Below are 57671 nucleotides of genomic sequence, written 5' to 3' on the forward strand. Positions count from 1 at the left end.
AGTGCAGCATATCCAGTAAGGTCTGATTAATTGATTGAATTAAGCCTGCGTCGGAAATCGAAAAATATCCGCAGGGTGCTTTATCTAATTGTATATCCATATATGAGTGCCTTTCTTTATATTTCTCGGACTGAAAATTTTTAAAAACTGGCTAAATACTCTTTGATCATCTTGCTCGTTTCCTCGGGCTGACTCAAATGCGGATAATGTCCGGTCGCCGTCATCTGCCGAAGGACGCTGTTTTTGAGATGGGCGTGCAAGTAATGGCCTACCTCAACAGGAGCGATGCTGTCGTCTGTACATTGAAGAATCAGTGTTGGAACAGTGGCTTGCTGAAGGCTGACACGGCAGTCCGAGAAAAAGGTGACCTCAGCAAACTGCCTTGCAATATGAGGATCTCTGGAGCAAAAGCTTTTCTCCAATTCCTCGCTTAATTCCTTGCGCTCATTATTTTGCATAACAATGGGCGCCAAATAGCTGGCCCAGCCAACGAAATTCATCTCCATCATCGTAAGCAATTCTTCGATATCGCGTTTATCGAAGCCGCCGTAATATTCCGGAAGGTCGTTCACATAACGTGGAGAAGGGCCAAGCATGATAATACGGTCGAAATATTTGGCCTCATGGATGGAGGCCAGCATGCCGATCATGCTGCTCACCGAATGCCCGACAAATATAGCATCGCGCAATTCCAGCGTCTCCATCACATCGAGTACATCCTGGGCATAGCCTTGAAGATCATTATATTTTTGTGAATCATAATTGTGAATTTGAGACTTTCCAGAGCCCACGTAATCAAACAAGACAATACGATAGTTGTCCACAAAGCTAGGCACCATATAACGCCACATATCTTGATCACATCCAAAGCCATGCGCAAAAACAATGGTTTTGCTTCCGGAGCCTATTACCTTTACATTATTCCGTTCCATAACATCAATAGCCATATGAAGCTCCTCTCTGAAGCACTTTCAATAAAAAAAGAACAAGGATTACAGGCTTCTATATCATTATATCGGAAAATTGAGGAAGATATATGATGGTTAGTGAGATTCAGGTAGTACAGTCATCAATGCAGCGGGCTCCTCCATTCATGATGCTGTGCAGCTGCTGAATTTCCTCATCTGAAGCCAATCGAAACTCCTCGGCGCAAGCATTCATTCGATTCACGATCGTTTCCAGCCTAGCGGATAACTGATCAGGCCCGTCATCTCTTAGCGCAAGTTCGCTGCACAAGCCCTGTATCACCAAAATCCGTGCTTTGACAAACACTTTGCTATGCAAATTGCTGAGCAAGCTTAGAAGCTGACTTTCTATTTGTAGGAGGACATGAATGTGCATGCTTCTAGGCTTCTTGTTCATCGTTGAGGCGTAGTTCCATCACCTACGATTATACCGATTTCAGACACATAAAGCATGAAACAGACGTCTCAGTTTGCTGGGGCTCAGGGTTATTTTACAGAAAAATAAAGCAAAAACAGCCCGGCAGCTGTCCTGAATGGACGCTGCCGGGCTGTTCAATTTCCTGTTTACAATGCTCTAACAGGCTTAACGTTGCGAAAGCGGCTTACCAGAAAAATCTGCCCGCGAGTACGCTCTCTTGCAGAAGCTTCAAGGTATCGGCTGGAAGCTCTGTTTCCATACGGGAAAGCACATCTGCTTTTTTGTAATATTCATTCGACATATGAATCGTCTGATGCTCATTCGAAGCATCCAGACGCAAAATGCGATTAGCGCCATCCTTTGCAGTCCATGGCGTCCATGCTGGCAAAGAGCTGGCATTGGGATTGCCGGTGTAAAGGAAGTTTTTCCAGTAGCCATGAATGGCTGCTGTCAGCTCATTTCGTCCTGGCTCATTTTGCTCGGAGAAATAGCCGTCTGGGAAATAAGCAGCAATGCCGGCCTTGCGTCCAAGAATGAAATCCATGTCCGAGCCGTGTGTGGCGCCAATTAATTGCTGTAGGGCGCTTGAAATGACGCCATCCTGTGTACCCCATGCAAAACGGTAAGCGTATACGGCAGGCTGCCCAGAACGAGCCGTCAGCACCTCGGCTGCGCGCTCTGCGTTGAAGCCGGAATAGAGCTCACTGCCATATTTGATGGCCGCTGCATATTGCGGCCCCTTCACAGTGTCCTCCAGCAGGCTGCCGTCAGCAAAGCCTGCGGCGAATGCGGGATCACTCAAGGCGAATGCGGAAAACTCCGTCGCTGTGCTGCCCAAAATCATCGGAACCTGTGCATATTTGCCGCTTTTCAATGCATCAAAGCCTTCCGCTGGCAGCACCGTGCCATCGCTGAATAAATGCGGGAACGGTGCCATGCGGATGGCCGTTCCACCGAACTGCTGCACAAGGTCCGCAGCAGGCTGCTTACGCAAATACGCCGCGAGCTGCTCGGCTGTTTGGCCGGTCACCCATTTGGCCGCTGCCGCTTCATCGGCTGCTGTGCCATCCGCAACGGCTAGCTTCGCCAGCACGCTGTTCACCTTAGCGTCGCCGTCCGCCGTTGTTGCGGTCGTCATGCCGCCGCTTAGCACAATAGCTTTCTGAAACAGCCCTTGGCTCAGTGGAGAGATGACGGCCGCCATGACATCGCGGCCACCAGCCGATTGGCCGGAAAGTGTCACATTGGCAGCGTCGCCGCCGAATCCGGCAATGTTATCTTTTACCCATTTGAGCGCCTGAAAAATATCCAGCAGGCCATAGTTGCCTGAATCCTGAACGGCATCGCCTGTTGCTAGAGAAGGGTGATGAAGGAAGCCCAGCGCGCCAAGGCGGTAGTTGATGGAAACGACGATGCTGTTCGTCGCTTCGGCCAGCAGATCGCCTTTGAAGTCTTTGCCGGAGCCGGTCATATTGCCGCCGCCATGCGCGAAGACGAGAACGGGCAGGCTAGTGCTGCTGTCAGCCGGCCGCCAAATGTTCAAATACAGGCAGTCTTCGCTGCCTGCCGCCTTGCCAGCTGCGAGCTGGGTGCAATTCGCAGCGAAAGCGCTCGTCTCAAGCGTGCTTGTCCAAGCTGCTGGCGCCTGCGGTGCTTGCCAGCGAAGCTCGCCAACCGGCGGCTTCGCATAAGGCACGCCGAGCCAGCTTAGCGTGCTGCTCGCTTCATCCTTGGCGCCTTTAATTGTGCCATAGGCGGTTTGTTGGGTCACGTCAGCAACGAAGGGCGCTTGTGCCGCTTGTTTTTTTAGTAGCGAAGCCAGCGTTTCTCCGCTGATTTTGTGCTTAGCCTTCAGCGCTTGTGCCGTAGCGGCTGCTAGCTGGGCATTGGTCAGCTTACCGCCTGCTTTCAATGCGGCAAGCCCTTGCTTAGCTGCATACGCCAGCACATCAGCTTCTTGATAGTCCACGCCAGCCTCATAGCCAAGCGCCTTCAGCAGTACTCTGGCATATTGCTGCGCCGTGACAGCCTGCTGCGGCTCGAAGCGGCCATCCGTATCTGCAAGCCATCCGAGATGCGGGTGAGCCTTCAAATAGTTCACCAGCGGCTGAAGCACTTTGCCTGCTTTTGCCGCATCGGCGAAGGAGGCGGCTCCCGTGTAGCTAAGGGCTTCTTTTTCCAGACCCTTCAAACGGAGAAACAGTGTCGCGGCTTGTACGCGGGTTGCCTGCTGGCTCCAATATTTTTCGCTAATTGCTTTACCATTGCCTTTAATAATACCTTGATCCAGTAATGCCTGAATATCGGTGGATACATCAGCCGCAGCAGGCGCCGCTGCACTTGCATAGCTGTAAAACGGTATGCTTCCGAGTAAAACGGCGAGCAGCAAAGCAACAACGCTCATTTGTTTGACCTTCCCCATTGAACCTTCATCCTCTCTGTTATCATTTACCGCAATACCTGCTCGTACATTCTATGATGCCCGGTATGTTGTCACAGCCCTCCTTTATGATGCCTTCTTATTATAAGAAGTCGAATTCAATGCCACTACGACGATAACGACATCAGACATGTTCAAATCCGACTTATTGAAATCGCTTTCAAAATTAAGGTGATTTGAATGCACGGGCTTGTCTTAAATCTGACTAAACATTGGGAATGATTGTTTGTGGGGGCAGTCTTAGCATTTCCGTTCGATAAATGGCAAAGCCAAGCGGAAGGAGAGGTGCGCCCGCTGCTGGAGCAGCATAGGCGGCGCACCTCTTCCACTGTGCCGAATAATGGTGTGTACGAGGTGGATAGAGGGGGGAGGGGCGCATTCCTGAGAGCGTGCGTCCCTACTCTATTTTTTGATGCTGTGCCGAATAACCGCGTCACTTTGACGCTTGCAGCTTGTCTATCATTTGTGCAGGGCGCTTTTTAATGCGGCATGATATTCTTTTATAATTCTCTGGCTTATCTCTGCAAAAGGAAAATACTCCTCGGAACCATGAAAGCATCCGGGGTACAAATGAAATTCTGTCGGCACGCCAGCCTGCGTGAGCCTTGATACATAATGAATGGTTTCATCACGAAATGGATCTAAGTCACCGACGCAGGCGTAAGTGGGTGGAAGTCCTGACAAATCGACCGCACGTGCCGGAGCGGCATATAGAGATACGGGGTTTTCATTTCCCAAGTACATTTCCCAGCCCAATTGGCTTTTGGCTTTATTCCACACTCTATTATCTGTTATTTCATTACTGGACTGAGTAATGTTCCGATCGTCAAGCATTGGATAGAGAAGCATTTGGAACATGATAGAAGGGCCGTTCCTATCTCTTGCCAGCAGTGAGAGAGCAGCTGTTAATCCACCGCCAGCACTGGAACCCATTACAGCGATTTTGGATGAATCGCTCCCGAGTTCTTCCGCGTTTTCTGAAAACCATTTAAGAGCAGCGTAGCAATCCTCGAGTGGAGCAGGGAACGGATGCTCTGGAGCCAGCCGATAATCCACAGAAACGATAACACATTCGAGCTCCGATACCATTTGCTGTAAGGCAACGTCCATCATATCGGCGGAACCAAGAATATAGCCGCCACCGTGAATATAAAGAATGCCTGGAAGAGATTGATTTTTCACTCTCGGTTCGTATAGTTTAAGCCTCACTTCTGAATTTTCTGCTGTGCCTGGAACATGCCTTTCTGAGATTTGGACATCATTATTGACAGGCACTGCTGCTGACATACTGGCAACAAACTCAAGCATCTCGCTCCGTTTAGCCGCTAAATTCTCTTTCGTATAAAAGACGTCCGGCAATTCTAAAAACATATTTACAAGCTCCGGATGCAATCTCTTTTCCATTGTTTAATCATCCTTTGTGAAGCAAAATTTTTAATCGTCATTTAAGTGTCAGGCCTGTCTATTCAGCCACGCTGTTTGCCCGAGCAGGTTCCTCATGGTCTGCATGTACGTTTCTTCGGACTGAGTCCATCTCAGTCTTGCCGTTTCCTCCGAGTCTGGGCCTGCCAGATAGCGCAGCCGAGCAGACGGATCGCACGCAGCGGCGTAAACTTGATCGGCAGCCTGATTTTCATCAGCACATTCAAATGGATAGTTCATCATGGCGTTCATCATATGATCAAAATAAGACTTGTACGCTTGTGGAATGGATACATCTTGGGAGGCGGACATGGTGTTCGATGCGAAATTTGTAGTTTGCATGGAGCCGGGCTCTATGAGCTTGACGGAGATGTTTTGCGATTCCAGCTCGTACGATAGTGATTCCGATAGCCCTTCGATTGCATGTTTGGTTGCAACGTAGAACGATAAGAGCGGGTTTGATGTAAAGCCCACGTTCGAAGTGATATTGATGATGGTACCACTGCCTTGCTCGCGGAAATAAGGTGTAATCGCCTGAATAACAGCTATGACACCGAAGACATTGGTTTCGAAAATTTGACGAATAACATTCATAGGTGTTGCTTCAAATATCGAGAGGACGCTGATTCCGGCGTTGTTCACGACGGCATCAATTCGGCCGAACCTGGCGATCCCGGCAGCAATCGCTGCCTCGATGGTAGCGGGCTTAGTAACATCGAGTTCAGTTACGAAAATCCGTTCGGGATTTTCCTCTGTCAAGCGCTGGTCCGCTTTGCGCATCGTCGCAACGACGTTCCACCCTTCATTAGCGAACTTCTTCGCTGTCGCATACCCCAATCCGGTAGAGCTTCCGGTAATCAATACGGTTTTGGTCATTAAATCTCCTCCTCATCATTTTCTTTCTCTATCAGCTTAGCGGATTGGAGCCGCTCGAAGTCAATTCTCAAAATCCATTCCTTGTGAACAGGGAAATTATGGACTAAAAGCAAGCTTGAGCTGTAAAATATATTAGAGTAACTCTAACACTCAATAGGCGGTGAGAAATAACTAATGGCATTTACCATTAAGGAAATTGTGAAAAAGACGGGCATTACCGCATACACGCTGCGTTTTTATGAGAAGGAAGGCGTATTGCCTACGGTTGAGCGTAATGAAAACGGGGTACGCCAATTCAGCGAGCACTACATTGATTGTGTGGAGATGGTGCAAGCCCTTCGTTCAACAGGTTTGCCGCTGGCAGAAATAAAACAATATGTTGAGTTATACAAGGCTGGAGATCAAACACTATACCTGAGAAAAACGTTGCTGGCTCGCCAGAAAAGCAAGGTGGAGGAACAAATGGCACGAATGATGAAAACGCTGGAGAAAATCAATTACAAGCTGGCGTTAATCGATGCCCAAGAAAATAAATTTGACAGATTACCCTAATAAGCTAAAAAATGGATTGACAATATTTTATAAAATAGGGTAAAGTATAAAATAATTATGAAGCGAAGCACGCTTAAATCCTCCCGGGTTTTTTGCGTGCTTTTTTGCGCTTTATGGGGGGATGGGCTGCGCTATTTTACCTGTGAAGGAGTCCCTGCATGAAGAAAAATCAATTTATGTTAACGGTCGTTGTCGCGCTTGCCTTTAATCCGGTTTTGCAAGCCCAGGCGGCAGAAGCGAGGCAGCGGCTTAATGATATGGAGGGCCATTGGGCGCGTTTTCCTGTAGAGCAGGCGGTGCAGTCTGGTTATGCGAGCGGCTATGCGGACGGTACATTTCGACCGAATAAACCAGCTACTCGCGCAGAGCTGCTTGCCGCAGTTATAAAAGCACAGCAGCTTGAGGTGACCAATATGGATACGCCATTTCTGGATGATAGCGGTTGGTATCGCCCTTATATGGCAGCTGGATTAAAGCTTAGCTTATTGAAAATGACGGAATATGCTTCAGAGCAGTTTAGACCGAATCAAGCGATTACACGTGGAGAAGCGGCGAGGCTTCTCGTTCGGGCGGCGGGTGAGGACGAGGCAGGACGTGCAAAGGGCTATGTCTATATGTCCAAGCAGCTTGGCCTGATGAAGGGTGATGCCGCCGGCAGGATCGGGATGGACCGCAAGCTGACGCGTGCGGAAGCGATTGTGGTCATTCATCGTTTGTTGACTTGGCAGTTAGCACAGTCTCGCGTTGCGGGCTTGGCGGAGCAGCCAGCTTACGCAACGACTGGGGAGCTAAAGAGGTTGGTTTTGTCACTCGAAGGCTTCTCGGGCGATGTAATGGTTAGTGGGCACACGGTGCTGCTTAATACTGAAGGCAATGGAAAACCCGCCGATTACAAATTAACGTTAGAATATGACAGCAGGAAAAAAGCAACGACGATAGGGCTATATGCGAAGCCCGTTGTACATAAACAGTTGATAATAGAGCTATTGGCGCGTTATGTGGGGGAATCTGCGGAAGTGGCTTACGGGGATGCGGTCAAGCTGGATGCTGGACAAGCGAAGGAGGCTAGACTGCTGAAAACCTACAAGGGAAAGAAAATCATCATGGACAAAAGCGAGGCTGGGAAGAGCTTGGCTATTATGATTTACTCGAACTAATCTGATCTAATCTAAACTAATCTAATCGGAAGAAGGCTGAATAAGATGGGGAAAATGGGATCGCGAGGGTGGAAGGGCTCTATTGTATGGCTAGTGCTGTTGGCTGTCATGGTTTCGTTGTCTGTAACGTCGGTAAATTCTAAAATGGCTCAGGCGGCTGCTCCTGTGTTTAAGGATATTTCAGGGCATTGGGCGAAGGAGTCGATTGAAGCCGCGGTGAAGGCGGGAGTTTTGAACGGGTATCCAGATCAAACGTTTAAGCCGCAAAATCCGATTACGCGCGCGGAGCTGCTTAAGGTTATTTCGCTAACGACGAAGGTAGAGGCTGCGGCTGCTCCTGCGGGCAAGCCATGGTACACAGGCTATCAAAGGGCGCTAACCGATGCGAAAATCTATGCTGCTGGCGATTTCACAGGCGATCTGGGCAAGGCGGTAACGCGCGTGGAAATGGCTAAGCTCGCCGTACGCGGAGCAAATGCTGAGTACCGCGGCGCAAAGCTGACGGCGGATGAGCTGATGTTCCGCGCCGTGAACACAGGCTTGCTGTCCCGCACAGGTGCCAAGGCGGAAACGATTGACCCAAATGGGACAACCACTCGGGCACAGGCAGCCGTTATTGTCACGCGCCTGCTGAAACTCGCGGGTGGCGGGAAGCTGTCGGTGGATCAGGGGGCTTCAAGTGCGGCGGAAGTTGCTTGGCATAAGCACAATATGATTACTATGTTTGACCAAGATGATTTAGTTAAATTTCCGCATAGAGTAAATATTGATAAAACGTATGATGTGATTATTGATCAATTGCTAGTTCTTGATCCGTCAGATAAAAATGGACATTATGCGGAGTATTTAAAGGACGCTAAATTATATTTGGATGACGAAAAATCTGAACCCGGCAAAGGATACGTGTTCGCCTATAAGCTAATAGGTAAAAATTTAATTGTTAATCCTACTATTAAGGTAGGGGTATCTAGTTCTTTTTACATGTTTAACTCTGGTGCGTCGGGCGGTGTGACATTAAAAAGAGAATATTATTACAATGATGGTTCTATGAAGGAACGTCTAGGTCTCTTTGTCAATCAATCCGTATTAACTTTTGACAGAAAAGATAATAGCGGCCACGACTTTTACTTTTCTCATGTAAGCAAAAACTTTATCAAAACGCAAATTAAGGAATATGGCGGAGTACCAATCCACCTTGAACGCTATGGCTCGCAATTGAGCAATGAGACACAATTCTATTTAACAGAGGTGAAAGATAAATGGGCAGCAAAATAAATTCACAAGCAATTTTCTCAATCTTACTAATACTTACAATTGTTATTGGTGTATTTCCTATATATCCATCAACTATTTCAGCTGCTACTATCACTAAAACGATGAAAATTCCTTTTTCAGAATCTGAAAAGTTCAGTTCTTTATCTACTATAGGCAATGTTCAAGTAAATCTTAATTCTGCTGTACTTACTGGCTACCAAATCAAAAACTACGAAATTTGGAAACAATCAGCATCTTCTAACGGAAGCCTGACATTAATAAATAAGGGGAAAATGGGAGCTGGAAACCCCCTTAGTAATAAGATAACTATTCCTGAATTCACCGGTGCTCTTGTGGATGTTAAAAACGAAGGATTTACATCAAAAATGTACTTCGCTCTTGATAGAACTATAAATGGTAAGCAGTGGTATTTTTCAACTGGAACAGGTAGTAAAGAGTATTTCGTTTCTCCTAAGTCAGATTCTGATTGTTGGGTTAACGGAATAGCGGAATGTCCTGGCATTCTAAGTAAAGATGTTAACGGAAACTCTTTACCTTCTACTGTTGCTAGTACACAAATAGGAATGATTGGCTGGGCTGTTTCCATCAGTGATGGCTTTAATGGACCAAGTACATACTTTTACGGGAGTGAACAAGTGAATTTTAATAAATTAAAAGCAAAATCAGTAGATATTTTCAAAGCATCGCCCACTAATCAAGAATATTTTAAAGTTATAAAAGCAGGTCGAGAAAGTGGAACACAAAATAGAGGGTATCTCAGTGTTTCCATTAATATGGGTTATGATAATATTGCATTCCGAGATCCTGAACTTAGAACAGGCCATGCAAAATCAAGGCTGTATGAAGTTAACACAAAAACAGATTGGACAGCCCAAACCTATCTATACGAAGGTGAAGTTCGCCTAACACTCGAGCCAATCCCGCCAACAGACCAGCCATACCTCGACTGCACCTGCAAAGCTGATCCAGCGAGCGCTGCCTTCGCAGACAAAGACGTCCCAGTAAACGCAACAATTACAGCATCCGTCAAGCAGCGAGGCTCGCTCAAAATAAAAAACTGGAAAGTATTCGCTCGCCTTGAAGATGGGAGCCAATATCAGACGCAGACCATTTCACAAGCTGTGGATACAATTAGCTACAAATTTGCCTTCATAATACCGAAAGCCCAACTGGGTGGCCGCGACAGCTATACCGAGACATTTGTTATGCGAGCAATAGTCACGTTCACGGATGGAACGACAGCGGAGCAGTCCATTGAATGTGCGACCACCGTTACCAAGCTGGGAGCGGCTGCGCCTTCTGCTACAGCTACTAATGGAGTATCCGAGCCGACGCCAGCACCACGACCAGTACTTGAGGTAAATGCGAACTGGAGCCCAACAACCATTTTCACGGGGGATCAAGCGACTTTATTAGCGACAGCCCGAGGTTATACCGATTATTCATGGGAATTAACTGAAAATTTAGACAATTTTAATTTTAATCCAAGGGATTTCTCTCATCCAGCTGTCACATTTAATGAACCGGGCGTTTATAAGGCTACGCTGAATGTATCTAACGACTACGGAAGCCAATCAGATACGGCGCTGCTTTATGTCAATGATCCAAAGCCTGTTGCCATCATCTCTGGTGTGACGCGCTGGATTCAAGGAAGGCCGTTCCCGCAGCTTCATCATCTGAATAACTCCTTTACACCGTTGTCGGAGCGGGGAGTGACTATTGATTTCAATAAGTCGGAAATTCGCTATAAGAAAAATGATAGCGGCTCCTATACGCTTGGTGTATGGCCTGCTAAAGCGCCGGATCAGCTCGGAGCCTATACCCTTCAGGGGAAGGTGCAGGATTCTCAAGGGAGAGAGAGTGAATGGGCAGCCTATCCATTGGAAGTGGTACCTGATCAGCCGCCAGTAGTGGGACTTTCCGCTGCCGAATATGGTGTGCGTCATAACGAACATATGATTTACATTGATGCAAGCAGCCCGGATGGAGACAAGCTGGAACGTCTTCTGCTAGAAGAGCGTTACGATACTGACAATGACGGCAATTTTAACGAGGAATCCTGGCGCACGTTATATAGCGGTACGTACAAGGATACGCACAGCGTAAAATATACGACCGTCGGCAAGCGTGAATACCGTGCAACGGTAACGGAGGATTATGGCTTGTTGGGGCAGTCTGCTATTGTGGCAACGGACATTATTAATCGTGCGCCAAGTGTTGATTTTACAGCTATTGGTCTGACCCAGCAGCCGGATCAGGGGGAGAACAGCGGTCCGCCAGTCACCTCCTACTCACCGGATTCGATTTTGCGCACATGGGTCAATAGAACTCCCTATGAAGGGGGGACGACGAATAAGGCAAGCTGGAAATCAAATGGAGTCAATCTAACGACTCGCAATGCTCTATGGGCAGATTTTAATGGAAGCTATAATTTAGCGAAAAATGTAAAGCCGCTGCCGGCATGGGAAGGCAGTATCGGTCAAATTTATGCTGGCTACAAAACGACAGTGATGACCGAAGCAGGCTATTATTGGACTTACAGCTACAAACCGCCAGAATCTAAAAGCTGGGCGTTTGCCATCCGTAATATATGGACAGGCCAGATTGAACATTCGTACGTGCATCCCGGAATCACCTTCAAGGGGGCATTTTATCAATATCATCCGAGCGAGATGAAGCAGGCTTATTTTCTGGAAGAAGGGACTGTAAATGCTTCTGGGGACACGCTGCGTTTATATAACATCGAGACCGGTCAACTGCTGGAGGAATACCCGAATATTGCGCCGCCAGCTTCGGGAGGAGCAGGAGGAAGCAGCTATTGGGACGACCCAAGCAATAAGGTCATCGGCACAGCTTTTTCACCAGATCGGCAGTTTCTGTATGTCGCGTATCGGGAAAGCAATGGAGGGCGAACGTTCGATATTCGCCAAAAGCTTTATGTTGCTAAATATTCTGTGGCGCAAAAAACACTGTATTGGACAAAGCTTGTGCATGCCGGAATAGATATGTGGAATGTTTATCAGATTGGCAGTGTAGATGTAGATGCAACTGGAAATTTGTTATTGACGGCGAACATGCGCAGAGGTACGGAGGATAACTGGACGGCATTATTTTATGCTGTAAATCCTAGTGGTCAATTAATAGCCAATCATGTAACGGGCAATGGCATGCTTTCAGCAATAACGATGTCGACTGACCGAATGAAAAGCTATGCGACCTCCATGCGCTTCGAGCTTGGTAATTATGGCTACTCTCAGGTGAGCGGTGTTCTAGCTTACCATACAGCAACAAATAGCTTTACGAGGCCGGAAAAGAACAGCGGCACGATTGATGACTTGAAATTCCCTAATGAGCTCGCAAAAACAGCGGTTAATAAGCCGGGAATGCTGGCGACTCCGTATGGATTTTTGATTAGGCCAGATGGCTCCATAACGAGAAACGATGACAGAAACCCTTACAGAATGCTGGATCAGTTTTCAGCGACTAACGACAAAGGTCCGACCCCAAACGAGCCGTTGATGACGCAAATTTTATGGCCTAAAGCAGGCTTAATCGGTCCATTTTCACAGCCCTCGGATGAATTTTGGGCAATTGCGGCTGGTGTGAAGCTTTTTAATAAAATCACTTATCAGAACTCGGGTGGCCAGCAGGTTTGGGCAAGCTCGGCATTTCAAAAGCTACAGCATTGGGCAGGTGTATTGAGCATCAATCAGACACCGTATTTAGGTGCGGAAACTTTTGAGAGCAAAGCCTTATTCGTAACGGATGCGATGAAATATTCAGATGGAAATGGCTATGACGGAGTTGTTTTTAGCGGTGCCTCGAACGTTCTCCCTAATGGTTCTGTTCTAGGCTTTGGAGCAGATGTAACCTACACGGGACCATATTCAGGCTCGCTAATAAGCAAAAAAATAGTTATTCCTTTCAAAGGTGAATCAACGGGAGATTTGCCGCGGCTGCTTAACGATACTACGGTTGAAATAGATAGCGAGGCATGGGGCGGATTGCTTTACGATCCAACTAGCGTGATGCGCAATCAGGTGCTTGAATTTGATTTATCCATCCATCATTTAGCGAATGAAAAGCCAGTAGGAGCGGCCATTCAAATACAAGATGAAAAAAATATGTATGCGGTGGAGTGGACGGACAGTACACTGACGCTTTACAAGGTGAAGAGCGGAATCAAGAGTATTCTGGCTCAGGCCGCGATGCCGAGAAGTGCGGGTATTCCATATGCCTTCAGGCTGGAATCGCTCGCAGGTGTGCACCGCGTTTCTATTAATGGGATTAATAAGCTGGAAGCGACGGATGCTACGTACCAGAAAGGATCAGCAGGCTTGATGTCGCTTGGTCAGCAGCAGGCCTCGTTTAGCCAAGTGAAGCGCATCAATTATGGTGATTCCGTGCCAGAGGAAACCTATGAGGCTGTGCTGGTAGGAGAACAGATTTTATACAATAAGCTGTTTAGTGATCCCGAGACAGATGAAAGATTAGCGGAAAAATGGAGCTACGCGCATAATCCAAGTTATTTTGCCAATACACTTGGCCTCAGCCAATATAATGGGAGAGCTTTCAGCGCGTCGCTGGCTTCACTCGACAAGCCCGGACTGTATGCCATCACTTATACGGCACAGGATAATCCCGGTTTAGCTGATTACCGTTTGTTCTCAGAGCCTTCGACTAAATCACTTTATGTGCACCGCAGGCCGATTGCGCAGCCGAATATTTGGTTTACAGGCACCGTTTACGCTGGAGGGGAAGCGCTGGATTATTTGACGCACGATACGTCCTATGACCCGGATGTTCCCGGTTATTTGGCAGATCGCTTGTTTCGAACGCGCTGGTCGGACGAGAGCGCTTGGACAACAGGGAGAAGATTGCTTTACAGCCGCCCCGGTGTCGAGCTGATCGTTCAGGAGCAGGTGAAGGACATGCACGGGGCGTGGAGCTTCTGGTCGGAGACGAGAGTCTATAAGGAGGCGCTGCCCCCAGTTAATCAGTCCAGGCCGGAAATGGTGTTGACTTATCCTAGCGGCTCCTCTGCTGCTCCAACAGTTGTTCTGAACGATCCGAATTTGAAGTGGATATACCGGGATAAGGATAATGACCCTCAGGAACAGTTTTATTTGAAATTAACGTATGTGGATAATGGCCAAACGGCGCTGGAGGTAGAATACCCGGGTGATGATGCAAGCTTCCAGCTTGAAGCGGGGACGATAGCTATTGGACGCAAGGTGAAGGTGCAGGGGCGCGTATTCAGTCGCGGAGCGTGGTCAGACGATAGCAATACCGCCTATTTTATTATTGATTCGCCGCCGACAGCCTACTTGCTCAGCTACAACGGAGCAGCAGCATCCGAGCCCATTTATACGAATAACAATCGTCCGAGCTTGCGCGTATTTACCATTGATCCTGAAAATGATCCGATTACGGCAATCAATTATAACGTTTTCTTCCATGCGGACGATAGCAAAGTGCTGGATACGAATACGGCGAATGCTGCGACCAGTCATGTACCAACACTTCCTTTGCAGGAAGGCTTGCATTATTGGAAGGCAAGAGCCTATGACAGTTATGTATGGGGCCCATACAGCAGCGATGGCTATTTCTTTGTGGATACGGTGCAGCCGGATGATGTGGAGGAGCAGCTTGAAATTAAACCGACCTCGGTAACGGTTAATTTTAATGCTTTTAACGATGCGGCTCCATCCTCAGGCCATGCGGCTCGAGTGTTTTATATGCAAAAGGTTAATCCAGATGGCAGCGTGAAGACGATTGACTTGAATGGCGATGGTTTAGCCGAATACAATATAGCTCTGCCGGCGGCAGCTCGTTCGTATCAAGTAGCAGGATTAATTCCCGGCCAAGCCTATCGCTTGACGGTCATAGATACGGATGTAGCGGGCAATCCAGGGAAATATGCGTATATTTATTTTGTGACGAACCGCCCGCCAACGATTCATGTGGACTGGTCTCCGAAACCGATTTTTGAAGGGGATATGGTAACGTTTGAGTTGAATGCAGCTGATCCCGACAAGGATACGCTAGCTCTAAAGCTGGAGCTTAAGTCGCCTTCTGGGCAAAAATTTGAGTATGAATATGCGGTTTCCTATCCTTATGGGAAGCCAGGGCCGAGGCTCAAAATGGAGCAGGCTGGCGCATGGCAGCTTAGCGTCACTGTAGCTGATGGTTTAGCCGAACCGGTAACGATTTCCCGAACTGTACAAGTACAGCCGCTGAAAGTGGCGGGAATGGTCAATCATACGGACGATTGGAACAGCATTCGTAAATCCTTTAATAAAAAGCAGAGCGGAGATGAAGAAGCCCCGCGTGCGTACAGCGTGTTTTGGGCAGGAGAGAAGTTCATCTTGGCAGCAAATGCGACAGAAACGGGTACGGATACGAAGACGGAGCGCGTAGAGGTTGCCATGAACAGGCTTCAAACGAAGCTGGAGGTGAAAAATACAGCGGGCACATTATGGGCTGGCGAGCTATGGGATGCATCCTTCGAAAAGCTTAACAAAGGAACGTTAAGCTTCACCTTTACCGCTTATTATAATAATGGAACGGTGAAGCAGGATGTCGTTCAGGTATCGGTGGATGGAGCCGTTAATGAGGTTCTGGGCGTTCATCGCGTGCGATAGAGCCTATATTACCCGGCTGGCGTCAGTTTTACTGCTATTCGAGGCTGATATGTTTTTGCCATATGTAGGTTTAAGAAGAGGTTGATTGTATCAGATGCAAAAGCTCATTTGGCTGGTCAATTAAATAACTGGGCTTGCCGGATATCAGCAGTTCCTTAGGATCGAGTCCCCAAGTGACGGCGACTACCTTAATGCCGCATTTATGCGAGGCAACGATATCCCGCAGCTCATCACCGACGTAGATGACATCCTCCGGTCGTAGCTGGTTTTCTTTCAAATAGCTTTGAATGGTCTTATGCTTGCCAAACAGACCGTTGGAGCTGCGAATGTCATGAAGGGCGTGAATGCCGTGAGGGTGCAGAAAGTCTGCTACGTTGTTTGCGGCGTTGGATGTAATGACCGATAGCTTTATGCCGCTTTGCAGCAAATGGCTCAACACCTCTTGCATCCCGCTGCAAAATGGAATGGAAGCAACATGCTTATTGTATTTCCGTTTGAACTCTATGCTGATTTTGCGAAATAGCATAAACCGATAAAAGGGGACGCCTAGCGTCTTGAAACGCTCGTGCAAAGTAAGCTTGCTCAGCTTTTTATATTCCTCTTCCGTTACAGGCTTAAAACGATATTGCGCCGCCATTTCATTATAGATGGTCAAAATAGCGGCAGCAGAGTCGGCAATCGTGCCGTCAAAATCAAATATAATATGCTTGTACATTCCAGCTATCAGCTCCCTTGTTATGCCTATTTATACTATAAAGAGGCGATGATAACAACAAGTATAGTTGACTACAACAAAAGAGCAGCAGCTGCGGGCAATCCTCAGCTGCTGCTTGCTAGTATGAATTAAGAGCGTTTAAAGATAAGGAAGCCATCTTCAACAGGAATGGTCTGTCCGTTGATAGCCGAGGCCTCATCGTCCAATGCCGCTACCTGCACCTGTAATAATGATGACTTTGTTATCAAGCTTCATAGTGGATAGACTCCTTTATGGTAAAGTGTGTATCTCGCCGTTATTGCCCGATCATACCGCCATCGACCGTATACAGCGATGCTGTAACGAAGGATGCTTCATCCGAAAGAAGGAAGTTCATTACCGCTGCCACTTCTTCCGGCTCGCCGTAACGCCCCATAGGTGTTGCCGCTTCATTGGCTTTTTTGAAGGCTTCTGGATTACCGAAGTTTTCTTCAATTTGACGCATCATCCGCGTATTGATTGTGCCTGGAAGCACGGCGTTGACACGAATGCCAAGCGGAGCAAGCTCATTAGCTGTAACGCGAGTTAAACCGATTACGGCATGCTTGGACATAATGTATGGGGACATGCCTGGTGCGCCCATAAGGCCTGCCAGCGAGGAAGTGTTCAAAATCGCGCCGGATTTTTGTTTTTTCATCACAGGAACAACATAGTGAAGGCCGAGGAATACGCCGCGAACGTTTACGTTATATACAAGGTCGAGTGCTTTCACGCTTTGCTCCTCGATAAGTCCAGATGGACCTTCGATGCCTGCATTGTTGGCGAAATAGTCGATTGTGCCGAATTTTTCAACGGCTTTATTGACGTAGTTTTCAACATCCTCTTCTTTGGAGACGTCTGCTGCTACGATTAGGGAGTTGGAATCGTCAAGGCCAAGCTCAGCAACAACCTGCTGCAAGGCTTCAAGCTTCAAATCTACCAGAACTAAATTAACTTTACGCTCTACAAAACGGCGTGCAAGCTCTTTTCCAATGCCGCCGGCGGCGCCTGTAATGACTGCGGTTTTCGTTGCTGTTGTCGTAACCATGTTTTATCGCATCCTTATCGTTTAATTTAGTCGAGCGTGATGTTGAATGAATACGTTGTAGGTTTGCCATTACAGGTTACACTTCACAATGTTTTCACGACAATAATCAATACTCTGTTCAGTGTCACGTAGGTGACAGGTAAAGAATGTATGTCTATTTATGGACGGAAATTGAACATATGAAACTCAATTGTTGATTTTACTTATGATGTTCATATATATTCCAGCATATGCATGTCTTGGATGCTTAATAGATATGCAAGATAGCCTGACATTTATTATGGAAGATTGAATGAGGTATAATAGGAACTATATGATCTATAGGCTTTGGAGGATGAGTGAATTGGCAACGGAGGATCAACTGGACCGAAGGACAAGAAGAACGCGTCAAGCGATGAAAGCTGCATTTGTGTCACTTATATTAGAGCGAGGATATGAGGCTGTCACCATCCTTGATGTGGCGAAGCGGGCGGATTACAATCGCGGCACTTTTTATAAGCATTTTGTAGGCAAGGAAGAGCTGCTGCAAGAAATACGAAGCGAATTTCTGCTGGGCTTTGCCGAAACCTTGCTCGTCCCTTACGAGGGGATGGATATGGTAAAGGCAGAAGATATTTATCCCTCGGCGCTGCAGCTGTTTAACCATATTGAGAAAAATAAAGATGAATTTCAAGCGCTGCTCTCAGTAGATCGCAGTTTTGGATTCGAGCTTTATGATGTGCTTCGGGAGTCGATGAGGCGCGATATGCACATTATTATGCATGAGGGAAGCCCCGTGCTGGATTATGAAATTTTGCTCAGCTACCAGATGTCAGCTGCAATAGGGGTTATTTTGTATTGGGAAGAAACGGGCTTTAAATACTCCACCTCCTACATGGCGGATCAGTTAATTGGACTGGTCAATCGCAAAATGGATAAAATCACCTTCAAAAATAATAGGACTTCTCCATCTCCTACGGTAAGTGTCTATTCCTCTTATAATCAGTGAAGTCTATGATTGGCTTGCCAGCTTCTACTGCTGCTGTATATATTTAATTACAATTTTTTCTAATAATTGATATTGTAGGCTGGTCTAGGAAGATGTATAATTTTTACATGGGTCGTTCCCCGCTCTATCTATCGGGTTTCGTGCTTGCAAAAGGGTAGACTCTTTCAACGAACATAGGGAGGAGGCGCGTCTAATTAAAAATATAGACAAGTATTTGTCGCAAGCTTCGCTCATGTATGTTGAACGACAGTACTGCGGATTTGTGAGTGGTTACCGTACCCGAATAGAAAAAGGAGTGAATTAAAGAATGAGCAATCATCAGCCTTACTCATTTATGAAAGCGCTTAAATTTCTAATTATCCTAAGTTTATTGCTTCCCCTCTATTGGACCAAGCCTGTGCAAGCGGAGGAAACGGAAAATACCCTGCTCCAGTTGAGCGATTTCGAGGATGGCACGGTGCAGCAATGGGTTGGCCGCGGCGGTGTGGAGGCTTTGGCTGCGAATGCCGCAGCAGCGCGCAGCGGAGCCTATGGCTTGGCTGTAAGCGGACGAGCAAACACTTGGCATGGACCTTCTCTGGATGTGACAAGCGAGCTTGAGGTTGGGCAAACGTATGAGTTTATTGGTTGGATCAAGCTGCCTGCTGGAGCAGCAAACACCAATATTTCAATGTCGCTTCAGCGCACACTGCCAGCGGGTACCCGCTATGAAAATATTGCATCTGGAGCAGTCACAGCGAGCGGCTGGACGAAGCTGCAGGCGGCATTCAAAATGCTTGAGCCGGCCACACAGGTAGCGGTTTATTTCGAGATGCCGGAAAGTGCAACCGCCTCCTTCTATATGGATGATTTCCGGCTTGAGCGGCGACCGGATCTCGGCCCTATCGTTATTGAAGACGATATCCCTTCGCTTCAAGATGCTTTTGCTGGCAAGTTTCTGCTTGGCTCGGCCTTTACGAATGATGAGCTGTTGACCGAGCCGGACAAACAGCTTCTGAGCAAGCATTTTAACAGCGTAACGCCTGGCAATGTGCTGAAGTGGGACAGCACAGAGCCGCAGGAGAACGTATTTAATTTTACGGAGGCAGATGCCGCTGTAGCCTTCGGTGTGCAAAATGGCCAGCAGGTGCGGGGACATACGCTAGTCTGGCATGCGCAAACGCCGGATTGGGTGTTCCGGGACGCGAACGGCAATCTGGTCAGCAAAGCGGTGCTGTATGCACGCATGCAAAATCATATTCAGACGGTAATGGAACGATATGAAGGCAAAATATATGCATGGGATGTAGTGAATGAGGTCATTGATGCATCGCAATCAGATGGCTTGCGCCGCAGCCTGTGGTATCAAATTGCCGGTGAAGAATATATTGAAAAAGCATTCGAGTTCGCCCATGCGGTAGACCCGACTGTTAAGCTGTTCATCAACGATTACAATACGCATGAACCGGCAAAAAGTCAGGCGCTGTACAATTTAATTACACGCTTGCAGGCTAAGGGCGTTCCGATTGACGGCGTCGGCCACCAGACACATATCAGTCTTTATTATCCGACGCTTGCAGAAATAGAAAGCTCCATCATCAAATTCAAAGCGCTGGGACTGGAGACGCATATTACCGAGCTCGATATTAGCGTTTATTCGGATAATTCACAATCCTATGAGACCTTTCCGGAGGAACTGAAAACACGTCAAGCTAATTTGTATAAGTCGCTGTTCCAGGTGTTTTTGCGGCATACGGACACAGTGACGAATGTGACCTTATGGGGCAAGGATGACGGGCACACGTGGCTGCTCACCTTCCCGGTAGCCCGCAACAATTGGCCGCTCCTATTCGATGAGCGCTTGCAGTCCAAGCCCGCCTATTGGTCGGTGCTGGAAACGGTCGAGACGCCAGGGGGGCCGCTCGTTCCTGCTGCGCCGTCCGGCTTAACAGCAACAGCTGGCAATGGGCAGGTTCAGCTTGCATGGAATGCGGTAGCTGGCGCGACCTCGTATACGGTGAAGCGGGCGACGACGAGCGGCGGGCCATATACGACGCTGTCTACTGCTGTAGCTGGCAGCGGATATAATGACATAGCCGTTACGAACGGAACGACCTATTATTATATCATTCAAGCGATCAACAGTGCGGGCACAGGAGCAGCCTCAGCCGAGGTCGCCGCCACACCGAATGGTACAACCGGTCCAGAGCAGCCGTCTGGTTCATTAGCGGTAGCTTACCGAGCCGGTGATACCAATGCCGGGGATAACCAATTGAAGCCGCAGTTTATAATAAAAAATAACGGGATCGCACCCGTCGCAATGAACGGACTTACTATTCGCTACTGGTACACGATAGACGGAGAAAAACAGCAAAGCTTCTTCAGCGATTATGCCCAAATCGGCAATAATAATGTGGCGGGCAGCTTCGTCAAGCTGAGCACGCCGCGGACGGGCGCCGATCATTATGTGGAGCTGTCCTTTAGCGCTGGCGCTGGCAGCATTCCGGCGGGGGGAACGTCCGGCGAAATTCATACGCGTATTCATAAGAACGATTGGACGAACTTCAACGAGACGGATGATTATTCCTTTAACCCGCTGCGAATCACTTATGCAGATTATACAAAGGTCACCTTGTACCAAAACGGAAATTTAGTGTGGGGCACGGAACCTAGCTAAGCGAGGAAGGAAGGGCGGGAGGCATAGCGTTGCCTTTTCGCCCTTCCTTATTTTACGATAGGCTGAATCAATTAGCTTGTCCGACAAAGGAAGACGATTGATCAACACATGAATAGGTTTATTAGACTCTATTCTATGACCTATTGCAGTTTAGTTTGCTTGGAGGCTAATTTTTCAGCAATTTCTTCAACTTGATAAATCGTCGTATAAGAATCAGCAGCCATTCCCGCCCATATTTCTGGAATATCTTCTTTGTCGCTGTTTTCGGACTTCAAAAGCAGGAGATAATCGCCTACATATTTCCCAAATAGCTCGGAGCTGATATCCTTGCTTTCCTCGTCTTTATCAATTAAATCCTGTTTGATTTTTGTAGCAGGGGTGAGACCAAGGAGGTCGTATACGGCTTTACCGCCGCGGTTTGCACTTTTTCCAACAATGCCTACATTGGTGAGCCAATTAAAATCGGCTATTGTAAAGGTGGAGCCAGTCGGTACGGCCGCCTGTGCTTTTTTTGCGTGCTGCTTCCGCTCTTCGGGTAAACTGCTCATTCCATGCTTCAGCCTCCGTCTGGCGATTCAGAATTTCACCCATAGCAGTCACTTCCTCCTCCATGGAGGCATATTCGTCAGGCACGAAAGCGACAGTCGGAGCGATTTTGGAATAGGAATCATAGGCATCCTTGTTCCACGTAATAATGAGATCAGGCTCAAGCGCTACCATTTTTTCAAGTGAAACCTGATTATGATCGCCGATATCCTCTGTGTTCTCGAGAGGTTTGCGCATAAACTCGCCATAATCGAGAAGGCTTTGAGGCACTCCGATAGGAGTGACGCCTACAGCAAGCACATGTCCGATATTCCAATCTACAATAATTCGCTCGGGCTGAGCAGGGATTTCAATCTCTCCAATAGATGTGTTTATCATCCGAGTTACCGGTGTTTGGGCTGCATCCTCCACCTGCTCAACAGTCTCCTGATTGGCGCAGCCGGCGAGGAATACAGCAAGTGCTAGCATAGCAAGGCATGCTATTTTGTAAAAGGCTTGTGGTCTAAACATCTCGAATCCTCTTTTTAATTGATAACAATTTTCATTTGAACCTCACTTTAGATGAAATTTTTAGATTGTACAATGACCAATTCGGAACGAGAGCATACCCGTTTCGGAACTTGACTAAAGATTGTGTTGAGAATAATTATCATATATGATGAGGATGCACGCCCGTTTTAATGCTAAAGATAGGAGCTTTCTTATGGATATAGAGCAATATGCAGCGCTGTGGAGGCCGGAGTGTCATCCTGTGACGTAATTAACCTAGAGTGGAGTAAATATTTTTTATCCGATCCCTTGTCGTCATTGTTGCAGGCGGAAGAACTCGCTCACCGAATAGCGTCAGAGAACCCCATTCGAATGCGGTAATTAAATAGGTTAAGCCTTGCCTGAGTTAACCTGTGTATCAATGGAGCCGCCCTGAATAATAATTTGAACGGCGGAAGCGATAATCGGTGCTATTGGTAAAATGACAAGCTTTTCTCCAAAAGCCTCATGCTCTTCCTGCGTGGCGATCGTATCGGTGACGACGATTTCGCTAATATTTGGCGAGGCCAGCAAGGTGTGAGCCCCTCCCGAAAACAGCCCATGCGTAGCGCATACATAAGCATTCTCAGCGCCATTTTGCTTAAGGGCATTAACGACATGAACAATTGTATTTCCGGTATCAATTAAATCCTCAATAATGATGGGCGTTTTGCCCGTGACATCCCCAATAATATGCGTGATTTCCGTCTGATTGTGAGCGGGGCGGTTTTTGATCATAATCGCGAACGGGCAATCCAGCTCGCCTGCCAGCTTTTCCGCTGTTGAGGCGCGTCCCGCATCGGGAGAAACGACGACCGGATTTTTAATATTTTTGCTTTTTAAATGGTGGATAAGAAGATCGAGGGCGGTTAGATGGTCAACTGGAATTTCGAAAAAGCCTTGGATTGGAGCGGCATGCAGATCAATCGTTACGATGCGGCTCGCGCCTACAGTCGTCAGCACCTCGGCGACCAGCTTCGCCGAAATGGGCTCGCGGGGAGCGGTTTTTCGCTCTTGGCGGGCATAGCCATAATAGGGCAAAATCAAATTGATTTTATTAGCCGAAGCTCGCTTGGCAGCATCAATGAGCACAAGCAGCTCCACTAAATGCTCATTGACCGGATGGGACATCGCTTGAATGATGAAGACGTCACAGGTGCGGATCGACTCCTGATAGGAAACGTGAATTTCCCCGCTTGGATGGCGGGTAATGGTCACATCGCCAAGCGGCTGCCCGAGCAAAGAACAAACCTGCTCAGCGAGCTTGCGATTGGAGGTGCCGGAAAAAAGCTTTATTTTTTGCATCCTAAGCCTCCTAAAGGAAAAGCGTTTCACCCGCTTTTTTGTTGATGTGCTCTTTACTGAAATTATTCGCGGCATTGAAGATTTATTCGATGAATGACAAATACGACTGCTGGGAGCTTGAAGCGTAATACGTATATTGAGCTCAAAACATAAATTGGATATGCTAGAGAAGATAAAGCAGAGATAGGAAAAGGAGCGGAGGACATGGGCCAATCATTGCGAGTGGAAGAGCTGACAGAACTGAATGAGCATACGTTAGAGGAGCTAGTCGGGCTTATTGTCGAGGTCGTAGAGGATGGAGCGTCGATCGGCTTTCTGCCACCCCTTAGCAGGGAGGAGGCCAAGGTCTATTGGCAGGGAGTATTGGAGCCGGGCACATTGCTATGGGTTGCCAAGGAGGGAGAGCGAGTGGTCGGTACCGTACAGCTTCAGCTGGCGCAAAAGCAAAATGCGACCCATCGTGGCGAAATCGCCAAAATGATGGTGCAGTCCCAGCAGCGGCGCAAAGGCATTGCCAGACTGCTGATGCAGCAAGCGGAGGAGCGGGCTGTTGCGGAGGGAAGAAGCCTGCTTATTTTGGATACGCAGGAGGGAGCGCCTTCTAATATGTTGTATCAGTCGCTCGGCTTTACTGAAGCGGGGCGTATTCCGAAATTCGCGCGTTCAGGCGATGGGAACCTACATGCCACGGTGTTGTATTATAAAGAAATATAACCTGCTCACCTATGCTGGAAAATTAGAGCTCATCGAGTGGTCGAAATAGAGCTAATACCCTCTAATAACGAAAATCGTCCAAAGCCCAATTAGAAGCTTACCGTTCTTAATTGGGCTTAAAAAAGAATCATGTATTTCATCTGACTAAATATCAACTATATAAAGCTATTACAACACGACTTTTCACTGCTCTTTGCCGTTGCCGTTAAAGTTATTGTTACTGGGGCTTCGCAAACTCCCGCTCATAAATCGAGCTGACGAGGCTTAGCACTTTAGCGCTTTGATCTGTGAATTTCAGCTCGGCAGCTTTGCCATTGACGAGATAGGAGCCGGGCGCTGCAAGCTTATCCTTGCCGAGTGCTGCTTCATAAAGCAGGGCGGCCCCTCTGCTCGGATGCGGGAAAAATAGCTTCATGATTGGCTTTATATAAAAAGGCAGGCCGGACTTATTCCCTTTTCTAATCGTGTTATTGCCGCCTGGGTCAACGCTGATGATGCGAAGCCCTTCAGCTGCCAGCTCCGGTGCCAGCTCCTTTGTCCACAAGGAGAGAGCGAGCTTGGAGGTAGAGTAAGGACCGAACAGCTTCTTAAATTCTGTTGGACGCTCCAGCGTTTGCGAGTCGAAGCTCCTCAAGGTTTTGAAAGAGTTGGTCGATGTATTAACGATTGTCTTATAGCTGCCTTTTTTGAGCAGCTCCTTCAGCTCCATAAAGACGGCATAAGGCGCGACCGTCTGCAAATCAAAATGCTGCTCCCGCCCTTGCTTGGTCATGGTTAACTCAGAAAAGCTTCCTCCAGCATTATTAAAAAGCACATCAAGCTTGCTTTCTGCTTCTTTCATTCGCTTCAGTGCCTGCTTCAAGCTTGCAAAATCAGCTAAATCGGCTTTATAAACGCGGAGCTGGCCCTTATGCAGAGCAGCTTGCACCTCCTCGTCCTCCTCGGCAAAATCGGAACGAATAAGCGCGGCGACATGCCAGCCTTCCCTAAGCAGCCTGCGAGTCAATTCAAGTCCAATTCCATTGTTAGCGCCTGTAATGAGCGCGGTTGGTACTTCTATTGGATTGTTCCTCATCCCGTATCCTCCTCTATAGGTTTGAACCATCTCAAGCTAGCCATTGCTGCTGCTCTTATTAGCATTAGCGTACAACTTGGAGTCAGCTCCAAGTCAAGCGTTTCGGCAAAACTTTTTGAAACCCAGTGCTTGCAAGTTTTTTAAAAAATGTAGAAGCCAGTCGAATGCTGAAACATGTTACAATCTTTTCATAAGAAAAATAAGCTTTCAAACGGAGGCCAGCATGCAGCCATTTACGAAAAGAGTCGTTGAAATTATCAAACGCATTCCCTCAGGTGCTGTTATGAGCTATGGGCAAATTGCCGAGCTTGCGGGAAGCCGCAGAGGGGCGCGTCAGGTTGTGCGGATTTTGCATACCCAAAGTCATATTCATCAATTGCCATGGCATCGGGTTGTCAATGCGCAGGGCGAAATCGCCATTCCGAGTGAAGAGGGAAATATGGAGCAGCGATCTCGCTTGGAGGAAGAGGGCGTCGAGGTCAGTGTGCAGGGTAAGCTGAATCTGGCAAAATATCGTTTTAATCCGGCGCCAGCGGACATAATGGGAACGTGGGATAACCTAGACCCGGACGATGTCGACCAGATGGTTTAAAAAAATGGCCGGATTCAGAGAAACGAGGCAGATGGATGCGTAAAATACAAGCAAGCAGTTCGGGAAAACAAGTGATCCTAACCGCGATAACGTTCGTGTTATTGTTAACGGCATGTGGACGCTCGGAGCAGCCAGCGTCATCTGCATGGCCTGCTTCCTCGCCATCGCCGCAGGATTCGTCTACGGCAGCATTGCTGCCAGAGCAGCATTATGGGGACAAGCTGCAAATGCAGGATAAGCGGCAGAAGCTGTATCATTTTATAACGAACGAGCTGTCCGGGACGGCTGGCTATTATACGAATTTGCAGGATACGGAGCAAAATGCCGAGCTGACGACGGGGCATGAAATGCTCAGCGAGTCGGCGGGACTGATGATGCGCTATAAGGCGCTCACGCAGCAAAGGTCTGCTTTTGAGGAAGAGTGGGCCCGCGCCAAGCAAACCTTTAATATGGAGACGGTGTTCAGCTATCGCTTCAGCCCTAAGCTGCAGAAGCGTTATACGCTAAACGCGGCGGTTGACGATTTGCGTATCATTCGGGCGCTGTATGAGGCTGGAGACGTTTTTCAAAAGGAAGGCTATAAGCAGGAGGCCGACAGCTTTGGCATGCGTTTTTACGAGCATAATGTGAAAAATGGCTATTTGTATGATTTTTATGATGAAACGTACAAAATAACGAATGATTTTATTACGCTTTGCTATATTGATTTGAAAACGCTAAGCTTGCTGCCTATCGAGGCGAGGGAGCGGCAAACGCTGCTCGCGAATATGGAGAAAATCATTAAGGACGGTTATTTAACCGATGAATTTCCTTTTTATGAGACCCGCTATGACTATGGCAAGGGCACATACAGCTCGGATCATATCAATATAGTGGAAGCTTTGCTGACGGTGCTTACTTTAGCTGAAATGGGTGAAGAAAAGGCGGAGAGCATCCGATACATAAAAGAAAGGGTGAAGGCGGGTACGCTTTACGGGCAGTACACGAGGGAAGGCGAAGCCACGACCGATACGCGCTCGACAGCTATTTACGCTATTACAGCGATGATCGGCTCGGTAATTGGCGACCAGAGCCTTTATGCCGACAGTATGGGCAAAATGAATGAATTCCAAATTGAGGAGGTCGGGAGCCCGCTGCTTGGCGGCTTTGGCGACACGGCTTCTCAGCAGGCCTACTCCTTCGACAACCTAATGGCTTTGCTTGCTTATACGTACTAAAAGCATAGTGAAAAAGGATCATCACTGCGTGAAAGGTTTGGCTTACGATCGCTGTTGCCATTGAATTTCTTGAATTAAAACTGATTTAGCTGTAGAAATCCAATGCCAAATGCGAACGCTACCGCTTCTCCAGCTCAAACCTTCACTCCGTTTGCCTTTTTCAACATGCTTTTAAAAAAGATATTTAGAAAGAAGGCGCCCAAACATGTTATTAGACAGGCCCAAGCAATACGCTCGGCATGCCTACGTCTTATTGAACAAATACCTATCGCCAGCAAGCTTTGCGGCTTTGGCAGTGCTCATCATTACGGTCATCGCCTTGTTCACGCCCCCGTATATTGGGATGGCAGACAACGGGGACTTTTTTCGTGTTTTGTACAGCAACGGCTTATACTTTAACGCTACTGATTATGATAGCCAATATCTCGGCTATTTTGTAAAGAAATTTGGCATTTTGCAATATTATAATGAAAATGGAACGACCTTTTCGTCCTCGCAATCCTGGTTTATTCAATTGTCGGTAGCGCTGAATACACTGCTGGGCAGCAGCCAGGTATTCGATGTGCGTTATCAGGCGGCGATACTGACGCTTCTTTACGTCATTGCGATTTATTTGCTCGTGGAGAGCCTGACTTGGAAAATAGACCGTAAATACGGCTATATTATCGCGCTGCTGGCGATTTTTATGTTTGGAGACACTGGTTATACGGCGTTTTTCAACTCCTTTTTCAGCGAAGGCATCGTGCTTATTATGATGATGCTCGTCTTTGCCTCAGGGCTGCTGATGTACCGCCGCAGATATAATGACTACGCTATGCTCGCGGTGTTTACGATAAGCGGCTTTCTGCTGACGACGAGCAAGCAGCAAAATGCGCCCGTTGGTGTCATTATTGGCGTCATTGGCCTGTTCTATTTGTTCATTCGCGTGAAGAGGACGTTCCGCATAGTCATGCTGACATCGCTCACCTTGATTATGCTTGCAGGGATCGCCACATATGTGTTCATTCCTAAGGAGTTCGTCAACATCAACAAATACCATGCGATGACGCGCGGGGTGCTGATGGGCTCGGACGACCCGGAAGGTGCCTTAGAGGCGCTCGGCATGGACAAGCAATACGCGATTTTGAAGGACAGTATATATTATGAGTCATTTACAACCGTCGATGTGGATTCGCCCATTTTGGAGAAAAATTTCTATAGCCAGTACGGCTTTGGGGCGATTGTCGGCTATTACATCAGCCATCCGAATCAAGCTGGCAGCATGCTGAATTTAGCGGCGAAAAATGCGTTCTCCATCCGCCCTGCGGCGATGGGCAACTATGAAAAATCCGCTGGCAAGCCGTTTGGCCAGCAGACGATCTTTTTCTCCGGCTACAGCCTGCTTAAAGAGGCGCTTGCGCCCAAAACCTTTGGCTTCATCGTCATCTGGATGCTTGTCGTCATTGGCGTATATATGCCGGCTTTCGTAGAGGCGATCAAGGCGCGAAACTTTAGGCGGGCTTCGCGCCTGCCGCTCATTATTATGATGATGCTGGCTGGCTTGTCAGGCATATTCGTCTCGATAATCGGGGCAGGGGATGCCGATTTGGCCAAGCATGAATTTCTGTTCACTGCGGCATTTGATCTCATTACATTTCTTGTCATTGCTGATGGCGTGCGCCGAAGATTGTGGCATAGCGAGCAGGTGCAGGATTCGCTGAGTGAAATACATGTAGAGAGGCTGGGAAGGTGAGAAGGTGAAAAAAAGCAAATGTAGACAACCATTACCGAAGACGCTATTGAACCTGCTGCTGTTGCTCTGTTTGCTTTATTGCTCATCCCCTGCTTCTCTCGCTGCTGCGGCAGAAAGAGAGGCGGAGCCAATCCGCGTGCTGCTGCTTTATGACAGCTTGGCTCTTGGCACGCCAAAGGCAGGCAATGTAGAAGCGCTGCAGCAGCAGCTGGCTGCATTCGGAGCGGAGGTTACTCTTCTCTCTGTTGATGGTTACTTCAGCGGCATGCTGGAGCCGTACAGCAAGGTGATTCTAGTACGCAATGCGGCTGATATGGAGCTGAAGAATGAAGCTTTTGTCCATGATCGAGCAGCCTATCGCGGCGACTATTTTCACATTGGTGAACAATTGCCTGCTGAATGGCAGGAAGCGCTGCATATTGGCACTGAACGAACGCTGAGCGAGGAGACGATGCGGCTTGCGATTGGCCCATTCTCGGATGAGACGGTGCGCGTGCAGAGCTACCCGTATATCGTGATGCAGCAGGCGACGGCTGGGCAACAACAGGCTGAGGCATACGGCAGCTTTGCGATCGTGCAAGGTGACGGGGCGGCCGTAAGCTCTCCATATGCAGTGAGGAATGCGCATGCTGCGTATGTGCCTTATTTTCAGAAGGGGAATTTGAGTGAGCTGGCGATGTCGTATGTGCTGAAGGATTGGCTTGGACTTGATGAGCCGGGGCAAACCTACTTGCTCTTTAAGGAAATTTACCCGTTCTCAGATTTAACGCTTTTGGCCCGAATGGCCGATACCTTATATGAGGCAGGCATTCCTTTTGTGGTCAGCGTCCAGCCGGTTTTCAGCAATTTTGAATTTCCGGCAATGCAGCGCTACCTGGAGACGCTAAAATATGTCCAGTCGCGCAATGGTGCCATCCTCGTTAATGCGCCGGTTGTAGCCTCGACCATCGGCCAAAATGACCAGACACTCCAAACGAAGATGACCTCGTTCATTGACGTATTAGCCGCTTACGGCATTGCCCCGCTTGGCATGGGGGCTGAAATGTATTGGGCCTACGACAAGGAATATGCTGCTGATGGCATGGACTTTTTTAATTCGGCGGTGCTGCTTCCGAATAAGAAGCTGATGTATCGGTCGCAGACGAATGTCTCCAAGGCGTTCGCCTCGTCGCTTTACAGCATAAGCCCAAGCTACTTGGCAGGCTTTGAGCATCACGGCAAGGCTTGGGAGCCGTTTCCAATGAATACGGCGCTGACCTATGATTTTGCTGAAAATGAAGCCCAGCTTAACGCCGATCTCACCGCTATTATAGAGAGCTGGATGATCTTCGCAGATTACAAGCAAAGCAAGCACGAGGTGCGGACGGAGACGAATGTCATTCTCTCAGAGGGCGGCCAAATGACGATTAACGGTCAAGCCGTTGCCTTGAATAATGCGTTGAAGCAGGTTAGCTCCGAGTATGAATATGCGGATAAGGGAACGGTAAGCTTTACCACCTTGTTTAATGTGCAAAATAAAATTTTCATCGTCATTATTATTGTGTCGCTTTTCATATTCGGCTTCCTCTTTATGATTGGATACCGATTGTACAGACGCAAATATTACAAATAAGGAGACAGCTATGACAATCGCAGACATCCTCATGTTGATTGCCGTTATCTGTATTTGGTCGCTGTTGCTCGTCAATGTGGTGCTGATTATCGCGGGCTATTTATTTTATATCCAGAGCGAGGGGAAGCCTGTACCGGAAATCAAAGGGGACACCCCATTCGTTACGATTATGGTTCCAGCACACAATGAAGGTAAGGTTATTACGAAAACGGTAGAATCGCTGCTCGCACTCGATTATCCGCATGACCGCTACGAAATTATCGTCATTAACGATAATTCCTCGGATAACAGCGCGGTGCTGCTTGCCGAGGTGCAGGCCAGATACGCGGGGCGCAATTTAATTATTATTAACACCGATAAGGTGACGGGCGGCAAGGGCAAGTCGAATGCGCTCAACATTGGCTTCCAGCAGAGCCGCGGCGAGCTGATTGCGATTTATGATGCGGACAACACGCCGGAGCGCACGGCGCTTCGCTACCTGGTCGGCGAAATTACGAATGATGATACGCTCGGAGCGGTCATCGGCAAGTTCCGTACGCGCAATCGCGATACGAATCTGCTCACCCGCTTTATTAACATTGAAACGCTGTCCTTCCAGTGGATGGCGCAGGCGGGCAGATGGAAGCTGTTCAAGCTTTGCACGATACCCGGCACGAACTTCATTATGTGGCGTCATATCGTCGAGCGGATTGGCGGCTGGGATGTGAAGGCGATTGCCGAGGACACCGAGATCAGCTTCCGCATTTATATGATGGGCTACCGAATTAAGTTTCAGCCGAAGTCCGTCACATGGGAGCAGGAGCCGCAAACGGTCAAGGTATGGTTCAAGCAGCGAACGCGCTGGGCGAAGGGCAATATTTATGTCATTGTGAAAAATATCCCCTTGCTGTTTGACCGCTCGGCAACGAATATCCGCTTTGATATTTTATATTTCCTATCCATCTACTTTCTCCTGCTTACGTCGCTCGTTATGTCGGATCTGCTGCTCATTCTTCATGCTTTAGGTTATGTACATACGACAATTGCTGGATTCAGCTCCTTCCTATGGGTGCTGGCAGTTACGCTGTTTATAGTAGGCACTTATATTACGCTAACAACGGAAAAAGGCGAGCTAAGGCTGTCCAATGTATGGATTATTATGCTGATGTACGTATCTTATTGCCAAATGTGGATGGTTGTTGCGGCCTACGGCTTATATACCTACCTTAAGGATTTAGTGTTTAAGCGTGAAGCAAGATGGTACAAAACCGAACGTTATTAAAGCTGGAGGAGAGCATCATGAAAATACGCATATTCGTCATTACCTGCATTTGCATGGCGATGCTGCTGGGCCAGTTCGGCCAGCTTGGCCGGGCTACGGCAAGCGCAGCAGAGGCACCTGGCACAGAAAGCTATAAAATTTCATTCGTTGCAGCCGATACATCCATGTCGGGTGTAATGACTTCGCGTCAGGATTTTTTTCAAATACCGTCCTATTGGGATGTAAGCAGCGTCACTGTCAATGTGGACTATATGGTGTCGCAGCTAGCTGACAAGGACCGTTCCAGCGTCACCTTGGCGATTAACGGCGTAGCCTTTTATTCATTCCGCCCAGACCGTACGGTGGAGAAAAAGCAGCGCCTGAGCGTAACCATTCCGCGCGAGCTGCTGGCGGAGGGCAGTAATACGCTGTCGACAGTAGGAAGCATTGAGACGATCGTCAATGATCAAATTTGCTCACCTGACGAGACGCGTGACAATTGGCTGCAGCTGTACAGCAGCTCCAGCGTCGATGTTCGTTATGTGAGCAAGCCGCTGGACGGCTCGATCCGTGATTTTAACGAGCGCTTTACAGGTCTTGATTCAGGCAGCAAAAGCTTAAACACGGTCGCGGTGCCCGCGCAGGCATCCGCAGCAGAGATGGAGGCGTCCGTCTATGTGCTGTCCGGCTTTGCTAAGGCGAATACGCTGCAAGACAAGACGATTCCGCTGCTTGGCTTCGATGATCAGTATTATGCAGGCAAAAAGCTCATAACGGCTGTCGCGCTCTATGATCAGCTCACAAGCGGTCTGAAAGCAGCTGTCGGCACGCCTGATTTGAACGGCAAAGGCTTGCTACAGCTTGTGCGCCAAGGAGAGCAATGGGTGCTCGTTGTGACGGCCAAGGATGAGGCGATGCTGGTGAAGGCGAGCCGACTTGTGGCGAATCAGGCATTGATGGGACAGCTCGATGGCGACCGCAAAATCGTCGATGAAAGCACGGATGTATCGACGCCTGTGGTCAGCATTAGCCGCAATGTCGTATTAACCGAATCAGGTGATGAGCTTAAGGGCTCTCGCCATCAGGAGAAAGCTTATTTTGTGTCGCTGCCAGCCAATCGTTCCATTGCTGACGCAAGCAAAATCAGCCTCGATTTCCGCTATGCGAAAAATCTGGATTTTGATCGTTCGATGGTGACCGTGCTCATCAACAATACACCGATTGGCAGCAAGAAGCTGACGGAGGAGCTGGCTAATGGGGACTCCCTTACATTGACGATTCCTAAAAACCTGAACATTTCCGGCAACTTCTCTGTCGTTGTCGCCTTTGATTTAGAGCTTTCAAATGCCGTTTGCGTGCAAAATCAGAACCAAATGCCATGGGCTTTCGTGACGAAGGATTCCATGCTCCAATTGAATACGAAGGATCGGACGGAGCTGTTGTTCAACAATTATCCGTATCCCTTCTTGCGGGATGGCGCATTTAATCAGGTAGCGGTTGTACTGCCGAAGGAGCGCGATTCCTATACGTATCGTACAATAGCCAACCTATTTAATTTGCTTGGTCAATATGTGGAGGGCAATACGGGAGACGTTCTCTTTTATAACGATGATGTTGCTGCTGATGTGTTGAAAGCCCGCAACATCATTGCGATTGGTACCTTCCAAAGCAACAAGGTCATTCGTGATCATAATGATGCGTTGTACTTCAAATATGATGCGAATGGCGCAGGCCTGCAGTCGAATGAGAAAATGAGCATTGACTCCGATTACGGCAAGCGCATCGGGACCTTGCAGCTGATTGACTCCCCGTATGAGGCGGGACATGGCTTGCTCGCCGTTACGGGAGCAGACTCGGAATATTATTATTTAGCCTCCAAGCTGGTCGCCAGTCAAGGGACGGTATGGAAGGTGTTCGGCGATGGCGTATCGACGGACAAGGACGGAAATATCAACGCCTTTCGATTTAAAAATGAGGCCGAGCCGGAGCAAGCCTCCGTTATCAGCAATGTGATGGAACGCACCGATGTGCTTAGCTTCGTAGTTGCGGCAGCGCTCGTTATGGTGCTAGTGCTCGTATCGCTGATTTTCCTAGCTCGCAAATATCGCAGAAGACGGGGTGAGCGCGATGAGGCGTAATCAGAGCAGTCTTATTTCCGATGCGGGCTTTCTGCTGCTCATCGTTGTCAGCTTCATTAGCATTGTATTTACAGCGGGAGATCCAGACCGCTACATGCAAAATATTATATTTCTCAACGTCGCTTTTCTGATTGCGATTATTACGTATTTCACGAATGTGACGACGGGGCTAATTCTCAACATTCTCTTTATTTTTGGCTTCGGTACCTATACGCTGTATGGAACGCTTGTAGGGGGAGATACGATCAGCAGCGGCAATTACTTCTGGCTCATCATGACGCCGGTGTTTACGCTGGTGACTTGGATGCTTACGCTATCGACCAGACAGCTCCAAGCAGAAAATGAACAGCTCAATAGAACAAACAGCCGCTTGGCGACGATGGATGAAAATACGAATTTGCGCAACAGCCGCTCGTTCCAAAATGACGCTGCCGTCTTCATGGCGCTGTCCACTCGATATCAAATTCCGCTCACGCTCCTCGTCGTGAACGTGAAATATTGGGATGAACTGCGGCGGATGGTCAGCGAGGAACGGATGACGGAAGCGATTTTTGAGCTTTCGCAGATGAGCCAAACGAGTATTCGGACAAATGATTCGATTTATATGCTGAGCAAGGATAATCCGACTTGGGGGCTGCTGCTGTTCACAGACCGCCAAGGGGCCAATATCGTCATCGAGCGCTTGCGGCATAAAATCCAAGAGTTTAATTCCGCTGAGTTTTCAAGCAAATACAAGGTGGAGCTGAGCCTGAAGATCGGGGCGCTGCAATATGAGCCCGAGATGATCCCGACTCCGCTTGATTTTATCGTACAGGCGCGGAAGCAGCTGGAGTATGATGTGTAAGCTGGAGGGATAGTAGAGAAGAAGCTAGGGAACGAAAATCGGTTGGAACAATAGTAAGCTGTAGAGAGCCTCTTGATTACAAGGGGTTCTTTTTTTATGCAAAACATCATCTATTATATAGAAGTTAAATTTAAAATCAATTAAATTTAAATTTACAATAAAATGTCGAATATTAAGAAGGAATGTAAATTCGGATGTAGAATAGTTAAAAATGGAATTTGATTTCTGGTTGATTTAGGAGGCGGTAGCAGTTGCTTACAGGCAGGCTTCATATGGCTCAGGCAGAGGAGAAGCATCATTCATTTCTATATCGTGTTTATGCGAGCACCCGTGAGGAAGAAGTAGGGTCATGGGGCTGGGAGGAATCGTTTCAACAGGCCTTTCTTCGCATGCAATATGATTTACAGAAGCGCTCCTATGAGGCACAGTATCCAGATGCAGAGAACTATATAGTAATGAAGGATGATTTCCAAATCGGAGTTTGCACGCTTGTTCGCAAGGTGGATAAAATGATACTCGTTAATGTGGCACTGCTGTCTGCTTTTCGAAATTCCGGCTATGGCACATATTTGCTGAAGGAGCTTCAGAGTGAGGCGACCAATAGAAAGCAGCCTATTCAACTTCATGTGATGCAGGGCAATGTGGCGCAGCGATTATACGAAAGACTTGGTTTCCACATGGTAGAGGAGCAAGGGATGCATATGTTGATGGAATGGAAGCCCTAGCAATTCTGGAGACATAGCAGACCCCTGACTTGCCTAGCATGATTTAAGAAATATCTACGAACAATCGGGGGGATTTAGACAATGAGCGAGGCTTACCTTGGTGAAATTCGCATGTTCGCTGGCAGCTATGCTCCAGTGGGCTGGGCGAAATGTGAAGGTCAAATTTTATCTATTTCTGAAAATGAAGCTCTATATGTATTATTAGGCACAACTTATGGCGGTAATGGTCAAACAACCTTTGGATTGCCAGACCTGAGAGGGAGGATTCCTATTCATAGAGGGTCCTACCAAGGCACCAATTACCCGTTAGGCATGCTCGGAGGGACGGAAAGCGTTACGCTCCAAGCCTCTCAATTACCAAACCACACTCATCCCGCTATTGCAGCAAAAACTACAGGAAGTGACACCTCTCCCCAGAACAATACTTGGGCGCAAGCAGCAGTATACTCCACAGGCCTTGATGGCAACAACAATCCACTTGCACGTAATCCTATGAATAACAACAGTGTATCGTACTTAGGCGGCAGTCAGCCTCATAGCAATATGATGCCATCTTTGACCCTCTCTTTTATTATCGCCCTTCAAGGTATTTTTCCTTCACAGAGTTAATTATTTAATAGATTTAGCACTTTAGATACAGGAGGATGAAAATGGAACCATTTGTTGGAGAAATTAGAGCATTCCCATATGGATTTACACCGAAAGGTTGGGCTTCCTGTAACGGGCAGCTTCTACAGATAGCAGCAAATCAAGCTTTGTATTCGCTGCTTGGTACGTATTATGGGGGGGATGGCAGGAATAGCTTTGCCCTTCCGAATTTACAGGGGAGAGTTCCCATTCATGTTGGACCGCAAACACCGATTGGCAGCGCAGCAGGAGAAGCGGCTCATACGTTAACGGTAGAAGAAATGCCTATGCATACGCATCAGCTCTCTGCTTCTACGGAAACGGCAGATCAAATAACTCCATCAGGAAATATATGGGCCAATACACCGTTTACGCCTTATGCTCCTCTGTCGTCGTCGAACGTTCGAATGAATGCAGGAGCTATTGCAGCAGTGGGCGGCAGCCAGCCGCACAACAATATGCAGCCCTATTTGGCATTAAATTATTGTATCGCTACTATGGGCATTTTCCCACCAAGAGGTTAAAGGAGGAGGTTTTATTATATGGATGCATATGTAGGTGAAATACGCATTTTTGCGGGAAATTTTCCACCGATGAACTGGGCGCTTTGCAACGGAGATATTTTACCAGTTTCAAGGTATTCAACACTGTTTTCTGTAATTGGCAACCAATATGGCGGAAATGGACAAACGACCTTTGCATTGCCGAATTTACAGGGCTCGGCTCCTATGGGACAGGGAGCAGGTCCTGGGCTTACGCCTACGACGGTAGGCGAGCAGAGTGGAGACGCGGCAGTCACACTTTCGACTGGTGAAATGCCTCATCATACTCATGCCGCCATGGGAGTTATGGCGCAGCAGAACGTGGATGATCCAACTAATAGTTACTGGGCGGAGACGAAGGCAGCAGGACGGCCAGCCGTTCAGCGACCGCTTTATAAATTAACAAATAATACATCCATGAGCCCACAAGCCCTTACTCCAGTAGGAGGAAGTCAGCCGCATAATAATATGCAGCCCTATCTGGCGATGAATTTCATCATATGCCTGAATGGAGAATATCCTCCAAGACCATAGATGAAACATAGGCTGACTGGTGGGAGAATATAATGGAAGTCTCTGTTATGAAAGACAAGTGATTATTAATGGCGGGTGCAGGAAATCTCGGCAGATGACTGAGAGAGCACCCGTTTTTTGGGTGGAAGAAGAAAAAATTAGAAATTAAGTGAAAATTTCTATCAGAACAAGGGGAGATGCGGTTATGAGGCATCAATTAGCGGGGCGGAGCAATAGCAAAGTCACGATGAAGCGAGGAGATTTTGGCAGCCCGATCAAGCGAGCTGCTGTGTTAATGCTTGTACTAGCTATTATGTTTAATCTGCTGCCGACAAGCATGAATGCTGCTGCCGGGACAGCGGACGGCACTTATCATTTTGGAGATGCTTTGGGTGCAGATGATTCAGGAGGAACGGGCTTCAAGAAGCAGGGAGATAAGTTTGTCGTAACGAATGGCTTTGATCAGGATGGAACTGCATTATATTCTGCACATTTGACGAATCCGAACACCAGTGGCGAGCTCGTCATTAAGGCGGAAGGGCAAAATGTGCTGAGCAGCTTTACTTTTAAAGATTTAGGTATTTCTGCATATTCTGATTTTCCGTATCCCCCCCAGCTTAGTTTGCTTACCATTACTTTAAAGGATGCTGGAGGCACAGTGATTGCTACGCACTCGAACTCAGGTAACGTTAACCTGCATGATGGTGGAGTCATTAAGAAGTTTCAAGTTTCGACTTTATTAGGAAATGGAGCCTCGTACAACTACTCGAATGTTTCCTCTGTAACGCTTCAATGGCGATTTGCAACTAGCGACGGGCCATCCAACTTGAACATTGATGATATTACTTTGTCCAATATGATAAGCCCTGTCCCTCAAGACACCCCAACCTTTAATCCGGCGGCGGGAGCAGTCGCGTTTGGAACAGAGCTGGAAATTGTATCGGCAGGAGCCGAGCATATTTACTACACGACAGATGGAAGCGCGCCAGCGACAGCGGTAGGCGGCTCGACGCTGGAATACAATGCGTCAGCGAAGCCGACGATTAGCGGAGCCATGACCGTGAAGGCAATTGCGACGAAGGCAGGCAAACCGAATAGTGCTGTAGGCAGCGCGAGCTATACGCAAGCTGTAACAGCGAATTTGACGGGACTCGCGATGAGCGGCAGTCCGAGTGGTTTTGTGTTTGCTGGCGGCACGTACGTGTATAACGGCGTAACGGTAGCGAACGGTGTTGCGAGCGTAACGGTAACACCGAGCGGAGCAGGTACGATTACCGTAGATGGAGCGACGGTAGCGAGCGGAGCAGCCTCGGCGGCGATTGCGCTTACGCCGGGAGTGGAGCGCACGATTACCATTGTCGCAACAGAAACAGGAAAAAGTGCAAGGACTTATGTGATTAAAGTGACGCGCGAGCAGGTGGCGCAGGCAACGCCGACGTTCAACCCAGCGGCGGGAGCGGTGGCATTTGGAACGGAGCTTGAGATTATATCGGCAGGAGCCGACCATATTTACTACACGACGGACGGAAGCACGCCAGCGACAGCGGTAGGCGGCTCGACGCTGGAATACAATGCGTCAGCGAAGCCGACGATTAGCGCAGCAGTGACGGTGAAGGCGATTGCCACGAAGGCGGGCAATCTGGACAGTGCTGTAGGCAGCGTAAGCTATACGCAAGCTGCTACAGCGAATTTATCGGGTCTGGCGCTAAGCGGCAGTCCGAGCGGTTTTGTGTTTGCTGGCGGCACGTACGCGTATAACGGCGTAACGGTAGCGAACGGTGTTGCGAGCGTAACGGTAACACCGAGCGGAGCAGGTACGATTACCGTAGATGGAGCGACGGTAGCGAGCGGAGCAGCCTCGGCGGCGATTACGCTTACGCCGGGAGTGGAGCGCACGATTACCATTGTCGCAACAGAAACAGGAAAAAGTGCAAAGACTTATGTGATTAAAGTGACGCGCGAGCAGGTGGCGCAGGCAACGCCGACGTTCAATCCGGCGGCGGGAGCGGTGGCATTCGGAACGGAGCTTGAGATTATATCGGCAGGAGCCGACCATATTTACTACACGACGGACGGAAGCACGCCAGCGACAGCGGTAGGCGGCTCGACGCTTGAGTATAATGCGTCAGCGAAGCCAGTCATAAATGCAGCCATGACGGTAAAAGCGATTGCGACAAAGACGCACAATCTGGACAGCACGATTGCGAGTGCAAGCTACACGCAAGCCGCAACGGCGAATTTGACAGATGTTGAGCTAAGCGGCAGTCCAAGCGGTTTTGTGTTTGCTGGCGGTACGTACGTGTATAACGGCGTAACGGTAGCGAACGGTGTTGCGAGCGTAACGGTAACACCGAGCGGAGCAGGTACGATTACCGTAGATGGAGCGACGGTAGCGAGCGGAGCAGCGTCGGCGGCGATTACGCTTACGCCGGGAGTGGAGCGCACGATTACCATTGTCGCAACAGAGGCAGGGAAAAGTGCAAAGACTTATGTGATTAAAGTGACGCGCGAGCAGGTGGCGCAGGCAACGCCGACGTTCAATCCGGCGGCGGGAGCGGTGGCATTTGGAACGGAGCTTGAGATTGTGTCGGCAGGAGCCGACCATATTTACTACACGACGGACGGAAGCACGCCAGCGACAGCGGTAGGCGGCTCGACGCTTGAGTATAATGCAGCAGCGAAGCCAGTCATAAATGCAGCCATGACGGTAAAAGCGATTGCGACAAAGACGCACAATCTGGATAGCGCAGTTGCGAGTGCAAGCTACACGCAAGCCGCAACGGCGAATTTGACAGACGTTGAGCTAAGCGGCAGTCCAAGCGGTTTTGTGTTTGCTGGCGGCACGTACGTGTATAACGGCGTAACGGTAGCGAACGGTGTTGCGAGCGTAACGGTAACACCGAGCGGAGCTGGTACGATTACCGTAGATGGAGCGACGGTAGCGAGCGGAGCAGCGTCGTCGGCAATTACGCTTACGCCGGGAGTGGAGCGCACGATTACCATTGTCGCAACAGAAACAGGAAAAAGTGCAAAGACGTATGTCATAAAAGTGACGCGCGAGCAGGTGGCGCAGGCAACGCCGACGTTCAACCCAGCGGCGGGAGCGGTGGCATTCGGAACGGAGCTTGAGATTGTATCGGCAGGAGCCGATCACATCTACTACACGGTAGACGGAAGCACGCCAGCGACAGCGGTAGGCGGCTCGACGCTTGAGTATAATGCAGCAGCGAAGCCAGTCATAAATGCAGCCATGACGGTAAAAGCGATTGCGACAAAGACGCACAATCTGGATAGCGCAGTTGCGAGTGCAAGCTACACGCAAGCCGCAACGGCGAATTTGACAGACGTTGAGCTAAGCGGCAGTCCGAGTGGTTTTGTGTTTGCTGGCGGTACGTACGCGTATAACGGCGTAACGGTAGCGAACGGTGTTGCGAGCGTAACGGTAACACCGAGCGGAACTGGTACGATTACCGTAGATGGAGCGACGGTAGCGAGCGGAGCAGCGTCGTCGGCAATTACGCTTACGCCGGGAGTGGAGCGCACGATTACCATTGTCGCAACAGAAACAGGAAAAAGTGCAAAGACTTATGTGATTAAAGTGACGCGCGAGCAGGTGGCGCAAGCAACGCCGACGTTCAACCCAGCGGCGGGAGCGGTGGCATTCGGAACGGAGCTTGAGATTGTGTCGGCAGGAGCCGACCATATTTACTACACGACAGATGGCAGCGATCCAGCGACAGCGGTAGGCGGCTCGACGCTTGAGTATAATGCAGCAGCGAAGCCGACGATTAGCGCAGCGATGACCGTGAAGGCGATTGCGACGAAGGCAGACAATCTGGACAGTGCGATTGCCAGCGCGAGCTATACGCAGGCTGAGGTGGCCAATCTAACTAATTTGGTATTGAGTGGAACGCCGAGCGGTTTTGTTTTTGCTGGCGGAACGTATGACTATAGTGAATTGACAGTGGCGTATAACGTCTCTGCTCTCACCGTTACAGCAAGCGGGTCAGGAACGATTAAGGTAGATGGAGTGACGGTAACAAGCGGAATAGCTTCTGCACCAATTAGCCTGAATGCTGGTATAGAGCAGACTATCAAGATTGTTGTAGAAGAAGCAGGTAAGCTATCCAAAACCTATACGGTGAAGGTAACGCGCTTAAACATTCAAGCTCCTAGCGCACCTGCTAGTGTCACAGCTACCTCCGGCAATGCACAGGCCGTCGTTAGCTTTACGGCACCTGTTAATAATGGAGGCAGCCCGGTGAAGGGGTATGAAGTAACAGCGATGCCAGGTAATATTACCGTCTCTGGTATCAGCAGTCCAATAACGGTAACGGGACTTACGAATGGAACCCGATATACTTTCACAGTCAAAGCTCTCAATAATGCGGGCAGCAGTGATGCTTCTGTTCCTTCTAATGAGGTAACGCCGACGGCTCCTTCCAGTGGTGGAGGCAGCACGAGCAATCCGAGTACACCGGCAAATACGGGCGTTAGTATCATCATAAACGGTGTCGTTTACAACATGGGTTCAGCTTCAACTACTAATGTGAACAATCGAACCGTAACGACGTTAAGCGTGAATCAGGAAGCGCTGAACAACAGGCTTGCAGAGGAAGCAAGTGGCGTTATCGTTACATTTCCTGTAAATATCCAATCCGATTCCTTAATCGTGAAGCTTAATGGAAATCATGTAAAGGCACTGGAGCAAAAGCAAGCCCTTGTTAAAATTCAGACGGGCAACGTCTCTTACACACTGCCTATACAGCAAATTACAGGCTCTGCGGTTATAAGAGAACAGCTGCTGCAAACAGGTCTTGAGCAATTGGAGTTTCAAATTGAGCTAGCAGCACTAACGCCTAGCAGGCTAGCGGAAGTGAAGGCTGCTGCTGCCAAGGGTGGCTTTGAGCTTATTGGAATGCCGCTTGATTTTACAGTCAAGATTGTAAATGGAACGACGCAGCAGGAGATTGCGCAATTTAGTGTATATGTTGAGCGGGAGCTAGCCATTCCAAGCACGATTGACCCGAAGCGAATTACAACGGCGATTGTAGTCGAGCAGGATGGCAGCGTTCGTCATATCCCAACAAAGATCGTACAGGCGAATAGCAACTACTGGGCAAAAATTTACAGTCTCACGAATAGCACCTACGCCTTGATCTGGAATCCTGTTACGTTCAAGGATACGGCTGGACATTGGGCTGAGCAGGCAATTAATGATATGGGCTCGCGCCTCGTCATAAGCGGCATTGGCGGAGATCGCTTTAACCCAAATGCGTCGATTACCCGTGCCGAATTCGCAGCTATTATGGTCAGAGGTCTAGGATTGAAGCTGGAAGCGGGAGCCTCCGGATTTGCAGATGTGCAAGCCAGCGCATGGTATAATAATGCGATTCGAACGGCTGTGGCCTATAAGCTGATCAATGGCTTTGAAGACGGAACCTTCCGGCCTAATGAGCCAATAACTCGCGAGCAAGCGACGGTCATCATTGCTAAAGCAATGGTTATCACCGGACTGAAGGCGGGATTGCCGGCGGGCAATGCAGATGACATATTACGTCCTTATGCTGATGCGAATGAAGCGGCAGCGTGGGCAAGAAGCAGCCTTGCAGACAGCTTGCAGGGTGGAATTATTTCAGGCCGATCTGGTGCGCAGTTGGCCCCTCAAGCCTTGATCACCAGAGCGGAAATTGCGGTCATGGTACAGAGGCTGCTTGCCAATTCAAAGCTTATTTAAAAGATTCAAGCATAAAACAGCCCCTGTAGACGTAGGTCTTCGGGGGCTGTTTGCACTGCGGCCATCCGCAAAATTTTAACCGAAAAGAGCTATCTCATTTCCTCATCTACTGAAAATAATTCCTGAAGGCTGGCAATTGCCTGCATTCGATCACTTGTGCCGAGCTTGCTGTATATGATGCTGACGTAATTTTTGACCGTGCCGACGCTCATAAATAATGTATCCGCAATTTGCGGGTTGGTCAGCGGCTGCACCATAAGGGTAATGATTTGCTTTTCACGTTCTGTAAACTGGAGTCCCAGCCTCTTGAGCTTTTGGACATTCAATTCCCTTGGGGCTGCCTTGGACATTGCTGACAGGCGAGTGGCAAGCTTGGCTGCAATTTCCGGAGTGAGCATATGTCTGCCAGTTGCGGCGCTGCGAATAGCGGCAAGCAAATTTGCTTTGTCCATATCCTTTAGCAAATAGCCAATCGCACCGCCCGCAAGCCCTTCAATAATATAGTCATCGTCGGTAAACGTCGTCAAAATCAAAATCTGCTGCGCCGGATGCCGGGCCCTGATTTTGCGAATAGCGCTGATGCCATCCATAACGGGCATTTGCACATCCATCAATACGAGCGTCGGCCGCAGCTCATCAACAAGCTCACAGGCATGCTGCCCGTTTCCGGCCAGACCGACGACCTCCATATCCTTCTCCAGCTCAATGACTGTCCGCAGGCTTTCTCGAAGCAGGCGCTGATCATCGACTATAACCAATCGAATAGGCTCCATTTCCATTTAAGTGTGCTCCTTCTGTGCGTGTAATGTAATTTTAATCAAGCATCCGGCACCTTGTGCATCATCCACATAAAACTGGCCGCCAGCCGCCTCTGTATGCTGCTTCATATAATGCAGCCCGAGGCCGTCCGGCTGTTCCGGGCGGTAGGGAATTCCTTCGTTGCCAAGGGAAAAAATAATCCTTCCTTCCCGCTTTATTAGCTGGAAGTCAAAGTGCTTACTTCCGCCATGGCGAATACCATTAGTAAGCCCCTCTTGCAAAGCATAGTAGAGCAGCTTCTCTTGCTCCTGACTAAGCTGTACTCCGTCAAGCTGCACGTTACGGGTGATGACGACCATTGCATACGCTTCCGTATGCAGCAACAGGCGCTCGATGCGTCCACTGAAATCATTATCCCGTTCGTCCTCTTGGTCTCCCCGCTCCTTCAAGCTGCGCAAGGATCGACGCACATCCCGCAAGCCTTGTCGTACCAGCTCCTGTGAATTAATCATGTGCTGCTTCGCGGCGAGCGGCTTGTCGGCAAGCAGGCTTTGTCCCGCCTCTAGCTGAATCAGCGTCGTAGTCAATGCATAACCCAGCACATCGTGGATTTCTTTGGAGATGCGATTACGCTCCTCATAAGCGCTAATATCGGCCATGGCGATTGCCGTTTCCTTCATTGATGCGCGAATATGCATCGTGCGCTCCAAAACCTCCCGCTCCATCGACTTCTCCCAAGTCGCGAGCTTGAGATGGAGCCTGAGCCGCAGCATGAGCTCCGCTTTCGTCACCGGCTTAATCAGATAATCATTTGCACCGCTGGCAAAACCAAGCTCTAGGTCGGCTGGCTGATTGCGTGCTGTCAAAATGAGAATGGGCACCAGCTCGTCATATTGCTGCCGAATGGCCTGACACAGCTCATAGCCGGACATCTGCGGCATCATCAAATCAACGATGATGAGGCTTGGCCGGTAGCCCTCTGCCAGCAACTGTAGAGCAGTGCTCCCGCCCGTTGTCTGCCGCACTTGAAAGCCCTCTGCTGTCAAATGATTGGACAGTACCTGTAAAATAATCGGATCATCGTCCACGGTGAGTATAGACGGTGCTTCCTTACCGGAAGCACCGTCTCCCGCATCTACCGCATCTGCTGCTTCGCTCGCAGCTGCGGCCTCCGCTCGGCCACCAGCGGGTTGTGCGGCCATATCTCTGCTTTCCCAGCTTGTTATATGCGTCCTGCGACGGTCGCTCACAAGCTCGTCAACCTTCTGTTTATCCAGCTGATCAGCCGAATAAACAGGAAGCGTAAAGCAAATTGCCGCCCCCTCGCCAAGGGCCGATTCCGCCCAAATTCGCCCGCCGTGCAGCTCCACTAGATTGCGGGAGATGCTCAGCCCAAGCCCGGAGCCCTCATAGCGCCGGATCATCGATCCGTCTCCTTGCTCAAAGGCTTCAAAAACCGACTCCAAATGCTGGGGAGCAATGCCTTCGCCAGTATCGCGTACGGTGATCAGCAGCCATGGTCCCTGCTGAGTAGCTGTGACGGCTACCCAGCCGTGATGGGTGAATTTGATAGCGTTGCCAAGCAAATTGTTGAAAATTTGCATCAATCGATTTTCATCTGCAAAAGCTAGCAGCCCGGATTGAACATCATTGCGAATCACGAGCTGCTTGCGCTCGGATAGCGGCTCCAGCAGCTCAATGGCGAGGGAGGCAGCTTGCCGAATGTTTATTATGGTCGGCTGCAATACGATTTCCTTATGCCGCAGCTTTGTTAAATCCAGCAAGTCATTAACGAGGTGCGACAGTCGCTGCCCGCTTGTGCGGATAAGCCTCAACTGCCCTACGGCGGCATCCGGAAGTTTTCCGGCGTCCCCTTCGGCTAAAGATTCCGCAAGCCCAATAATGCCCTGAAGCGGTGTTTTCAGCTCATGCGATGTGTTCGCAAGGAATTGGTCCTTAATTTGATTCGACAGCATAAGCTTGGCGGACAGCTTCTCTATCTCCTTGAAGGCGCGCGCGAAATGAAGCGATAGCAAAATAGATTGCAGCACAATAAAAATGAACAGGCCGAATGGAACCAGTGAACCGAGGCTTGTTCGATTGTTGTTGTAAAGCACATCATTTAAAGCGAATAGAAATAAATTCAAAAAGCCGATCAGCATGAGATAAGTTCCTTGTTCCCCATGAGCCGCGGCATAAATGAGTTTAGACAAAATATAACCGAGTGCGAGCATAATCATAACTTGATAATAGGGCAGCGAATAATGGTAAACAGATAAAGGAGCAACTACTACGAGGATGGAAACAGCTGCGAATAGGATTAGGGCTATGCGCGTTGTCAGCTTGGAAAAGTAGGCTGGGTAGAGGCTTTGAATATACAAAATAATGCATGGCGTGGCTACATAAGCAGTCAAATAGGATACCTTGGCAAACAGCTGCCAATTCATATCTGGGATGAGGACGGAAATAAATCGTTCATTGACAAACAAGGTGCGTATAGAAATACATAAGCAAAATAAAGCAAAATACAAGGAGGACTGCTGGCTCCGTCTTAGCCAATAAAGCACCATATGATATACAAACATGGTGAAAATCGAGCCGAACAAAAAAAGATCCTTAGCAATGCCTTGCTGCCTGTGCTTGAGAATAGCTTCCTTGCTGCCTAGAAAAATGTGTTTTTCTATCCCGCCTGCCGGATAGGAATAATTGGCTACCTGAATGACGATATCAAGGGTTGCTCCTTTATGGGCAAACAGCATAACAGGCTGTCCGAAGCGGGCAATGACTTGCTCGGGCACAGTTTCCACCGTCCCAGCTGAAGCGATCAGTTTGCCATTAATAAATATGCGATAGGAGCTTTGAATGCTTTTGACCGCTAGACCGTAAATGCCGTCAAGCGGGTCCGTTTGAACGAGCAAACGATAAGTGGCAAAGCCGGTCCCTTCTGGTGCAGCCGCTTTCGTAGAAGAGGAGCCCCAGCTGCCAGGAACGGAAATAAAAGCAGGCTGCGCATCGCTGGCAGCCCCAATCTCATCCGGTTCAATAAGCTTATTCCAATAAAACGTCCATTCGCCATTAAGGGAAATAAGTCCATTGTCCACTTGCACGCCTGCTAGGTCGAGTTGTCCATGCTGAGCGGTTGAATCTGGATGGTGGGGTGGCTCTGGAAGGCTGTACGTTTGTGCGGCCCTAAGGAAGTCCGCTCCTGCTAGGAAAAGCAGCAGTACGAGAAGTATGGTTTTAATGGAGAGGTTATAAGGCTTGATGCTGATCATGTCCTTGAAGGCCGTCCGCAAGCAAATACAGCTCCTCTGAAAAAGTGGCATCATTCAACAGCTCTACATGGCCCTCCGAGGAAAAGCTGACCGGCCAATAGCTGTTCGGGACCTTATCCGTAGAAAGCAGCCCTAGACGAATATAAGTTGCAGCAAGCAACTGACTGCAAAACAAAGTAGTATACCCGGAATGAATGCCTGCAAGCCCCTCCGAGACGCTTATCGCCATTTCTGTCATGCTGGGGAAGGAAGCATGATGCAGCTCATCAATAACGCCCAGAAGGGCCGCCTGCATTTGCGGAGTACGCTGGACACTCAGCTTGCGCAGCGCGAACATCGGGTCCCAAAGATTGCCGACATCGGTTTGAAGACGTTCATGTAGCGGCACGAGCATGGGGCCGTTTTTCGTTTTTCCAAGCAGAACATCCGGAATGTTGTCGAATGTTGTGGACTCCCAAAGCAGCGGAAAGTCATATTGCGGCAGCCTGACGATCATACCGACATGTGACCAAGGAGAGCCTTCTATAAACTCAATCATAATGCTCTCATGCAGAACGCTGTGACATAAAAGAATATCCCCCGTCTGCAACTGGTCCTCAATTTCACTGTACGTGATTCGTGTTTTCATCTTCCTCGAATCGCTCCCTCTTATGATCAATTTGGATGCCAGATCCGCCTTTATTATAGTATTTTTTAGAAGAAATAGTCAAAGAATTACAGAGCGTTGGTCATAGGGATGATTATGGGGCTGGTCATAGGCAGCGGTGATTTTGGTCATATCAAATGATGACTACGGCTACTAATATTGGACGTCAAAATCCAATAAAGTAGAACCTGTAAGCAGCACCAAAACAATTTAGAGGAGGAAAATAAAATGCCAACAACGACAACGACTTATTCCGTAAGTGTACAAAACAATGGGACGTACAATGCAAGCCTTGCTATCTATCAGGTTGATCCGAATTTGGACGATCCGAATGTGCTCACACTTGCTTGGCTGGTTAAGCCATCCACTTCAGGCTCTACAACGAAGTTTACATGGGGCGTGGACTATGCCTTCTATTGGTCAGAGGTTGATGTTCCGCAGCCAGGCTCTACCATTACCTCGACCGCTCAACGTGCGGCTGATCTGAGCGCTAGCAATTATGTCGAATTCAGCCGTGCGGATGGCGGCACCTATCAATTTTCTCAAGCCACTTCTGGAGGAAAAGAAGGGGTCATGTACATTCACCAGGACGGCTCAATCAATCCTGAAGATAATGCCTACATCGGCCTGATGATGAACAATAAGCCGACTGTTGCAATCAAAGCACAGCCAAACACCAAAACAGAATTTACCGCTCATCCTGCCTATTACCTCGTATATGGCCGTATTGAGCCGGGTGAAATCATTGACATTAGCGAATATGCAGATACGGCGCTCAAAATTGAATTTAATGGCGTTACGAACCACGATATTGTTTTGACGGCGAAAAACCAGCTTAACATTGTGTCCTAATCTCCTCTTATATGCGCAAAATAAATGGAAATGGGAGGGCCGTGCCAGCAGCCTTCCCGTTCCCCGTAAGGAGCTGCAAAAGCGGTGTCAAGCTATACGGTATCGGTAACGAATGAAGCAACATATAGCGGCAGCATTTGTTTGTTTCAGCTATTTCCCCGCTTGCAGGACCCAAGCGCAATCACCTACATTTGGCGTTCAGTGCCTTCAAGGCCGTTCGCTGGCACAGTGAACTTTAGTTGGGAGCCCAAATATCAATTTATGTGGCGTTCTGCTCCAGAGGGTGACTCGGCAGGCTTATCCAGTGTCGAGGCAGCTGAGCATAAGGAGGCTTCCTTATGGCAAAACAATGCAGTTGTCTTGCTGAAGGCGTCCAACGGGAGCTATTATTTTTCACAGCCTTATGCTGCGAAAGACAGCGAGCTTTATTACATGAAAGCAGATCGAACGGTGGACCCTGCGGATAAAGTGCGATTGGGCCTTAGTCTCGATAGTAGGGCAGTCGTATCCGTGGAGGCTCATCCGAATACACTGACAGGCTTTCAGCTTGATCCGGTCACTTATATGGCATATGGACATTGGCACACAGGACAGGTTTTCGAGCGAGAGATGTATATGCAGCAGGCAATTGCACTCAGCTTCAGCGGCAGGCAGCGGCTGAATGTGCACATATCGGCGAGCAATCTCTTGCAGCTCGTATGAGCAGGACAGGCAATAACAAGAAGGAGGAAGAAGAGATGACAGAGTCATTACCTGAAGTATATGCAAATGATTTATTCCAAAAAGGAACAGCTGAGACAGGCTACGTCTATTTGGCTGACAATCAGACACCCTTGAAGGTCGAGTATATAGAGTATGATCAGCTGGCTATCGTCGATGGCGACATTGTCGTAGCAGAGGCAGCAAAAATGCGGAGGCTGACGGCCTTCATCGAGCGGGAGGGTCGGCAGCAGGGAGAGGAGCCGCATGTAGACATTATTATAGATATGAGGCGCCTTTGGCCTAATGGAAAAGTGTTTTATGCTTTTGATGCCAATGTGCCTGCCAGTACGCAGCAGGACATTAAAAAAGCAATGGCTGCAATCACGCAAGCCTGCCCGGGCATTTCCTTCTCGCTGCGGGGAACGGAGCCGAATTATGTCTCGTTCAAAATCGGGCTTGGTCATAGCTCCTATGTCGGAATGATTGGCGGCAAGCAGCTCATTACGCTGGGCGTAAACTATGTGCTGGGCAACATCATTCATGAAATCGGGCATACGCTCGGCTTGCTGCATGAGCACACGAAGCCGAGTCGCGATACGTATATTACCGTTGATATGGGGAATATTCCTGCCAATAAGCAAAGCAATTTTGTTATTATCAATCATCCAGAGCTGTTCAAGTCGTTAAAATATGATTGGGGCTCGATTATGCATTATAGCAAAAACGCATTCGCTATTGACCCTACCAAGCCGACGATTACACCAACCCAGGCTTTGCCTTCCGGCACGGTAATGGGGCAGCGTTCAGCCTTGTCTGCGCTGGATGTAGAGGGTATAAATGCATTGTATTTGAAAAAAACAGAGGATTCCGAGCAGAGGCTTCCCCAAAGATAGCGCCTGCCTTTCGTAAGGCTTCTCTCACTTGGGCTGTTCCCAAAGTCATCGAGGATGGCGATAGGGACAGCCTTGTTGGGCATTCCCTATCATGTACAATGAAGCATCGAAAACCCCTTTGCGGAGCTGTTTTATTCTATTTTTTAACAAATGCTTGACAGGAAAACGTATTATGCGCATAATACACTTAAAGTGTATGAACTACTTGGTACACACGCTGGAACAAGAATGAGAGGTAACGGGATGAAGACAAATGAAGGCTGGACGGAAGTCGCTTTCAATGGCCGTGACCCGGTCTACTTGCAGGTCGTGAAATTTTTCAAGGAGCAGCTGGTCATTGGGAAAATGGAAGCCGGACAAATCATCCCTTCACGAAGGGAGCTTGGTGCTCTTCTTAAGATTAATCCCAATACGGCACAGAAAGCCTATAAGGAAATGGAGGAGCAGCAGTTGATCGTAACAGAAGGAAACTCGCCAAGCCGGATTACTATGGACGAGAACGTATTGCGGGCCATTCGCGCAGAGCTGATTGGTGATGCTGTCGAGGTCTTCGTGGCCTCTGTCCGCAAAATTGACGTTCCGGTGGAGGAGCTGCTGGAGCTGGTCAAGCATAAATATACAGAGGATAGGCAGCTGGAGGACGGAAGGCAGGGGGGAGGCGCTCAGCATGATTGAGGTGCGGGATGTACATAAAAAATATCGTCGGCGCAAGGTGCTGAATGGTATCTCTTTTCAAATCAAGAAGGGTGAAATCACTTGTCTCATTGGCACCAATGGGACGGGAAAATCGACCATTATGAAAGCTATTATGGGATTGACACCAATCCGCAAGGGTGAAATTACTATGGATGGGCAAAAGCTGGGCAAGGAGCGGTATGAGAAAATTTCTTTTATCCCCGATCATTTAACGATGCCGCCCGCTATGAAGCTGGACGAAGCGATGGTATTTATGGACGATTTTTATCACTGCTGGAATGAGGAACGGGCGAAGGAGCTGATGAGCTTTTTTCAACTGGAGGGAAGGGAGCGAATCGGCAATTTGTCAAAGGGGACGGCGGCAAAGTTTAATCTGCTGCTAGGGCTGGCGCTGGATACCGATTATGTGCTGATGGATGAGCCGTTTTCCGGCATTGATATGTTCAGCCGCGCTCTCATTACCGATGTATTTTCAAGCCACCTCATTGAAGATCGTGGTGTATTAATAACGACGCATGAAATTGCTGACGTTGAACATCTCATTGATCGGGCGGTGCTGCTGCAAAATGGTGCGGTATGCCGCGATTTCTACTGTGAACAGCTTCGTATGGAGCAATCGAAGTCGCTTGTCGATGTAATGAGGGAGGTGTATCAGGCTTGAAAGCTTATTTGAAGCTGGTACATATGGAAGTGCACCGTTTCCGCTATTTGCTTGGGGGCTTAATGGCGTTAACGATTCTCATGCAGTTCGGTGTAGTGCTGCTGTGGTCGCTAAGTGAGCGGAGTATTAGAACGAGCCCTGGGTGGAGTGAGCAACTGGTTACCTATCACCCTTTCTCGGAAACAGGGAAGCTGACGTTTAGTGAACTCATGTATAGCAATCAATTTTGGTTTTTCTTTCCGGTATTAATCAGCATTATAGTCATCGCTGCTTATGTGTTTCTTATTTGGTACCGCGATTGGCTTGGGCGGGATACGTTTATTTATCGGCTGCTGATGCTGCCGGGCAATCGCTCCAGCATTTACGCTGCGAAGCTGACAGCGATTTTGCTGTTTACGTTCGGACTCGTTTCCTTCCAGTTGCTGCTGCTTCCGCTTGAAATGATGCTGTTTAATCTGATTATACCAGAGGGGCTGCGCGATCTGTCCTATTTGTCGCAAGCGATTTTGCAAAATCAAGCCTTAACGATACTGCTGCCTGGGCGGCTTGATGCTTTTATAATGGCTTACGCAATCGGAATTTTGGCAGTATTGGCTGTATTTACGATTATTTTGCTGGAGCGAAGCTATCGTTTTATTGGCATGGGCTATGCCGTTATTTACGTGTTCGTATGCGGTGCTGCACTGCTTGCTCCTATTATCTTGCAGCGACCGGGAAATGCGGCATCCTATTTATACCCGGGGGAGACCTATTCGATAATGCTGGCATTGACTGTCATTCTCGTTGTCGCATCGGTATGGCTCAGTATTCGGCTGTTAAATAAAAAGATTACCGTATAAGGGGGAGCAAGATGAAACGTTATATAACAACGCTGGCGCTCGTCCTGCTCGCAGCGGCAGGGTTCAGCACGTATTACGCTTTTGGCTCGGCAGACCATTTGCCAGAATATCGACTAGAGACGCTGGAGGGGGATGCGAATGAAGCTGCGAATTTGGTATTAGACGGCTCTTATATAGGCGGTAAGGGCTCGCAGCCCATAAAGCTATCTGTACAAGGCATTGAGTATAGGAGCAGAGAATCCCTTTACGATGCCTATATAACAAATGCCCGTAGTTGGTTTGATGAACAGACGGGTGTTAAGGAGCTCATCGAGCAGTATCCTGATTTTATGAGAGGCAAGGGTGAAATTAGAGGTCTTTTCGCAAATAAGGAATGGGCCGCCTATGCTGAAATTCCCTACGAATCCAGTACAGGGCAATCTGGAAAAAATATTAACGTAGATATACTGAATAGAAATACGGGTGAGGCTATAGATTATACGATTCCCCTTTCCATTCTGTCACCGGAGGGGCTTAGGGAGCAGGCATATATAGCCGATGTGCAATTACAGGAAGACCTTCTTCATGTGCTGGTCTACCAGAATGTCATAGGCGGGGCAGTGAAAGCAGCAAGTCAACATTATGATTATATTATAGAAAAGAATAGTGGAGAGCTGCTTAGCTCGGCTGCGATTGAATTTATAGATGAATCGGGTAATAAGCTTTCTCCCGATTCATATGAATCGGTACAGAGTTTTAACGCCGAACCTAAGGATTATTATGTTTTTAGCTCAGTAAAAAAAACAACAGAACCTAACAGAAATATATCTATAGAGATTATTGGTATGTATGCTTATTCATACAAGAGCGGGAACGTCATTCGGTTATCGAATCAAGCACTTCAGCGCAACAATAAGAGGTCAGAGCCTCAGTACATGACGGGCGACCAGCTCTATTTTACATCTTACAACCGTGAAAGCATTCAAGTAACCAGCTTCAGTCTGGAGACTGGGGAAAGGATGGAAGAGTCTTTATTTTTGACCTTGAAGCAGCTTGAAGCGGATGAAATTAAAACTTCCTTTATGCGGGCTGATCGTTTGTTCATTTTGTACGCTAATCGGAATAAGCTGAACGTTGCCGTATTGAATATAAAAACGGGTGAGCAGCTGTATAAAGGCGAAGTGGCGGCAAGCGGAAACGAACAGGAGCAGCAAATTGCCCTCAGCGATATCTCGCTGCACAGCATAGGTTTAAGAAACTAGCAGACTTCCAGAGGAAGAAAGCAGGGGATTTAATGCCATTAACGGCAGAGCTAAATCAAACGGTCGAGGCGCTCAGAGAGCTGGAAATATGGAGCTATCAGCTTGCCTTTTATATTTTGCAGGATGAGCGGCTTGCCGCTGAAGCGGGCAAACAGGCGCTGCTTGCGATTGGCCGAGAGCAGGCGTTTCATCTCCACTCCCCCGCTGAGCGCCGAGACAAGGTGAAGAAGATGATTATGCGCAAGGCGCTTATCGTCAGCGCAAGCAGCGGACGCCGTTCATAACGGTGTCCGCTGTTTTTTATTATTGAATACAGAAAAATCCCAATCCTCTAACACTTTATAAATTTCGCCTTGATCAATAGGCATCTTGTTTTCAATCCACCAATTTAGTACGCCAAGAATGGCGCCGATATGTGCTTCTGTCACTATTTCAGCATCAATGGAGCTGCTGTTCAATTGAAAAGTAGTATTTAAATGCTTTTTTATACCTGAACCCATTTCTCTCCGAATAATATTACGCAGGGAGTTCCTTTCTTCAGATAATAGCTGTGAAAATATGCTTTTATGTTTAGTAGCAATTTCGAAGAGCTCCTGAAAAATTTCAGGGGGCGTATGTTTATCCAACATAAACTCTTCCTCAGCAATCTGTCTCAACGTACGTGTAAGCAAATCATACTTGTCATTGAAATGAGTGTAAAATGTGGTCCGATGAACCATAGCTAAGTCGCAAATTTGCTGTACGGTTATGGCCTCAAAAGATTGCTTCTCCATTAAAGATAACAATGCATTGTAGAGCAGCTTATGAGTTCTTCTTATCCTAAGATCCAATTTCTCTTTACCCATATAAAATCCCCTATCTGTATGGTTAATCGACACTTTTACGAATCTGCTCTTTGACCTCTTTTAGTATACACCGTAGTATTTAAGCTATAAATAGCAATTAAATATACATGTGTATAAAAAGGAGTGTTTCTAATGGGAAATTTAGGTGCAGTCAATAAACTCACTGCTGAAGAGCAGCAATTGCTTCAGAATGCAACGGATTTGGTTCCGGTTCTGCGAGAATTTGGAAGGAAAATTGATGAGGATAGACATATACCTGAGGAGCTTATTCAGAAAATTTCTCAGGCAGGACTATTTAAGCTTGGAACTCCAAAAAAATATGGCGGTCATGAAGTTAGTATTCGAGCCTTAATTGAAATTATTTCCGAATTGGCAAGAGGAAACGGTTCTGTGGCCTGGGTAGTCCAAATTATAAATGGAAATAACTTTAACGCTTCTCTGTGCTTGGGCTCAGAAGTGCTGGATTCGATTTTTAAGCAGGAAGAGGAAATACGCTTCTGTTCAGTCCTGCAAGCACGTCAAGCCATTGTAAGAAAAACAGAAGGAGGTTACTTTATTGAGCATGGCTTATGGGGATTTGGTTCGGGATCTAAGCACGCAACACATGCCTTGTTAAATTTAAGGGACTCTAAAGGTATGCAGGAGAACCAAGGAATGCTGCTGGCTGTTGTCCCAATGAGTCAAATTAAAATTATAGATGACTGGTACACAATGAGCTTAAAAGGTTCCGCAAGCAATAGCTTGGAAATGAATAATGTATTTATTGAGGAACAGTATGTAGTCGTTCAAGAGCAAGAGGTTATAAAGGGTTCGAGCTCCATGCTCAGGACATTACAAGGGATAGATCGATACAGGCCGTATGCCAATATAATATCCAGTCTTACAACGGGTATAGGCGCCATACTTGGTCTAGCCAGGGGGGCATTGGAATATTTTGTAGATACTGCGCCTAGAAAAGGAATTACGTTGACCATCCACAGATCCCAAGCAGAGGTTGGGCATATTCAGTACAAAGTAGGACTTGCTGCTATGAAAATTGAATCGGCACATCTGCACATTAATCGCTCTATCGAAAATTTGGAGAACCATATGAAAAGTGGGGAACCATTTAGTAAAAAAGAGTTTGCGCAAATCCAAACGGATATCGCATATGCAGCTATGTTATGTACCGATGCAGTCGATATGGTGATGGCAGAAAGCGGAGGCAGCGCTATTGCTGATTCTAATCCATTGTCCCAAATATACCGCGATATTCGAGGTGGTGCAAACCATGCACTCACTACGGCATCTACCGGTCTGGAGTTGTATGGAAGAATACTTTTTGGGTTGCCCCCTCAGCATGTATTTACCATTTCTGCTGCTCCACTGCTCAGAGATTAAGACGAGAAGCAGGTGCAATCCTATGAAAAAAATAACGATCATTTCCGGAAGTCCAAATGAAAACTCACGTGTCAATGGTATAATTAATTATGCGAAAAAAATACTGCTTGATAACGGATACGAAGTATCCATCATTAATGTGGCCTCATTGCCTGCAGAAGATTTATTGCATGCTCATTTTAACAGCGAGCCTATTGTTGCTTCACTTTTAAAAGTCGCCGAGGCAACAGGAGTCATTATAGCAAGCCCGGTGTACAAAACAACCTTTACAGGAGTCATAAAAGCATATATCGACTTATTACCCGAAAAGGGCTTTAAAGATAAAATTATCGCTGCCTACTTTGTAGGCGGAACGATCTCTAACCTACTGTCAATCGACTATGCAGTAAAACCAATATTAGCCTCAATGGGGGCTAAATACTTCGCAGAGAATGTGTTTGCTGTAGACAGCCAAATTGAGCGCTCCGAGGACAGTGCCGGAAACCTATTATTCCAAATTACGGAGGAGCTTAAGCAGCGAATCCATAATTCTGTCATGGATCTCATCAACTACTAACAAGACTTAAAAGCGGAGCATTTAATTAGCATTAAGGTAGTAAAAACAAAAAGAAGGGATAACCACTTCTTTTTGTTTTTTTATCTATAAGCAGACAAGACAAGGTGAGAAGATATTCCACCATTTTATCAATTTCACATATGCGGTTTCCAATGTGTCGTTTAATCGAGAGATTAATCAGCCCTTGGGCTGCTAAACGTCACATTGATTTCCACGATTTCAGAGCGGGAGCCGAGGCGGATCGGCGGTCCCCAGAAGCCGAAGCCGGAGGAAACGATGGATTGCAGCCTCTCCTTCTTCAAGTAGCCCCAATCATTCTCGAACACGAGCTGTGTAATGAAATTAGCCGGAAAAATTTGGCCGTGATGCGTATGGCCTGACAGCATAAGATCAACGCCGAGCTCATCGGCAATGTCAAAATCATAAGGCTGATGCTCAAGCAAAATAAGCGGCTTAGCGGCATCCATGCCTTGAACAAGCTCGCTCAGCGGCGCACGCTCCGTATCGGAATGATCCTTGCGTCCAAGCAGCGTGAAACGGTCATCAATCGTAACGGCCTCATCATAGAGCACCTTCATGCCGCCCGCCTCAACGGCGTTAATAATATCCTCGATATGCCCATTGTATTTATCATGATTACCCAGAGATGCATATACACCATAGGGTGCCTGAATGGCTGCCATAATTTGATCGAGGCCATTGTCCAAATACGGCTGAATTTGATCATCCAAAATATCGCCTGGAAACAGCACGATGTCGGGCTTCAGCTCATTGATGCGTTCAACGAGACGGACGGCATGCTCTTTGCCGGACAAAATGCCAAAATGCATATCGGAGGCCATAACGATTTTCAATGTATTTTTCGCCGGATCGTCAGCCTGCGAGCCTTTGGGAATCGTAATGTCATACGTGCGAACGACAGGGCTGTAAGCTAGAAAAGAACCATAGCCAAGCAGCGTAATAAGCAGGATGGGGACGGCAATGCCTGACCATTTGAACACCGACTCGCGCGGCAACGACGTATTGCGCAGCAGCCTTGCGATGAGCTGTACGGATGGAATAATGAGCAGCAGTAAGCAAAAAATAGCGAGCCAATACATGCCAATGGCGATTAAAATAGCATTTTGCGAAATCATTGCAGCAATAAAGACGCAGGGCAGTGCAGCGGCAACGACCGTAAAAATGATTTTGCGAGGCCTCGTATGCAGCGGCTTTAGCCACCGCCAAATACTCCAGCTTTGATAAAAAACGAGCGAGCCGAACACGGCAAGCATAACAATACCCATAACGATAAACATGATAGCTCTCCCTTTTGTTGCTTTCTGTGTTGTGCTATTTTCTGCTGAAGGCGATGCTGAGGCCAATGAGGCCGAACACAGAGCCTTCAACGATATTCATTTTACTGGACAGGTGTGGACGTTTGAAAATAAATCGGCGCAGCACATCGGCAAATACGCTGATCAGG

49 protein-coding genes (2 of these 49 only partly in view) are annotated in these 57671 nt (G+C 48.1%); 30 read left to right on the top strand and 19 right to left on the bottom strand.

Going from position 1 to position 57671, the window contains the following annotated elements; all coding sequences use genetic code 11:
* The 4 genes from V5J77_RS03350 to V5J77_RS03365 form a co-directional block, all read right to left on the bottom strand.
* Positions 1-100, bottom strand: the start of a protein-coding gene (locus V5J77_RS03350; protein ID WP_338554376.1) for a sensor domain-containing diguanylate cyclase. It extends 887 nt beyond the left edge of the window; the window shows 100 of its 987 coding nt (coding positions 1-100); its start codon is at positions 98-100; its stop codon lies beyond the left edge, outside the window.
* A 40-nt stretch (positions 101-140) separates the two neighbouring features.
* A complete protein-coding gene (locus tag V5J77_RS03355; RefSeq protein ID WP_338554377.1) occupies positions 141-947 on the bottom strand; it encodes an alpha/beta hydrolase in 807 nt (268 codons plus the stop codon).
* 106 nt (positions 948-1053) lie between these two features.
* The gene (locus V5J77_RS03360) at positions 1054-1341 is read right to left on the bottom strand and encodes a hypothetical protein (protein ID WP_338554378.1); all 288 of its coding nucleotides are present in this window, start codon (positions 1339-1341) and stop codon (positions 1054-1056) included.
* A 226-nt stretch (positions 1342-1567) separates the two neighbouring features.
* Positions 1568-3805 carry a carboxylesterase family protein gene (locus V5J77_RS03365; protein ID WP_338554379.1) on the bottom strand — a complete coding sequence of 746 codons (2238 nt, stop codon included), beginning with the start codon at positions 3803-3805 and terminating at the stop codon, positions 1568-1570.
* Between the two features lie 246 nt (positions 3806-4051).
* Between V5J77_RS03365 and V5J77_RS03370 the strand changes: the two genes are divergently transcribed.
* Complete coding sequence (locus tag V5J77_RS03370; RefSeq protein ID WP_338554380.1) at positions 4052-4306, top strand: hypothetical protein; 255 nt, start codon at positions 4052-4054, stop codon at positions 4304-4306.
* Here the strand turns inward: V5J77_RS03370 and V5J77_RS03375 are convergent.
* Both V5J77_RS03375 and V5J77_RS03380 read right to left on the bottom strand, forming a co-directional pair.
* Positions 4283-5227, bottom strand: a complete 945-nt coding sequence (locus V5J77_RS03375) for an alpha/beta hydrolase (protein ID WP_338554381.1) — start codon at positions 5225-5227, stop codon at positions 4283-4285. The genes V5J77_RS03370 and V5J77_RS03375 overlap by 24 nt on opposite strands.
* A gap of 48 nt (positions 5228-5275) precedes the next feature.
* Positions 5276-6121 carry an SDR family oxidoreductase gene (locus V5J77_RS03380; RefSeq protein WP_338554382.1) on the bottom strand — a complete coding sequence of 282 codons (846 nt, stop codon included), beginning with the start codon at positions 6119-6121 and terminating at the stop codon, positions 5276-5278.
* A gap of 174 nt (positions 6122-6295) precedes the next feature.
* Here V5J77_RS03380 and V5J77_RS03385 point away from each other — a divergent pair, with 174 nt between their 5' ends.
* The 3 genes from V5J77_RS03385 to V5J77_RS03395 all read left to right on the top strand — a co-directional run bounded on the left by V5J77_RS03385 (position 6296) and on the right by V5J77_RS03395 (position 9105).
* Entirely contained in the window at positions 6296-6673 is a 378-nt protein-coding gene (locus V5J77_RS03385; RefSeq protein ID WP_338554383.1) for a MerR family transcriptional regulator, read from the top strand.
* 158 nt (positions 6674-6831) lie between these two features.
* Positions 6832-7830 (top strand): S-layer homology domain-containing protein, encoded by a 999-nt coding sequence (locus tag V5J77_RS03390; RefSeq protein WP_338554384.1) that lies wholly within the window; start codon positions 6832-6834, stop codon positions 7828-7830.
* Between the two features lie 45 nt (positions 7831-7875).
* Positions 7876-9105 carry an S-layer homology domain-containing protein gene (locus V5J77_RS03395; RefSeq protein WP_338554385.1) on the top strand — a complete coding sequence of 410 codons (1230 nt, stop codon included), beginning with the start codon at positions 7876-7878 and terminating at the stop codon, positions 9103-9105.
* Positions 9106-9313: 208 nt separating this feature from the next.
* Here V5J77_RS03395 and V5J77_RS03400 read toward each other — a convergent pair whose 3' ends face one another.
* A complete protein-coding gene (locus V5J77_RS03400) occupies positions 9314-9691 on the bottom strand; it encodes a hypothetical protein (protein WP_338554386.1) in 378 nt (125 codons plus the stop codon).
* A gap of 49 nt (positions 9692-9740) precedes the next feature.
* Between V5J77_RS03400 and V5J77_RS03405 the strand changes: the two genes are divergently transcribed.
* A complete protein-coding gene (locus tag V5J77_RS03405) occupies positions 9741-15749 on the top strand; it encodes a hypothetical protein (protein WP_338554387.1) in 6009 nt (2002 codons plus the stop codon).
* Between the two features lie 70 nt (positions 15750-15819).
* Here the strand turns inward: V5J77_RS03405 and V5J77_RS03410 are convergent, their stop codons facing one another.
* Together V5J77_RS03410 and V5J77_RS03415 are read right to left on the bottom strand one after the other, a co-directional pair.
* Positions 15820-16464 (bottom strand): HAD hydrolase-like protein, encoded by a 645-nt coding sequence (locus tag V5J77_RS03410; RefSeq protein ID WP_338554388.1) that lies wholly within the window; start codon positions 16462-16464, stop codon positions 15820-15822.
* Between the two features lie 295 nt (positions 16465-16759).
* A complete protein-coding gene (locus tag V5J77_RS03415; protein WP_338554389.1) occupies positions 16760-17530 on the bottom strand; it encodes an SDR family oxidoreductase in 771 nt (256 codons plus the stop codon).
* A gap of 334 nt (positions 17531-17864) precedes the next feature.
* Here V5J77_RS03415 and V5J77_RS03420 point away from each other — a divergent pair, with 334 nt between their 5' ends.
* Positions 17865-18518, top strand: a complete 654-nt coding sequence (locus V5J77_RS03420) for a TetR/AcrR family transcriptional regulator (RefSeq protein ID WP_338554390.1) — start codon at positions 17865-17867, stop codon at positions 18516-18518.
* A 307-nt stretch (positions 18519-18825) separates the two neighbouring features.
* A complete protein-coding gene (locus V5J77_RS03425) occupies positions 18826-21174 on the top strand; it encodes an endo-1,4-beta-xylanase (RefSeq protein ID WP_338554391.1) in 2349 nt (782 codons plus the stop codon).
* 140 nt (positions 21175-21314) lie between these two features.
* Here the strand turns inward: V5J77_RS03425 and V5J77_RS03430 are convergent, their stop codons facing one another.
* The 3 genes from V5J77_RS03430 to V5J77_RS03440 form a co-directional block, all read right to left on the bottom strand.
* A complete protein-coding gene (locus tag V5J77_RS03430; protein ID WP_338554392.1) occupies positions 21315-21722 on the bottom strand; it encodes a hypothetical protein in 408 nt (135 codons plus the stop codon).
* Positions 21631-22230, bottom strand: coding sequence for an ABC transporter substrate-binding protein (locus V5J77_RS03435; RefSeq protein ID WP_338554393.1), 600 nt, complete (start codon positions 22228-22230; stop codon positions 21631-21633). The genes V5J77_RS03430 and V5J77_RS03435 overlap by 92 nt, the downstream gene beginning before the upstream one ends.
* Positions 22231-22599: 369 nt before the next feature.
* On the bottom strand, positions 22600-23553 hold the full coding sequence (locus tag V5J77_RS03440) for a ribose-phosphate pyrophosphokinase (protein WP_338554394.1): 954 nt from the start codon (positions 23551-23553) through the stop codon (positions 22600-22602).
* A gap of 204 nt (positions 23554-23757) precedes the next feature.
* Between V5J77_RS03440 and V5J77_RS03445 the strand changes: the two genes are divergently transcribed.
* Positions 23758-24267, top strand: coding sequence for a GNAT family N-acetyltransferase (locus V5J77_RS03445; protein ID WP_338554395.1), 510 nt, complete (start codon positions 23758-23760; stop codon positions 24265-24267).
* A 217-nt stretch (positions 24268-24484) separates the two neighbouring features.
* Here V5J77_RS03445 and V5J77_RS03450 read toward each other — a convergent pair whose 3' ends face one another.
* The gene (locus V5J77_RS03450; protein ID WP_338554396.1) at positions 24485-25342 is read right to left on the bottom strand and encodes an SDR family NAD(P)-dependent oxidoreductase; all 858 of its coding nucleotides are present in this window, start codon (positions 25340-25342) and stop codon (positions 24485-24487) included.
* 223 nt (positions 25343-25565) lie between these two features.
* On the opposite strand from V5J77_RS03450, the gene V5J77_RS03455 reads away from it, so the two are divergent.
* The 12 genes from V5J77_RS03455 (at position 25566) to V5J77_RS03510 (ending at position 42861) form a co-directional block, all read left to right on the top strand.
* A complete protein-coding gene (locus V5J77_RS03455; RefSeq protein ID WP_338554397.1) occupies positions 25566-25934 on the top strand; it encodes an MGMT family protein in 369 nt (122 codons plus the stop codon).
* A gap of 35 nt (positions 25935-25969) precedes the next feature.
* Positions 25970-27151 (top strand): hypothetical protein, encoded by a 1182-nt coding sequence (locus tag V5J77_RS03460; protein WP_338554398.1) that lies wholly within the window; start codon positions 25970-25972, stop codon positions 27149-27151.
* A 205-nt stretch (positions 27152-27356) separates the two neighbouring features.
* The gene (locus tag V5J77_RS03465; RefSeq protein WP_338554399.1) at positions 27357-28883 is read left to right on the top strand and encodes a hypothetical protein; all 1527 of its coding nucleotides are present in this window, start codon (positions 27357-27359) and stop codon (positions 28881-28883) included.
* A 4-nt stretch (positions 28884-28887) separates the two neighbouring features.
* Positions 28888-30495 (top strand): hypothetical protein, encoded by a 1608-nt coding sequence (locus V5J77_RS03470; RefSeq protein ID WP_338554400.1) that lies wholly within the window; start codon positions 28888-28890, stop codon positions 30493-30495.
* A 10-nt stretch (positions 30496-30505) separates the two neighbouring features.
* Positions 30506-31756 carry a glycosyltransferase gene (locus V5J77_RS03475; protein WP_338554401.1) on the top strand — a complete coding sequence of 417 codons (1251 nt, stop codon included), beginning with the start codon at positions 30506-30508 and terminating at the stop codon, positions 31754-31756.
* Between the two features lie 17 nt (positions 31757-31773).
* Positions 31774-33873, top strand: a complete 2100-nt coding sequence (locus tag V5J77_RS03480; RefSeq protein WP_338554402.1) for a cellulose biosynthesis cyclic di-GMP-binding regulatory protein BcsB — start codon at positions 31774-31776, stop codon at positions 33871-33873.
* Positions 33863-34717 carry a diguanylate cyclase gene (locus V5J77_RS03485; RefSeq protein ID WP_338554403.1) on the top strand — a complete coding sequence of 285 codons (855 nt, stop codon included), beginning with the start codon at positions 33863-33865 and terminating at the stop codon, positions 34715-34717. Before V5J77_RS03480 ends, V5J77_RS03485 begins: the two co-directional genes overlap by 11 nt.
* A gap of 251 nt (positions 34718-34968) precedes the next feature.
* Entirely contained in the window at positions 34969-35442 is a 474-nt protein-coding gene (locus V5J77_RS03490; RefSeq protein WP_338554404.1) for a GNAT family N-acetyltransferase, read from the top strand.
* Positions 35443-35523: 81 nt separating this feature from the next.
* A complete protein-coding gene (locus V5J77_RS03495) occupies positions 35524-36051 on the top strand; it encodes a tail fiber protein (protein ID WP_338554405.1) in 528 nt (175 codons plus the stop codon).
* 41 nt (positions 36052-36092) lie between these two features.
* Complete coding sequence (locus V5J77_RS03500) at positions 36093-36593, top strand: tail fiber protein (RefSeq protein ID WP_338554406.1); 501 nt, start codon at positions 36093-36095, stop codon at positions 36591-36593.
* An 18-nt stretch (positions 36594-36611) separates the two neighbouring features.
* Complete coding sequence (locus V5J77_RS03505; RefSeq protein WP_338554407.1) at positions 36612-37145, top strand: tail fiber protein; 534 nt, start codon at positions 36612-36614, stop codon at positions 37143-37145.
* A 184-nt stretch (positions 37146-37329) separates the two neighbouring features.
* The gene (locus V5J77_RS03510; RefSeq protein WP_338554408.1) at positions 37330-42861 is read left to right on the top strand and encodes a cadherin-like beta sandwich domain-containing protein; all 5532 of its coding nucleotides are present in this window, start codon (positions 37330-37332) and stop codon (positions 42859-42861) included.
* Between the two features lie 89 nt (positions 42862-42950).
* Here the strand turns inward: V5J77_RS03510 and V5J77_RS03515 are convergent, their stop codons facing one another.
* The 3 genes from V5J77_RS03515 to V5J77_RS03525 are packed head-to-tail and all read right to left on the bottom strand — an operon-like array spanning position 42951 to position 47523.
* Positions 42951-43640: a response regulator transcription factor gene (locus tag V5J77_RS03515; RefSeq protein ID WP_338554409.1), complete on the bottom strand. Its 690-nt coding sequence runs from the start codon at positions 43638-43640 to the stop codon at positions 42951-42953.
* Positions 43641-46916: an ATP-binding protein gene (locus V5J77_RS03520; protein WP_338554410.1), complete on the bottom strand. Its 3276-nt coding sequence runs from the start codon at positions 46914-46916 to the stop codon at positions 43641-43643.
* Complete coding sequence (locus tag V5J77_RS03525; RefSeq protein ID WP_338554411.1) at positions 46873-47523, bottom strand: hypothetical protein; 651 nt, start codon at positions 47521-47523, stop codon at positions 46873-46875. The genes V5J77_RS03520 and V5J77_RS03525 overlap by 44 nt, the downstream gene beginning before the upstream one ends.
* Positions 47524-47769: 246 nt before the next feature.
* Here V5J77_RS03525 and V5J77_RS03530 point away from each other — a divergent pair, with 246 nt between their 5' ends.
* The 8 genes from V5J77_RS03530 to V5J77_RS03565 all read left to right on the top strand — a co-directional run bounded on the left by V5J77_RS03530 (position 47770) and on the right by V5J77_RS03565 (position 53709).
* On the top strand, positions 47770-48393 hold the full coding sequence (locus V5J77_RS03530) for a hypothetical protein (protein WP_338554412.1): 624 nt from the start codon (positions 47770-47772) through the stop codon (positions 48391-48393).
* Positions 48394-48477: 84 nt separating this feature from the next.
* Positions 48478-49095 carry a hypothetical protein gene (locus V5J77_RS03535; protein WP_338554413.1) on the top strand — a complete coding sequence of 206 codons (618 nt, stop codon included), beginning with the start codon at positions 48478-48480 and terminating at the stop codon, positions 49093-49095.
* A 35-nt stretch (positions 49096-49130) separates the two neighbouring features.
* Complete coding sequence (locus tag V5J77_RS03540) at positions 49131-49988, top strand: M12 family metallopeptidase (RefSeq protein ID WP_338554414.1); 858 nt, start codon at positions 49131-49133, stop codon at positions 49986-49988.
* A 243-nt stretch (positions 49989-50231) separates the two neighbouring features.
* A complete protein-coding gene (locus V5J77_RS03545; RefSeq protein ID WP_338554415.1) occupies positions 50232-50663 on the top strand; it encodes a GntR family transcriptional regulator in 432 nt (143 codons plus the stop codon).
* Positions 50656-51345: an ABC transporter ATP-binding protein gene (locus V5J77_RS03550; protein WP_338554416.1), complete on the top strand. Its 690-nt coding sequence runs from the start codon at positions 50656-50658 to the stop codon at positions 51343-51345. Before V5J77_RS03545 ends, V5J77_RS03550 begins: the two co-directional genes overlap by 8 nt.
* Positions 51342-52184, top strand: coding sequence for a hypothetical protein (locus tag V5J77_RS03555; RefSeq protein WP_338554417.1), 843 nt, complete (start codon positions 51342-51344; stop codon positions 52182-52184). The genes V5J77_RS03550 and V5J77_RS03555 overlap by 4 nt, the downstream gene beginning before the upstream one ends.
* Positions 52185-52195: 11 nt before the next feature.
* Positions 52196-53425, top strand: coding sequence for a hypothetical protein (locus V5J77_RS03560; RefSeq protein ID WP_338554418.1), 1230 nt, complete (start codon positions 52196-52198; stop codon positions 53423-53425).
* 32 nt (positions 53426-53457) lie between these two features.
* Entirely contained in the window at positions 53458-53709 is a 252-nt protein-coding gene (locus V5J77_RS03565; RefSeq protein WP_338554419.1) for a hypothetical protein, read from the top strand.
* Here V5J77_RS03565 and V5J77_RS03570 read toward each other — a convergent pair.
* Positions 53704-54270 (bottom strand): TetR/AcrR family transcriptional regulator, encoded by a 567-nt coding sequence (locus tag V5J77_RS03570; RefSeq protein ID WP_338554420.1) that lies wholly within the window; start codon positions 54268-54270, stop codon positions 53704-53706. The two genes, V5J77_RS03565 and V5J77_RS03570, sit on opposite strands and share 6 nt — an antisense overlap.
* A gap of 132 nt (positions 54271-54402) precedes the next feature.
* On the opposite strand from V5J77_RS03570, the gene V5J77_RS03575 reads away from it, so the two are divergent.
* Together V5J77_RS03575 and ssuE are read left to right on the top strand one after the other, a co-directional pair.
* Positions 54403-55650 (top strand): acyl-CoA dehydrogenase family protein, encoded by a 1248-nt coding sequence (locus V5J77_RS03575; RefSeq protein ID WP_338554421.1) that lies wholly within the window; start codon positions 54403-54405, stop codon positions 55648-55650.
* Positions 55651-55672: 22 nt separating this feature from the next.
* Positions 55673-56206 carry an NADPH-dependent FMN reductase gene (ssuE, locus tag V5J77_RS03580; RefSeq protein WP_338554422.1) on the top strand — a complete coding sequence of 178 codons (534 nt, stop codon included), beginning with the start codon at positions 55673-55675 and terminating at the stop codon, positions 56204-56206.
* 173 nt (positions 56207-56379) lie between these two features.
* Here ssuE and V5J77_RS03585 read toward each other — a convergent pair whose 3' ends face one another.
* Positions 56380-57504, bottom strand: a complete 1125-nt coding sequence (locus V5J77_RS03585; protein ID WP_338554423.1) for a metallophosphoesterase — start codon at positions 57502-57504, stop codon at positions 56380-56382.
* A 34-nt stretch (positions 57505-57538) separates the two neighbouring features.
* Positions 57539-57671, bottom strand: partial view of a LysE family translocator gene (locus tag V5J77_RS03590; protein ID WP_338556530.1) — the end only. Its footprint extends 491 nt past the window's final position; 133 of the gene's 624 nt are visible here — the last part of the coding sequence; the start codon falls outside the window, past its right edge; the stop codon is at positions 57539-57541.

The sequence above is a fragment of the Paenibacillus sp. KS-LC4 genome (assembly GCF_036894955.1).
Lineage (GTDB): Bacteria > Bacillota > Bacilli > Paenibacillales > Paenibacillaceae > Pristimantibacillus.

Coding starts and splice junctions, on each gene's coding strand:
- V5J77_RS03355 (WP_338554377.1), bottom strand. CDS start 947: ATGGCTATTGATGTTATGGAACGGAATAATGTAAAGGTAATAGGCTCC.
- V5J77_RS03360 (WP_338554378.1), bottom strand. CDS start 1,341: ATGCACATTCATGTCCTCCTACAAATAGAAAGTCAGCTTCTAAGCTTG.
- V5J77_RS03365 (WP_338554379.1), bottom strand. CDS start 3,805: ATGGGGAAGGTCAAACAAATGAGCGTTGTTGCTTTGCTGCTCGCCGTT.
- V5J77_RS03375 (WP_338554381.1), bottom strand. CDS start 5,227: ATGGAAAAGAGATTGCATCCGGAGCTTGTAAATATGTTTTTAGAATTG.
- V5J77_RS03380 (WP_338554382.1), bottom strand. CDS start 6,121: ATGACCAAAACCGTATTGATTACCGGAAGCTCTACCGGATTGGGGTAT.
- V5J77_RS03385 (WP_338554383.1), top strand. CDS start 6,296: ATGGCATTTACCATTAAGGAAATTGTGAAAAAGACGGGCATTACCGCA.
- V5J77_RS03390 (WP_338554384.1), top strand. CDS start 6,832: ATGAAGAAAAATCAATTTATGTTAACGGTCGTTGTCGCGCTTGCCTTT.
- V5J77_RS03395 (WP_338554385.1), top strand. CDS start 7,876: ATGGGGAAAATGGGATCGCGAGGGTGGAAGGGCTCTATTGTATGGCTA.
- V5J77_RS03400 (WP_338554386.1), bottom strand. CDS start 9,691: ATGGAAACAGCCCAGCCAATCATTCCTATTTGTGTACTAGCAACAGTA.
- V5J77_RS03410 (WP_338554388.1), bottom strand. CDS start 16,464: ATGTACAAGCATATTATATTTGATTTTGACGGCACGATTGCCGACTCT.
- V5J77_RS03415 (WP_338554389.1), bottom strand. CDS start 17,530: ATGGTTACGACAACAGCAACGAAAACCGCAGTCATTACAGGCGCCGCC.
- V5J77_RS03420 (WP_338554390.1), top strand. CDS start 17,865: ATGAGTGAATTGGCAACGGAGGATCAACTGGACCGAAGGACAAGAAGA.
- V5J77_RS03425 (WP_338554391.1), top strand. CDS start 18,826: ATGAGCAATCATCAGCCTTACTCATTTATGAAAGCGCTTAAATTTCTA.
- V5J77_RS03430 (WP_338554392.1), bottom strand. CDS start 21,722: ATGAGCAGTTTACCCGAAGAGCGGAAGCAGCACGCAAAAAAAGCACAG.
- V5J77_RS03435 (WP_338554393.1), bottom strand. CDS start 22,230: ATGTTTAGACCACAAGCCTTTTACAAAATAGCATGCCTTGCTATGCTA.
- V5J77_RS03440 (WP_338554394.1), bottom strand. CDS start 23,553: ATGCAAAAAATAAAGCTTTTTTCCGGCACCTCCAATCGCAAGCTCGCT.
- V5J77_RS03445 (WP_338554395.1), top strand. CDS start 23,758: ATGGGCCAATCATTGCGAGTGGAAGAGCTGACAGAACTGAATGAGCAT.
- V5J77_RS03450 (WP_338554396.1), bottom strand. CDS start 25,342: ATGAGGAACAATCCAATAGAAGTACCAACCGCGCTCATTACAGGCGCT.
- V5J77_RS03455 (WP_338554397.1), top strand. CDS start 25,566: ATGCAGCCATTTACGAAAAGAGTCGTTGAAATTATCAAACGCATTCCC.
- V5J77_RS03460 (WP_338554398.1), top strand. CDS start 25,970: ATGCGTAAAATACAAGCAAGCAGTTCGGGAAAACAAGTGATCCTAACC.
- V5J77_RS03465 (WP_338554399.1), top strand. CDS start 27,357: ATGTTATTAGACAGGCCCAAGCAATACGCTCGGCATGCCTACGTCTTA.
- V5J77_RS03475 (WP_338554401.1), top strand. CDS start 30,506: ATGACAATCGCAGACATCCTCATGTTGATTGCCGTTATCTGTATTTGG.
- V5J77_RS03480 (WP_338554402.1), top strand. CDS start 31,774: ATGAAAATACGCATATTCGTCATTACCTGCATTTGCATGGCGATGCTG.
- V5J77_RS03485 (WP_338554403.1), top strand. CDS start 33,863: ATGAGGCGTAATCAGAGCAGTCTTATTTCCGATGCGGGCTTTCTGCTG.
- V5J77_RS03495 (WP_338554405.1), top strand. CDS start 35,524: ATGAGCGAGGCTTACCTTGGTGAAATTCGCATGTTCGCTGGCAGCTAT.
- V5J77_RS03500 (WP_338554406.1), top strand. CDS start 36,093: ATGGAACCATTTGTTGGAGAAATTAGAGCATTCCCATATGGATTTACA.
- V5J77_RS03505 (WP_338554407.1), top strand. CDS start 36,612: ATGGATGCATATGTAGGTGAAATACGCATTTTTGCGGGAAATTTTCCA.
- V5J77_RS03510 (WP_338554408.1), top strand. CDS start 37,330: ATGAGGCATCAATTAGCGGGGCGGAGCAATAGCAAAGTCACGATGAAG.
- V5J77_RS03515 (WP_338554409.1), bottom strand. CDS start 43,640: ATGGAAATGGAGCCTATTCGATTGGTTATAGTCGATGATCAGCGCCTG.
- V5J77_RS03525 (WP_338554411.1), bottom strand. CDS start 47,523: ATGAAAACACGAATCACGTACAGTGAAATTGAGGACCAGTTGCAGACG.
- V5J77_RS03530 (WP_338554412.1), top strand. CDS start 47,770: ATGCCAACAACGACAACGACTTATTCCGTAAGTGTACAAAACAATGGG.
- V5J77_RS03540 (WP_338554414.1), top strand. CDS start 49,131: ATGACAGAGTCATTACCTGAAGTATATGCAAATGATTTATTCCAAAAA.
- V5J77_RS03545 (WP_338554415.1), top strand. CDS start 50,232: ATGAAGACAAATGAAGGCTGGACGGAAGTCGCTTTCAATGGCCGTGAC.
- V5J77_RS03550 (WP_338554416.1), top strand. CDS start 50,656: ATGATTGAGGTGCGGGATGTACATAAAAAATATCGTCGGCGCAAGGTG.
- V5J77_RS03560 (WP_338554418.1), top strand. CDS start 52,196: ATGAAACGTTATATAACAACGCTGGCGCTCGTCCTGCTCGCAGCGGCA.
- V5J77_RS03565 (WP_338554419.1), top strand. CDS start 53,458: ATGCCATTAACGGCAGAGCTAAATCAAACGGTCGAGGCGCTCAGAGAG.
- V5J77_RS03570 (WP_338554420.1), bottom strand. CDS start 54,270: ATGGGTAAAGAGAAATTGGATCTTAGGATAAGAAGAACTCATAAGCTG.
- V5J77_RS03575 (WP_338554421.1), top strand. CDS start 54,403: ATGGGAAATTTAGGTGCAGTCAATAAACTCACTGCTGAAGAGCAGCAA.
- ssuE (WP_338554422.1), top strand. CDS start 55,673: ATGAAAAAAATAACGATCATTTCCGGAAGTCCAAATGAAAACTCACGT.
- V5J77_RS03585 (WP_338554423.1), bottom strand. CDS start 57,504: ATGTTTATCGTTATGGGTATTGTTATGCTTGCCGTGTTCGGCTCGCTC.